The organism is Rickettsiales bacterium, assembly GCA_029252805.1.
Taxonomy (GTDB): domain Bacteria; phylum Pseudomonadota; class Alphaproteobacteria; order Rickettsiales; family JALZUV01; genus JALZUV01.
In genome coordinates, this window is the sequence record JAQXAR010000047.1 from 1 (window position 1) to 49,398 (window position 49,398).

At 47.5% G+C, this 49,398-nt stretch carries 46 protein-coding genes, 2 tRNA genes and 1 pseudogene; 18 read left to right on the top strand and 31 right to left on the bottom strand.

The annotated features are described in order from the left end of the window. Positions 1–302: 302 nt before the first annotated feature. From P8P30_09230 to P8P30_09245, 4 genes are all read right to left on the bottom strand, one after another. Positions 303–512, bottom strand: a complete 210-nt coding sequence (locus tag P8P30_09230) for a hypothetical protein (protein MDG1287727.1) — start codon at positions 510–512, stop codon at positions 303–305. Positions 513–567: 55 nt separating this feature from the next. Continuing rightward, positions 568–768, bottom strand: a complete 201-nt coding sequence (locus P8P30_09235) for an excisionase family DNA-binding protein (protein ID MDG1287728.1) — start codon at positions 766–768, stop codon at positions 568–570. 109 nt (positions 769–877) lie between these two features. After that, on the bottom strand, positions 878–1,396 hold the full coding sequence (locus P8P30_09240; GenBank protein MDG1287729.1) for a hypothetical protein: 519 nt from the start codon (positions 1,394–1,396) through the stop codon (positions 878–880). Positions 1,397–1,506: 110 nt separating this feature from the next. Next, a tRNA-Glu gene (locus P8P30_09245) sits at positions 1,507–1,581 on the bottom strand. 113 nt (positions 1,582–1,694) lie between these two features. Here P8P30_09245 and P8P30_09250 point away from each other — a divergent pair. Both P8P30_09250 and P8P30_09255 read left to right on the top strand, forming a co-directional pair. Continuing rightward, positions 1,695–2,747, top strand: coding sequence for a Ppx/GppA phosphatase family protein (locus tag P8P30_09250; GenBank protein MDG1287730.1), 1,053 nt, complete (start codon positions 1,695–1,697; stop codon positions 2,745–2,747). Next, a complete protein-coding gene (locus P8P30_09255; protein MDG1287731.1) occupies positions 2,744–3,439 on the top strand; it encodes an RlmE family RNA methyltransferase in 696 nt (231 codons plus the stop codon). The genes P8P30_09250 and P8P30_09255 overlap by 4 nt, the downstream gene beginning before the upstream one ends. Here P8P30_09255 and P8P30_09260 read toward each other — a convergent pair. From P8P30_09260 to pstC, 9 genes are all read right to left on the bottom strand, one after another. Then, a complete protein-coding gene (locus P8P30_09260; protein MDG1287732.1) occupies positions 3,436–3,702 on the bottom strand; it encodes a hypothetical protein in 267 nt (88 codons plus the stop codon). The genes P8P30_09255 and P8P30_09260 overlap by 4 nt on opposite strands. Then, a complete protein-coding gene (gene murJ / locus P8P30_09265) occupies positions 3,683–5,215 on the bottom strand; it encodes a murein biosynthesis integral membrane protein MurJ (GenBank protein ID MDG1287733.1) in 1,533 nt (510 codons plus the stop codon). The genes P8P30_09260 and murJ overlap by 20 nt, the downstream gene beginning before the upstream one ends. Positions 5,216–5,217: 2 nt before the next feature. Next, the gene (locus P8P30_09270; protein MDG1287734.1) at positions 5,218–5,754 is read right to left on the bottom strand and encodes a gamma carbonic anhydrase family protein; all 537 of its coding nucleotides are present in this window, start codon (positions 5,752–5,754) and stop codon (positions 5,218–5,220) included. A 9-nt stretch (positions 5,755–5,763) separates the two neighbouring features. Continuing rightward, positions 5,764–6,795 (bottom strand): N-acetyl-gamma-glutamyl-phosphate reductase, encoded by a 1,032-nt coding sequence (argC, locus tag P8P30_09275; GenBank protein ID MDG1287735.1) that lies wholly within the window; start codon positions 6,793–6,795, stop codon positions 5,764–5,766. A 123-nt stretch (positions 6,796–6,918) separates the two neighbouring features. After that, positions 6,919–7,353 (bottom strand): 30S ribosomal protein S9, encoded by a 435-nt coding sequence (gene rpsI, locus P8P30_09280; GenBank protein ID MDG1287736.1) that lies wholly within the window; start codon positions 7,351–7,353, stop codon positions 6,919–6,921. Between the two features lie 9 nt (positions 7,354–7,362). Beyond that, entirely contained in the window at positions 7,363–7,818 is a 456-nt protein-coding gene (gene rplM / locus P8P30_09285) for a 50S ribosomal protein L13 (protein MDG1287737.1), read from the bottom strand. A gap of 73 nt (positions 7,819–7,891) precedes the next feature. After that, positions 7,892–8,662, bottom strand: coding sequence for a phosphate ABC transporter ATP-binding protein PstB (gene pstB / locus P8P30_09290; GenBank protein ID MDG1287738.1), 771 nt, complete (start codon positions 8,660–8,662; stop codon positions 7,892–7,894). A gap of 102 nt (positions 8,663–8,764) precedes the next feature. Further along, positions 8,765–10,033 (bottom strand): phosphate ABC transporter permease PstA, encoded by a 1,269-nt coding sequence (gene pstA / locus P8P30_09295; protein MDG1287739.1) that lies wholly within the window; start codon positions 10,031–10,033, stop codon positions 8,765–8,767. Next, entirely contained in the window at positions 10,026–10,988 is a 963-nt protein-coding gene (pstC, locus tag P8P30_09300) for a phosphate ABC transporter permease subunit PstC (GenBank protein MDG1287740.1), read from the bottom strand. The genes pstA and pstC overlap by 8 nt, the downstream gene beginning before the upstream one ends. Positions 10,989–11,025: 37 nt before the next feature. On the opposite strand from pstC, the gene lepA reads away from it, so the two are divergent. The 5 genes from lepA to P8P30_09325 all read left to right on the top strand — a co-directional run bounded on the left by lepA (position 11,026) and on the right by P8P30_09325 (position 15,537). Next, positions 11,026–12,825 carry a translation elongation factor 4 gene (gene lepA / locus P8P30_09305; GenBank protein ID MDG1287741.1) on the top strand — a complete coding sequence of 600 codons (1,800 nt, stop codon included), beginning with the start codon at positions 11,026–11,028 and terminating at the stop codon, positions 12,823–12,825. Continuing rightward, positions 12,825–13,166, top strand: a complete 342-nt coding sequence (locus tag P8P30_09310; protein ID MDG1287742.1) for a hypothetical protein — start codon at positions 12,825–12,827, stop codon at positions 13,164–13,166. Before lepA ends, P8P30_09310 begins: the two co-directional genes overlap by 1 nt. 67 nt (positions 13,167–13,233) lie before the next feature. Then, positions 13,234–14,244 (top strand): transporter, encoded by a 1,011-nt coding sequence (locus P8P30_09315; protein MDG1287743.1) that lies wholly within the window; start codon positions 13,234–13,236, stop codon positions 14,242–14,244. 13 nt (positions 14,245–14,257) lie between these two features. Continuing rightward, a complete protein-coding gene (locus tag P8P30_09320) occupies positions 14,258–15,031 on the top strand; it encodes a TIGR02186 family protein (GenBank protein MDG1287744.1) in 774 nt (257 codons plus the stop codon). Positions 15,032–15,042: 11 nt separating this feature from the next. Further along, positions 15,043–15,537 (top strand): universal stress protein, encoded by a 495-nt coding sequence (locus P8P30_09325; GenBank protein MDG1287745.1) that lies wholly within the window; start codon positions 15,043–15,045, stop codon positions 15,535–15,537. Here the strand turns inward: P8P30_09325 and P8P30_09330 are convergent. Genes P8P30_09330 through P8P30_09355 form a run of 6 tightly spaced genes read right to left on the bottom strand, consistent with a single transcriptional unit; the run spans position 15,526 to position 21,554 of the window. After that, positions 15,526–16,173 (bottom strand): RDD family protein, encoded by a 648-nt coding sequence (locus P8P30_09330; GenBank protein ID MDG1287746.1) that lies wholly within the window; start codon positions 16,171–16,173, stop codon positions 15,526–15,528. The two genes, P8P30_09325 and P8P30_09330, sit on opposite strands and share 12 nt — an antisense overlap. Beyond that, entirely contained in the window at positions 16,170–16,814 is a 645-nt protein-coding gene (gene bioD, locus P8P30_09335) for a dethiobiotin synthase (GenBank protein ID MDG1287747.1), read from the bottom strand. The genes P8P30_09330 and bioD overlap by 4 nt, the downstream gene beginning before the upstream one ends. A gap of 3 nt (positions 16,815–16,817) precedes the next feature. Further along, positions 16,818–17,537 (bottom strand): methyltransferase domain-containing protein, encoded by a 720-nt coding sequence (locus P8P30_09340; GenBank protein ID MDG1287748.1) that lies wholly within the window; start codon positions 17,535–17,537, stop codon positions 16,818–16,820. Continuing rightward, positions 17,534–18,649: an 8-amino-7-oxononanoate synthase gene (locus P8P30_09345; protein ID MDG1287749.1), complete on the bottom strand. Its 1,116-nt coding sequence runs from the start codon at positions 18,647–18,649 to the stop codon at positions 17,534–17,536. The genes P8P30_09340 and P8P30_09345 overlap by 4 nt, the downstream gene beginning before the upstream one ends. A gap of 9 nt (positions 18,650–18,658) precedes the next feature. Further along, the gene (locus P8P30_09350; GenBank protein MDG1287750.1) at positions 18,659–19,927 is read right to left on the bottom strand and encodes an outer membrane beta-barrel protein; all 1,269 of its coding nucleotides are present in this window, start codon (positions 19,925–19,927) and stop codon (positions 18,659–18,661) included. 10 nt (positions 19,928–19,937) lie between these two features. Further along, positions 19,938–21,554: a tetratricopeptide repeat protein gene (locus tag P8P30_09355; GenBank protein ID MDG1287751.1), complete on the bottom strand. Its 1,617-nt coding sequence runs from the start codon at positions 21,552–21,554 to the stop codon at positions 19,938–19,940. Between the two features lie 112 nt (positions 21,555–21,666). Here P8P30_09355 and P8P30_09360 point away from each other — a divergent pair, with 112 nt between their 5' ends. From P8P30_09360 to P8P30_09390, 7 genes are read left to right on the top strand one after another with little or no spacing between them, the layout of a single operon-like run. Further along, entirely contained in the window at positions 21,667–23,181 is a 1,515-nt protein-coding gene (locus tag P8P30_09360; GenBank protein ID MDG1287752.1) for a glycosyltransferase, read from the top strand. 4 nt (positions 23,182–23,185) lie between these two features. After that, entirely contained in the window at positions 23,186–24,274 is a 1,089-nt protein-coding gene (locus P8P30_09365) for an HlyD family efflux transporter periplasmic adaptor subunit (protein ID MDG1287753.1), read from the top strand. Between the two features lie 2 nt (positions 24,275–24,276). Further along, entirely contained in the window at positions 24,277–27,810 is a 3,534-nt protein-coding gene (locus P8P30_09370; GenBank protein ID MDG1287754.1) for a NosD domain-containing protein, read from the top strand. Next, positions 27,797–28,903 carry an alginate lyase family protein gene (locus tag P8P30_09375; GenBank protein MDG1287755.1) on the top strand — a complete coding sequence of 369 codons (1,107 nt, stop codon included), beginning with the start codon at positions 27,797–27,799 and terminating at the stop codon, positions 28,901–28,903. Before P8P30_09370 ends, P8P30_09375 begins: the two co-directional genes overlap by 14 nt. A gap of 53 nt (positions 28,904–28,956) precedes the next feature. Continuing rightward, the gene (locus P8P30_09380; protein MDG1287756.1) at positions 28,957–30,024 is read left to right on the top strand and encodes a hypothetical protein; all 1,068 of its coding nucleotides are present in this window, start codon (positions 28,957–28,959) and stop codon (positions 30,022–30,024) included. A gap of 6 nt (positions 30,025–30,030) precedes the next feature. Then, positions 30,031–31,101: a hypothetical protein gene (locus tag P8P30_09385; protein MDG1287757.1), complete on the top strand. Its 1,071-nt coding sequence runs from the start codon at positions 30,031–30,033 to the stop codon at positions 31,099–31,101. Further along, entirely contained in the window at positions 31,101–32,540 is a 1,440-nt protein-coding gene (locus P8P30_09390) for an MBOAT family protein (GenBank protein MDG1287758.1), read from the top strand. Before P8P30_09385 ends, P8P30_09390 begins: the two co-directional genes overlap by 1 nt. A 19-nt stretch (positions 32,541–32,559) precedes the next feature. Here the strand turns inward: P8P30_09390 and P8P30_09395 are convergent, their stop codons facing one another. The 4 genes from P8P30_09395 to P8P30_09410 are packed head-to-tail and all read right to left on the bottom strand — an operon-like array spanning position 32,560 to position 38,562. Further along, the gene (locus P8P30_09395; protein ID MDG1287759.1) at positions 32,560–35,055 is read right to left on the bottom strand and encodes a tetratricopeptide repeat protein; all 2,496 of its coding nucleotides are present in this window, start codon (positions 35,053–35,055) and stop codon (positions 32,560–32,562) included. 4 nt (positions 35,056–35,059) lie between these two features. Next, positions 35,060–35,692: an alginate O-acetyltransferase AlgF gene (locus P8P30_09400; GenBank protein ID MDG1287760.1), complete on the bottom strand. Its 633-nt coding sequence runs from the start codon at positions 35,690–35,692 to the stop codon at positions 35,060–35,062. Between the two features lie 11 nt (positions 35,693–35,703). Then, on the bottom strand, positions 35,704–37,095 hold the full coding sequence (locus tag P8P30_09405) for a hypothetical protein (GenBank protein ID MDG1287761.1): 1,392 nt from the start codon (positions 37,093–37,095) through the stop codon (positions 35,704–35,706). Between the two features lie 12 nt (positions 37,096–37,107). Next, entirely contained in the window at positions 37,108–38,562 is a 1,455-nt protein-coding gene (locus tag P8P30_09410; protein MDG1287762.1) for a mannose-1-phosphate guanylyltransferase/mannose-6-phosphate isomerase, read from the bottom strand. Positions 38,563–38,716: 154 nt separating this feature from the next. On the opposite strand from P8P30_09410, the gene P8P30_09415 reads away from it, so the two are divergent. Then, on the top strand, positions 38,717–40,108 hold the full coding sequence (locus tag P8P30_09415) for a phosphomannomutase/phosphoglucomutase (GenBank protein ID MDG1287763.1): 1,392 nt from the start codon (positions 38,717–38,719) through the stop codon (positions 40,106–40,108). Here the strand turns inward: P8P30_09415 and P8P30_09420 are convergent, their stop codons facing one another. Beyond that, positions 40,109–40,591: a GNAT family N-acetyltransferase gene (locus P8P30_09420; GenBank protein MDG1287764.1), complete on the bottom strand. Its 483-nt coding sequence runs from the start codon at positions 40,589–40,591 to the stop codon at positions 40,109–40,111. 78 nt (positions 40,592–40,669) lie between these two features. On the opposite strand from P8P30_09420, the gene P8P30_09425 reads away from it, so the two are divergent. Continuing rightward, a tRNA-Ala gene (locus P8P30_09425) sits at positions 40,670–40,745 on the top strand. 172 nt (positions 40,746–40,917) lie between these two features. Here P8P30_09425 and P8P30_09430 read toward each other — a convergent pair. The 5 genes from P8P30_09430 to P8P30_09450 form a co-directional block, all read right to left on the bottom strand. Then, entirely contained in the window at positions 40,918–41,061 is a 144-nt protein-coding gene (locus tag P8P30_09430; protein ID MDG1287765.1) for a hypothetical protein, read from the bottom strand. Positions 41,062–41,138: 77 nt separating this feature from the next. Further along, positions 41,139–41,906, bottom strand: a complete 768-nt coding sequence (locus tag P8P30_09435) for a hypothetical protein (protein MDG1287766.1) — start codon at positions 41,904–41,906, stop codon at positions 41,139–41,141. After that, the gene (locus tag P8P30_09440; GenBank protein MDG1287767.1) at positions 41,899–42,327 is read right to left on the bottom strand and encodes a DUF5681 domain-containing protein; all 429 of its coding nucleotides are present in this window, start codon (positions 42,325–42,327) and stop codon (positions 41,899–41,901) included. The genes P8P30_09435 and P8P30_09440 overlap by 8 nt, the downstream gene beginning before the upstream one ends. Continuing rightward, positions 42,320–43,372 (bottom strand): site-specific DNA-methyltransferase, encoded by a 1,053-nt coding sequence (locus tag P8P30_09445; protein MDG1287768.1) that lies wholly within the window; start codon positions 43,370–43,372, stop codon positions 42,320–42,322. Before P8P30_09445 ends, P8P30_09440 begins: the two co-directional genes overlap by 8 nt. A gap of 413 nt (positions 43,373–43,785) precedes the next feature. Next, the gene (locus P8P30_09450) at positions 43,786–44,721 is read right to left on the bottom strand and encodes a zinc ribbon domain-containing protein (GenBank protein MDG1287769.1); all 936 of its coding nucleotides are present in this window, start codon (positions 44,719–44,721) and stop codon (positions 43,786–43,788) included. A 405-nt stretch (positions 44,722–45,126) separates the two neighbouring features. Between P8P30_09450 and P8P30_09455 the strand changes: the two genes are divergently transcribed. Beyond that, on the top strand, positions 45,127–46,677 hold the full coding sequence (locus P8P30_09455) for a SulP family inorganic anion transporter (protein ID MDG1287770.1): 1,551 nt from the start codon (positions 45,127–45,129) through the stop codon (positions 46,675–46,677). 98 nt (positions 46,678–46,775) lie between these two features. Here P8P30_09455 and rpoZ read toward each other — a convergent pair whose 3' ends face one another. Continuing rightward, positions 46,776–47,180, bottom strand: coding sequence for a DNA-directed RNA polymerase subunit omega (gene rpoZ, locus P8P30_09460; GenBank protein ID MDG1287771.1), 405 nt, complete (start codon positions 47,178–47,180; stop codon positions 46,776–46,778). A 97-nt stretch (positions 47,181–47,277) separates the two neighbouring features. Here rpoZ and lipA point away from each other — a divergent pair. Next, positions 47,278–48,177: pseudogene (lipA, locus tag P8P30_09465) on the top strand (lipoyl synthase). A 631-nt stretch (positions 48,178–48,808) separates the two neighbouring features. Here the strand turns inward: lipA and P8P30_09470 are convergent. Continuing rightward, complete coding sequence (locus P8P30_09470; protein MDG1287772.1) at positions 48,809–49,252, bottom strand: hypothetical protein; 444 nt, start codon at positions 49,250–49,252, stop codon at positions 48,809–48,811. Positions 49,253–49,398: the final 146 nt, after the last annotated feature.

A 49,398-nucleotide genomic window follows, 5' to 3' on the forward strand; every position in this document is an offset into this window, starting at 1 on the left:
TCAAGCCATTCGTTAGCTTCAAATGCCCCGACGATTACGCCTTGCTTAACGCCGAGCACATACTCGACACTTCGCACCTTTTTAATGTCCACCTTCCATGCGTAGCGCGTGGCCGCATAGCGCTATCTGCAAATTCACGAGTCGTCCACTGTCTATCTTTAGGGATTTTTCCATCTAGGCGAATCAGATCTTTTTTACTTTCAAGGTATTGTTTAATATATTTGTTTTTCATAAGTTATCCTATAGCAATGGGAGCGACAACCATTGATTGTCGTTCTCATTCTTCTTTAATAATTTTGAGTTTAATCTAGTGGGTAGAGTGCAATTTCAGAGTTATCTGGCTTGCAACTGCTATATTCACGATCATTGTGCGCAGCTCCCATCAAGGTAACGAGACGGGAGGTGTTAATGTGATTATAGAAATGCAAGCAGCTAGTACATAATGGAACATCGAATATACTAGCCTGAATTACCGCAATACCTTCACCCAGTATTTCTGGTATCTCTGCCATATACTCTGCTTTACTTTTTCTATCGAAAAGTTCGCATATTTCGCATGTATAATTATTACTCATGCTGCCCTCCCACTGTTGGAAGTGCTTCAATCCATTGTTCGACGGATGCGAGGGGGACAAGCGTTTTACTTCCGAAGCGTTTAGTAGCAATATTGCCCTTCTTCACTTCTTCATAAAACGATGTTCGCCCGATGCCCATTCTCTCAAGAGCCTCACTGACAGGGAGTAGTCTACCTTCTTTTTCATTCATCATTATCTCCTAAATTAATTAATACATGTACACATGCGGTACAGATTTAGGAGTATCGAAAAAGGTATATGATGAGGGCCAATTGGCCTAATCTAAGACCAATTGGTCTTATTTATGTGTTGCTGTTCTCTTTAATCAACTCGGCTCCATCTCTGATTATATTAAGCAATGTACCTTTATTTACTGGAGCCCCACATTTCTCCAATACACTTAAGATCCTTTGCGTAGCTTCATTTCTCTCGGCTTTAGGGTCAAATTTATAAACTTGTTGTGCAATTCCGGATATTATTTTTGCGCAGCTATTAAGGTTCTGTAATTTTGAGCCAACCTTTTCTCTATGTAACTCATCTTGATGAAGGATGATATTATAGCGTAACTCCGCCATAGTGCTAATAACTTGCTCTGTTAGCGGCTTTTCGCCTTCTAATACACCTACTTCAATTTTAGGCGGTCTAGGGGAGCTTTTATTTACCAATTCTTCCATAATGAGCATTACCTGTGTCTTAACTGCCTGAATGGCTTCACTATAAGACCGAATACCAAGACTTTTCCAGATTTCTTTTTTACCATTAGGTGTCTGTAAATATTTAGGAACAGGAACACGGCAATAATAAATACCGTTACGGTTCATCAAATGTGTTTGGGTGGGCATGATTGTAGCAGTCTTTCGTAGCAATGACCGCAATGCCTTTTAGATGCCTGATAGACATTCTTTTAAAATCAATACTTTGTGCAAAAACTTGGTGATCCCTACGGGATTCGAACCCGTATTGCCGCCGTGAAAGGGCGGTGTCCTAACCGTTAGACGAAGGGACCACTGCTTTGAAAGCTGAGCCGTTACACCATTATTCGCGCGCCCTGTCAAGCATCAGATTCATGAAAATGCATGAAGGGTTTCAGTCATGCGCAAAACCTGCTATAAACGCCGCATGCCACAGACAAAACATCACTCTCCTGCTTATGCTGCGCTTGATTTAGGCACTAATAATTGCCGCTTACTTATCGCATCACAACGTCAGAGCACAACGAATGAGTTCGCACTTAATGTGCTCGACAGTTATTCGCGCATCGTGCGCCTTGGCGAGGGTGTCAGCGAGACAGGACGCTTCTCTGAAGAGGCAATGGATCGTACGATCGAAGCCCTGCGCCAATGCAAGAAAAAACTTGACAAACAAACGATTGCATCCGGACGCTTCATCGCTACAGAAGCATGTCGCCAAGCCGCAAACACTCCACAATTCCTCATGCGCGTGCAAAAAGAAACCGGCCTAGAGATCGAAGTTATCTCCGCCGCAGAAGAAGCAAACCTTGCTTTTCGCGGCTGCGTATCGCTCGTAAAACCGGAGCCCCAACGCGCACTAATGCTAGATATTGGCGGCGGTAGCACCGAATTCATGTGGGTTGAAGTTGACGGCAAAAATGCCGCACCTTCTACCCTACCCGTCGTGTCACATAAGGTACTTGATTGGTTCTCTATGCCTCAAGGGGTGATGAATTTGTCTGAAAAATTCGGTGGTGCGCAGTTCGCCGAAGTTTATTTCGAAGAAATGGTCGATTATTTGGAACAACAACTCCTCAAATTCCGTCGCTGCGAAGAAATTACCGAGGCCGTGAGCCGAAATGAAGTACAGCTATTCTCCACTTCAGGAACCGTCACCACGCTTGCAGCGATTTTTCTTGGGCTACCACGCTATGAACGCTCTAAAATTGACGGCATTACCATTGAAACCGCACAGTTACGTGATGCCATTGCATCCATTCTGGACATGAGAGCCTCTGAACGCTTCCACCATCCCTGCATCGGCTCTGATCGCTCGGATTACATTATCTCGGGCTGTGCTATCTTTGAGGCACTCTGTCGCTTATGTCCCGTTAAACATATCACCATTGCCGATCGTGGCGTGCGTGAGGGAATCATCTTCTCGCTCGTAGCAGAAGAGCAAGGAGAGAACCGACTGTCTTCTAACGGTACATCATCATGAGTGTTACAGGAAAATCTGGCGGCGGCGGCGGGCGAAAAAACCCACGCCTTCACCAAAAAGTAAAAACTGCACGCGGGCGTAAGAATGGCTCCACCAAGTGGCTACAACGTCAATTAAACGACCCTTATGTGCAAAAAGCACGAGCTCTGGGCTATCGCTCACGCGCCGCATTCAAAATATCAGAGCTGGATGATAAGTTTAAATTCTTCAAACCAAACTTATCCGTGGTTGATTTGGGAGCCGCTCCAGGGGGCTGGACGCAAGTTGCCGTTGAACGCTGCAAAGGCAATAGTACGGTTGTGGCGATTGATCTCCTGCAAATAGATGAGATTGCCGGATCGACCCTCCTAGAGATGGACTTTATGGCAGATGACGCACCCGAAAAGCTATGCTCATATTTACCCGAAGGCAAAGCTGACCTCGTCATCTCTGATATGGCACCTAATACAAGTGGCACGCCTTCACTCGATCATTTACGCATTATGGGCTTAGTCGAAGCAGCTGCGGAGTTCGCATGCGAGATTTTAAAGCCCGGCGGTGGATTCGTTTGCAAAGTATGGCAAGGTGGCGCAGAACGCGAAACACTCAAAGCCCTACAGAAGCGTTTTATTAAAGTACGTCACGCGAAACCTGCGGCAAGCCGTAAAGGCTCTGCGGAGACGTTCTTGGTCGCAAGCGGTTTTAAGGGCTAATTCTTCCGACGCGAGGCAAACTCTATCATCGTGCGCCATACATGACCGACATGCTGTTCCGGCTTCATACGGCCAGTCGTCATGTTTTCAGCCGCAAACTCGCACATGTCTTCAGAGGCTTCACGCGGCACAATCACCAAGCCTTCTCGCTTAAGCATATTTATGACAGCACCCGCTTGCTTACCATAATCCTCAAAAAAATAGGATTTATCGGCTTTCTTGATCGTCTTAGCGACCATCTTTTTAATTTTTACGGCGTCCATAGTTTGGAAAATAGCGGCTTCGATAAAGCAGTGCAAGTGCAAGCACGGCATAAACCACTAATCCACCAATAACGAGAGTGGAAAGGCTGATAACCTTTGACCAAAAAGTCGCAAAATCAAGCTGCGGCATAAGCCAGTAAAGCGCGACTCCCATCACTCCGGCAGCTACCAGCATTTTAAAGACTGCCCATAACAAAGATGCATCCGGCACAAAATGCTTGCGCTTCAAAAGCACGAAACCCATCAAACCGGCATTCAGCCACGCCGAAAGCGTCGTCGCCATCGCTAAGCCCACATGCTCATAATATTGCATCAGGATGAGGTTACCGATGATATTGACCGCAACACAAAATATCGCAATTTTGACTGGTGTTTTTGTATCTTCGCGCGCAAAAAAGCCGGGGGCAAAAACCTTCACCAGAATAAAAGCAGGCAAACCTACTGCATAAGCGACCAAAGCAGGAACCACTGCCGCCGTATCCGATGCCGCAAAGGCGCCATATTCATAGATTGTACTAATGAGCGGTTGTGGGATAAGCGCTAATGCGACAGCCGCGGGTAGCGTAAAGACTAAAGCAAGCACGAGCGCGCGATTCAACTTATCGATCGCCTCCAGTGTGTCGCCCGCTTTGATGGTCTTCGTGAGCATAGGCAACAGCGCTGTGCCAACCGCCACCCCAATCACTCCAATCGGAAGCTCGTTGAGCCTATCGGCATAATAAAGCCACGAAACCGCCCCCGGAAAGAGCGACGCGAGGATAATATCAATCAGCAAATTAATTTGCGCCACCCCTGCCCCAAGCGCAACAGGCGCCGCCAATAGCAGCAACTTCTTCACTGGAGCCGTTAGTTTCGGCCATTTGATCGTCAGGTTAATGCCCTCTTTCTTGCACGCCAGCACCAGCCACACAAATTGCGCGATACCGGCCGCCATCACGCCAATCGCCAATGCATGCGCCGAGGTATGCATGTAAGGCGTCAAGAACACCATCGCAAGAATCAGGCATATATTAAGTAAGACCGGCGTCGCCGCCACAGCTGCGAACCGGTTAAAGCTATTGAGAACGCCACTCAATAAAGTGACGAGCGCAATCATCAGAATATACGGGAAACACATGCGCGCGAGTAGCACTGTGAGCAAGAACTTCTGCGGGTCATCCTGAAAGCCCGGTGCAAAAGCGAGAACCACCCATGGCATAAATATCTCTGCCAGCGCTACGACTAACAATACCATCCACGCCAAAACGGAGAACACCTGCTCGGCCACTTGCTTGGCGGCATCTTTACCCTGCTCCTCCAACGTTCCGGCGAATAGCGGAACAAAAGCTGCGTTAAACGCTCCTTCTGCAAAAAGACGGCGCAGGAAGTTCGGTATTTTGAAAGCAACGAGGAACGCATCGGCCAACACACCGGCACCGAGATAACGCGCGACCAGAATATCTCGCAAGAATCCGAATACGCGCGACAATAAGGTAAATCCACCAATGGTCGAAACTGCGCGGATCAAAGCCATGCTTAATTAAGCCCTAGCTCTTCGCGATATTCCTCACCGTGCAGTACATAGTTAGCCGATGATTGCGGGAAGAACTCAATATCTTTTTCACTTAAATCTTTGAAATATTTTGCAGGATTTCCGGCCCATAGCTGCCCCGTTGGCACTCGCTTATTGGGCGTCAGTAGCGCACCCGCAGCCAACATTGCTCCCGACTCCACCACAGATCCATCGAGTAACTTCGCTCCCATGCCGATAAAGCTATCACTCTCGACCGTGCAGGCATGCAGCAACGCTTGATGGCCAATCGTCACCCCATCACCAATACTCGTAGGGCCAACCACACGCGTCACATGAATGACTGTACCATCTTGAATATTCGTACGTTCGCCAATAGTAATGCTTTGCACATCGCCGCGCACTACGCAGCCAAACCAGATATTACTTTTCGCACCAATCATGACATCACCAATAATAACAGCACCCGGCGCGATAAAGGCAGTCGGATGGATGGTCGGCATTTTGCCCTTATAAGGCAGAATAATAGGGTCAGTATTCATACCCGTAACTTAAGGGAATAAGGCCAGATGACGCAAGCCCGTATCCTCAGGCAACCCGAACATCAGGTTCATATTGTGAATTGCCTGCCCGGATGAGCCTTTCGTGAGGTTATCAATCGCCGAAACAATGATCGCTCTACCCGTACGACGCTCACGTGAAACGCTGATGGCGCAATAATTGGAGCCGCGTACCTGCGCCGTACTCGGCAACTCGCCTTCTGGCAGAATATGCATAAAGGGTTCGTCTTTATACGTATCAACCAGATGGTGGCGCAGCTCATCGACCGTACTCGCTTGATGTAACTCCACATAAATGGTCGAAAGAATTCCACGATTCATCGGCACGAGATGCGGCGTAAAGGTAACCATGTGATTCGTGCCCAACTCCTGCTCAACCTCTGGGGTATGACGATGCGTCGCAATACCATATGCCATAAGCGAATCATTCACTTCCGTATAAAGAAAGCTCTGCGCCACCTTACGCCCTGCCCCTGTCACACCAGATTTAGCATCAATCACAATATTATCGGCAGAGATCAACTCCGACTTCACTAACGGAATTAGCGGCAATAAAGCACTCGTCGGATAGCAACCCGGGTTCGCAACAAGGCGTGCGCCTTTAACCGCCTCACGGTTCAGCTCGGTTAGGCCATAAACCGCATCCCTTTGTAGCATTGGCTGTGTATGTGGCTTTCCGTACCATTGCTCATACGTATCAATATCGCGCAAACGAAAATCAGCGGACAGATCGACCACTTTCACCGATTCCGGTAGAGCGGCAATCACCTCTTGCGTCGTACCATGCGGCAAACAGCAGAAGACTAAATCGAGAGCACTCGTATCAATCTCTGAAATCTTTTTCAGACGCGGTAAACCCAACCCTCGTAGGTGCGGATAGACCTCCGTAATTTCTTTACCGGCTTGCGTTTCACCCGAAAGCGCTTCGATCGAAACATCTGGATGCGTGTGTAGTAAGCGTAGTAGTTCTACCCCCGTATATCCACTGGCTCCAAAAATAGCGGTTTTAATTTTTTGTGTCATCGTTACTTCCTTGTCATCTTGAGCGAGCATAGCGAGTCGAAAGATCTATTCCACATGATAGATAGAAAAAGGGCGTTTGGAGAAACTCCAAACGCCCTAAATTCAATATCTTGCTTGAACTGTCTAACGTTTAGAGAACTGGAAGCTACGACGTGCTTTCGCTTTACCGTATTTCTTACGTTCTACTGCACGTGAATCACGAGTCAGGAAGCCCATTTTGCGCAATATGCCGTGGAACTCACCACTATAATTGTCTAGCGCGCGGCTAACACCGTGACGAATCGCACCGGCTTGGCCTGAAAGACCGCCACCTTTAACGGTGCAATGCACGTCAAATTTATCCATACGATCAAGCGCTTTGAAAGGCTGATTAATAATCATACGCAATACTGGACGCACAAAGTAATTCGTGATCGGCAGTTTGTTAATGACGATTTGGCCAGTGCCTTCTTTTAACCATACGCGAGCAACGGCGTCTTTACGACGGCCTGTCGCATAAGAGCGGCCCTGTGCGTCTAGTTTCTTTGCAGTGGTTTCTGTCTGTGCAGCTTCAGTCATGTTCTTACTCTAGCTATTTTTTGTGTTTTCAGATGCAAAATCGATCACTGTCGGATTTTGCGCGGTGTGTGGATGTTCAGAACCAGCGTAAACTTTCAATTTCTTGAGTTGCTGACGGGCCAATGGACCTGATGGCAGCATGTTCTTTACAGCAGCTCTAAATACGCGCTCAGGGAACTCGCCCTTAAGAACGGTTTCAGGATTCGTCGATTTAATACCACCCGGGTGACCCGTGTGACGATAATAAATCTTATCCGTCATTTTTTTACCTTTGAACTTCACTTTATCAGCATTGATGATAACGACGTTGTCGCCACAATCCATGCTAGGTGTGAAAATAGGCTTATGCTTGCCACGTAGCAAAGTGGCTACTTTAGCAGCCAAACGGCCTGTTACGAGGTCTTTTGCGTCAATAATCCACCACTCGTGGGTGATATCTTCAGGTTTTGCAGAATAGGTACTCATGTTTGTAAACTATCTTGTAGGTTCAATAAGGCCGGCAATATGGTCATCTGACTCGCACTTGTCAAGCGCAGAATCAGCCATAACGCCCAGAAATGTAATCCTTGGTCCGCTGTTCATTCGGCGCGGAGAAAATTTGGTCCGTTTCGCCTTGCTCAATAATCTTACCAAGATGGAAAAAAGCCGTCTTCTGGCTTACGCGTGCTGCTTGCTGCATCGAGTGCGTGACAATCACCATTGTATAGTGCTCTCGCAGCTCTGCCATAAGCTCTTCAATCTTCGCGGTTGCGATCGGATCAAGCGCTGAACAAGGCTCATCCATAAGGATAACATCCGGTTCTACTGCGATAGTTCGAGCGATACACAGGCGCTGCTGTTGCCCACCAGACAGGCCAGTCCCCGATTCAGACAAGCGATCCTTCACCTCATCCCATAGGCCGGCTTTAATCAGACATTTCTCAACCTGAGCATCTAACTCAGCCTTATTGGAAGTCATTCCGTGCAGGCGTGGCCCATAAGCCACATTATCATAAATAGATTTCGGGAAAGGGTTGGGTTTTTGAAAAACCATCCCCACATTCGCTCGTAAAAGCACAGGATCCTGCTCTGGCGAGTAGATTTCTTTATCATTTATTTCGATACTTCCGCTCACGCGACAAATATCAATCGAATCATTCATACGGTTAATACAACGTAAAAATGTTGATTTGCCACAACCGGAGGGACCGATAAGGGCCGTCACTTGCTTTTCCGGCATATCCAAGTCCACACCGAACAGCGCTTGTTTATCAGCGTAATGCACGCTCACATCGCGGGCTTTTACTTTTATGTTGGAGCTATTTTGCATCATCGTTCCTTACATTTTCACTATCGCGGATAAGCTGGCAAGGCGCGCTCGCCAAATTTCTGGCGCAAGCCTGCGCGGTGCTTAAGCGCGCCATCAAAAGCCTTACCATTTTGTTTCAAACCTATTTCTAACCATAATTGCGACGAAATTAAGCATTAGCAACACGGTCAGTAATACCATAATACCTGCGGAGGTTTTCTCCACAAAGCCAAGTTCTGGACTGCTCGCCCAAAGGAATACTTGCACCGGCATGGCTGAAGCAGGATCCGTAAAGCCCTCAGGCACATCGGCGATAAAGGCGACCATACCAATCATAAGAAGCGGCGCCGTCTCGCCAATCGCGCGTGCGACGCCAAGAATTGTACCGGTCATAATACCCGGCAATGAAAGCGGTAACACATGATGGGCAACCACTTGCAATTCCGTCGCACCAAGCCCACGCGCTGCATCGCGAATCGAAGGCGGCACCGCACGTAACGCGGCACGCGTGGCAATAATGATCACCGGCAGCACTAACATGGCGAGTGTTAACCCACCGACAAGAGAGGCCGAACGCGGCATACCGAACAAATTCAGATACAACCCAAGCCCAAGCAGACCGAAAACAATCGACGGTACCGCTGCGAGGTTATTGATATTTACCTCAATCAAATCGCTTATTTTGTTTTTCGGCGCAAACTCTTCTAAATACACCGCCGTCATCACCCCCATCGGGAACGCAACTGACAAACAAATCAACACCGTTAGCAATGAGCCAATAATACTGGCCGCAAAGCCCGCTTGTTCAGGTTCGCGCGAATCGCCGCTTGTTAAGAAATCGATATCAAAAGTCTTTCTGATATGACCTTGTTCTTTCCATTCCTTGAGCCACCCGAGCTGCTGCTCATTAAAACGGCCATCGGCCAGCATTTGCTCTTCGCTTAAGATGCCCTTATTCCAAATATCAACATTGGTGGCTGCGGTAATCCAACTCGTGTTTTTAATCTGACGGCGGATAGCCCCGCTAAAGAGTTTCTTCGCGAGCTTGTAATTCTGCTTCTGTTGCTTTGCTAAAACGACAGCAGGATCGACAACCTCTTCAGGTTCAATCAATGTGATCGCACTGACACCACTTGCAACGACGGGAGCGACCTCAGCCACTCCTTCATCATCCTCAATAACCAAGACACCCGGCATTGCGGTGATTGCTTGTTTCATACCCTCTGCTTTTGGCAGGTAAATTTGCGTTTCAATAAAGCCAGTATAGCCACGCATGACAATATTGCCCAACAACACAAACAGCGCTAGGCACGCGAAACCAATCGCCAACTGTCCGTAGAGCTTAAATCGCCACGCAGCACGCTGGCGTTTTTTGAAATGCGCGCTAGTCATACTTCTCCTGATATTTCTTCACCGTCACTAAGGCGACAACATTCAAAATAAGCGTTACCACAAAAAGCGTAAGCCCCAAAGCAAACGCCGCAAGTGTTTTGGCACTATCAAATTCTTGGTCACCCGTTAGCAATGCGACAATCTGCGCCGTCACTGTGGTCACGGATTCCATCGGATTAATCGTGATATTCGCCGCCAATCCTGCCGCCATCACCACAATCATCGTTTCACCAATCGCCCGCGAGACTCCTAGCAATACTGAGCCCATAATACCCGGCAATGCTGCAGGCAACACAACTTTAGCAATCGTCTCCGCCTTCGTTGCGCCTAAACCGCTCGAAGCATCACGCAGGCTTTGCGGCACAGCAGTTAAAATATCGTCCGAAAGTGATGAAATAAATGGGATAATCATTATCCCCATCACCACGCCAGCCGTTAGCGCACTTTCAGCTGAAACCGGAATATCAAGCGCCGCGCCTAAGCAACGAAAAAACGGCGAGACCATACTAATAGCGAAATAACCATAAACCACCGTCGGAATCCCTGCCAGCACCTCCAGCGCGGGCTTCACAACCTTGCGCACCGTACTATTTGCATATTCTGCGAGATAGATCGCCGCGAACAACCCCACCGGCACCGCCACTGACATCGCAATCAGCATAATAAAAATTGTACCCCAAAACAGCGGAATCGCGCCAAAATCATGTCCAGACTGCGGACTCCACTTTAAACTAAACAGAAACTCTGGCAATGGGATCAAGTTAAAGAAGCGCATCGCCTCAAACAAAACCGAAAGCACAATCGCTCCCGTAATCAAGATTGAGGCCAGCGCTGCCAGCTTAAGCAGCCACAGCACGACACTATCAATACAATGACGCATCGGATGAGACGGAGGGAACTGCAGAGCACTAATCACGGAAATCTCATACCCTTTGCAATAAGAAAATGCAAACATGATTGCTGTTTTAATCAGACATCGCTACATAAGCGCCATGACAAACATTTCGCGCATTCGCAACTTCTCCATTATTGCTCACATCGATCACGGTAAATCCACGCTTGCAGACAGGCTCATCCAGCTTTGTGGCGGCTTGGCTGACCGTGATATGCAAGAGCAAGTGCTCGATAGTATGGATATTGAACGTGAGCGCGGCATCACCATTAAAGCACAAACCGTGCGTCTCGAATATAAAGCCAAAGATGGCGAAACCTATATTCTCAACCTAATGGACACTCCCGGCCATGTCGATTTCGCTTATGAAGTGAGTCGCTCACTGGCTGCCTGTGAAGGCTCGCTCCTCGTCGTCGATGCGTCGCAAGGCGTGGAAGCACAAACGCTGGCCAATGTGTATCAGGCGATTGATAATAGCCATGAGATTGTCCCCGTACTTAATAAGGCAGACTTGCCTGCCGCAGAGCCAGATAAAGTCAAAGAACAAATTGAAGAGGTTATCGGTCTCGATGCCTCTGATGCGGTGCTTATTTCAGCCAAAACAGGAATGGGCGTACCTGACGTGCTCGAAGCCATCGTTCAGCGCTTGCCCGCGCCTAAAACACCTGAGAACGATGAATTAAAAGCCCTACTAGTCGATAGCTGGTACGATAATTACCTCGGCGTAGTCATCCTCATTCGCGTCTTTAGCGGTGAAATCAAAAAAGGCATGAAGGCGAGATTCATCGCCGCTAAAGCGGAATACCTCGTAGAGCAAGTCGGTACCTTTACGCCAAAAACAACTCCGGTCGATACGCTCAGCCCTGGTGAAATGGGTTATATCATCACCGGCATTAAACAAGTGGCTGACTGCAAAATTGGTGACACGATCACCGATAGCAAAAAGCCATGCGCGGAAGCACTTGCTGGTTTTAAACCAAATGTTCCGGTTGTTTTCTGCGGTCTCTACCCTTCCGATGCTTCGGATTATGAGCACCTAAAGGCATCTCTGGCAAAACTTGCGCTCAATGATTCCAGCTTCGAATTTGAAATCGAAAGCTCAAGCGCGCTCGGCATGGGCTTCCGTTGCGGTTTCCTCGGATTACTCCATCTGGAGATTGTGCAAGAACGCCTAGAACGCGAATTCGACCTCGATCTTATTACGACAGCGCCCAGCGTAAGCTATAAAATGAATATGATGAAAGGCCATCAAGAGGCGCTCCACAATCCCGTTGATATGCCCGATGTTACCTACATTAAAAGCATGGAAGAGCCGTGGATTAAGGCAACCATCATGGTGCCGGATGAATTCCTCGGTAATGTGCTCGCGCTCTGCACGGAAAAACGTGGCCAGCAAATAGAACTCACCTATGTCGGCACCCGCGCGATGGCAATCTATAAACTGCCCCTCAATGAAGTCGTCTTCGATTTCTATGATCGCCTTAAAAGTTGCACACGCGGCTATGCCAGCTTCGATTATGAATTCGCAAGTTACGAGGAATCAGACCTCGTGCGCGTCAACATTCTCATCAATAACGAGCCCGTCGATGCGCTATCACTCATTGTTCACCGATCTCAAGCAGACTATCGTGGCCGCGCCCTTTGCACACGCCTCAAAGACCTCATCCCACGTCAAATGTTCCGTGTTGCGGTGCAAGCTGCTATTGGCGGCAAGATTATCGCCCGCGAAACCATCAGCGCGATGCGTAAAGATGTGACGGCCAAATGTTATGGGGGTGATATTTCACGTAAGAAAAAGCTTCTCGATAAGCAGAAGAAGGGTAAAGCAAAAATGCGCTCTATCGGTAATGTCGATGTGCCTAAATCCGCCTTTATCGCCGCCCTCAAGATGGATGGCTAATGCGCAGACACACCAAAGAGTCTTTTACATTACTGGCAAGCTGGCTGATTCTCTTCCAACTATTCGCACCGCTAGCCTATGCAGGGCAAGAGCTCACGCTGATCTGTGGCGAACAAGGTGTTCAAGAAGTTAGCTTTGATGCAGACGGAAACCCCGTTGAACTACCAAGCCTCAATAAGCATTGCGAACTCTGCGTTCTATCCTTCGCGGTGCTGGCAGATGAGCTTTCCCTATCGCAAACCCATGCAGCTATTTACACTTCCGCTCCATTGGAGCAGCGCTTCTTACTATCCCCAAACCCCAAAGGATTCACTAGCCGCGCGCCTCCGACTCTTTCCTGAACCTTACCCACGTGTCATGCCGTTATTCGACGAGGTGACAAAATTCTCAATACTTATTTCAGGAACGATGATGAAAAATCTACTTTTGGCGTTTACCGCGCTTACTCTCAGTCAGCCTGCCCTTGCCGGTGAGCATGACAACCAGCACGATCACTCAACTCACCACCATGCCAGCGTAGAAGCGCCGATTGGCGTGATGGGTGCTCACCTGCATGAAACAGGTGATTGGATGTTCTCTTACCGTTATGGCCGCATGGCGATGGAGCAAAACCGCAGCGACACAAGCAATGTGACCGATGCATCCGTACTAACAGGCTTCCCAGTAGCTCCGACCGATATGGAAATGGAAATGCACATGTTTGGCGCCATGTACGGATTAAGCGATGACCTGACCTTAATGGCGATGATCCCTTACACCCTCAAAAGCATGAATCATGTGACGCGGACCGGCGGGCGCTTCAATACAGAAACCGAAGGCTTCGGCGATGCCCGCCTCGGCGCGCTTATTCCGCTTTGGGAAGGCGAAGGACAAAGCTTGCACCTAAATGCCAACGTTAGCTTACCCACTGGCTCGATTGATGAAACAGGCCGTACGCCACTCGGTGTGATCCGTTTACCTTACCCAATGCAACTAGGCTCTGGTACCTTCGATCTAACTCCCTCCCTCACCTATCTTTATGAAAGCGGCGATTGGGCTTTAGGTTCGCAACTAAACCTCACCACGCGCCTTGGTCGCAACAGCGAAGATTACAGCTTGGGCAATGAAATCGGCATCTCCACTTGGGCGGGCTACCGCTTTAACGACCTTATAAGCGCCACTATGCGCCTAGAGGGCCGTGACTGGGGCGATATTGACGGTGCCGATAGTGCTATTAATTCACGTGTTGTGCCAACGGCTCGTCCTGATTTGCGCGGCGGCACCCGTGTCGATGCCCTTATCGGCGTTGATGTGACCATTCCGAAAGCGAAAGACCAACGTTTCGCGATCGAAGTCGGCGCACCTATCTATGAAAAGCTAGATGGCCCCCAGCTTTCAAGCGATTGGCGATTAACCGCTGGCTGGCAAGGCTCTTTCTAGTTATAAAGAACCTATGATTTATTTGCGCAAGCCACATCATTTACTTACAGCCACTCTATTGATGCTGTTATCGTTGATGGTGTGGCTGCCTTCTTTAGCCCAAGCCAAGCCGCTTATTGGCGATCTTTCAGAATATCACGTAAATATCAACTCAACCTTCACAGGCAAAAATCTCATCCTCTTTGGCGCGCAGAATGACCCCGGGGATATTTTAATTGCCGTACGTGGCCCCAAGCGCAACGTGACCATCCGCCGAAAGAGAGAAACGGCCGCTGGCATATGGATAAATGACAAAGCAGTCACCTTCTTAAACGTCCCCTTCTATTACTCGCTTAATGGCAGCGGGACAGCCCCAACAGGCACTCCTTCGCCCCTCTATAAGGCCTTGGAAATCGGCCAGGAGCAGGTGACCCTCAACACCCCACGCCCCATTGAAGCCTCTGAACGCGAGGAGTTCACTCAAGCCTTTCTCAATTTACAGCAGAAAAAAGGCCTCTACCGTAACTTCACAGAGCCACTGAAATTTATGGGTGACACATTATTTAAAACTCTCATTACGTTCCCAGACACCTTGCCACGCGGCGATTATGCGCTTGATATGTATCTCGTGGAAGATGGCCGCCTTCGAGGCGTTCAAACCCTTCCTATCACGGTTGAAAAAGTAGGCTTTGACGCCTTCATTTACGATCTCGCTCACAATAACTCTATACTCTACGCCCTACTCGCCATTGGCATTGCGCTATCGGTGGGCTGGACGATTAGCCAACTCTTCTCCCGGATCATTTAAGGAATATTGAAATGACACTCGAAGCTATTAACCCCGATTCTTCCTCTCAACCTTCAACGCTGGTTTGCGTTAGCAATGCAGAAGAAAGCGCTATCGCCATCCAATTTGGCTGCTTGCGCGCAAAACGCCGAGGCCATCACTTAAAAATCCTACATGTCTTAGAGCCAACGGAATTCCAAGGGCTTTCCGCCATTACGGATGCGATCCGCGAAGAGAAAGAAGAGGATGCTGGCGCACTTCTCGCCGAAATGGAACAACTGGCTGAAGAGCATGGCATCGAAAACCCAGACTTGATGGTACTTGAAGACAGCCTCAGCAACGGCATTCTATCGGCTCTGGAAGCAAACCCCAATATTAACATGATCATTCTTGCCATTAACCCGGCTTCTCATCGCGGACCAAAGCTTATGGCCGCACTGACTGAGGAACTAGGCAACACCATTAAGGTGCCGATTATGATGCTTCCAGGGAACTTGAACAAAGAGCAAACCGAACTACTCTCCTAGTTCTTTGTCTTTAGGATCTTCGTCTTCTGCCGCATCCTCTGGTTTTTTCTTTCTAAAACGAAACTTCCGTTTCAACACGACCGTTTGCGCCGCATAATCGTGCAGCGCCATTTTGCGCTGGTTGAAGAACATAACAAAGAGCCCCAACGTTAACGGAACAATGGCAATAATACCGACAAAATAGCGAATAACATATTGAATCAGCGTCGGCTTTTCGCCGGTATTAGCATCCGCTATATACATGCGCAGCACGAACATTCCGGGCGTCGTGTCATATTTTACCCATGCAAAGATGATCAGACAGGCAGAAACAATGATTTGCACCAAATAATCACTGGCCATTTTATCGAAGAATCCGAGCTGCCCAAGCCGCTCCATAGCATCAGCCACTGATATTTTATGCAACGCAGCGGCTTCGAAAGTGGCTTGAGCCTGTGTCAGGCCACCATTGGCATAAAAATCTGGATTCAAAAATTGACTGATATATTCAAAAACGGGGGTTAAAATCAGCAATATCAGAAGCATATCCAGCACTAATGCAGTGGTTCTAGCCGAAAAGCTCGCATAAGATAAATCGCTATCATCATCCGTTTTTTTGGAGGAAGACGAAAATAAGGAAAGGTTGGGGAATCTCATTTCAATAAAGCCACGCTAGTTAAGTCAGGTTGTTTTTTCCAGTCTTGATCGAAATTTGGAAGATATTCCAGCACAAAAACAGGGAGTAGGTCTGGTAATTGTGGCGTTAAAGATGCAATCACCTGTTCTGGCCGCATATTTTCGCCTGAACTTTCTGATAACACCAGCCCCTTAACCACAACTCCCCGCTGTGCTAATACTGCCAATGCGGTTAGAATATGGCTGATGCAGCCAAGGTAAAGTGATGAAACGAGTAAAGCATCGCTCTGCGTATCCACAATCAGATCAAGATTCGTATGATTCGACGTTAAAGGCGACATCACGCCCCCTGCACCTTCAATCACCTCAACCTCATCACGTTGGCAGAAGTTCAGCAACTCATCGTAATCTATTGATTTAGCTTCGGACTTCGCCGCCAGGTCAGGAGAGACGGGCGCTTCAAAACGCCACGGCGAGCATTCTTCAATACTCATACTCGAACAAGAAGCCTTAAGAATCAATGCAGTATCCGTCATTTCTGAAGCATTATATCCACTTATGACGGGCTTGATGGCATAAACTCGCCCTAACTGCTTGCCTAGCAATCGAGTGACATAGGTTTTCCCTTGATCCGTTCCAGTTGAAGTTACAAACAAGGCCATGCTTTAAATCTTTTTTGCTTTTATTTTAATGACTTCCCACTCAATATTAATCTTATTATTTAATCTTGCGGGGTAATGATTTTCTAACACTTCCAGCCATTTCCTGCCTTTAAGACCAGCTGAATGTGTTACTTTATTTCTTGCACCTAATCCTTTAAGATTTATCAATAAAGATTGCACACTATCTTGCGATGTTGTAAGCATCTCTACTTCTTCTCGCACAATAGCCCATCCGGCTTTTTGCATTTCTTGCTGCAATTGCTCTAACGTCTGAAATGGCAGCAAAGGCGCCGTTAAACCTGCCTTCATGAAACTGTCACGCAAACTCTGCAATGTCTTTGGGCCGAGTGTGGCAATGACTAAGCCCCCCTCCTGCTGAACACAACGATGCGCCTCTCTTAGAAAGGCGGGAAGATCAGCGAGCCATTGCATCGCTAAAGCGCTGAAAATCGCTTCTACACTTGAATCTGCAAGCGGCATCATCTGCATATCAGCACAAATACTTTTCTCATTCATACGGCACATGCCCTCGGCAATATCGAGTGCTAACCATCCTTCTTGCATCGCGTAGCCGGTGCCCGCCCCGGCATCTAGCACCTTGGATAGGTTAGAAGGCACCCATGGCAATAACCCATCGACCACCAAGCGCTGAAGTTGGGCAAACTCATCATACTGCTGCGCCGCCGTCGAGAAATCACGCGCGACACGCTGAGAGTAGCTCATGCCATCACCTCTTTAACGGCCACAATCAGGTTCTGAACCTGCTCTTTAGTATGGCGCGCAGAGAAGGTGAACCTAAGCCGCGCAGTCCCCGCAGGCACCGTTGGAGGGCGAATCGCCACCACATAAAAGCCCTTATTCTCGATCGCCTCAGCCATTTTCACCGCTTTAGCATCCCCCCCCACCATCATAGGCACAATCGCTGACTCTGGAACAGGAAGCGAAAATGCATGACTAAAATCACTAGCATGCTCCAGCGCTCTTTGCGCACGATTAGGATCACTTTCAATAATTTCCAATGATTTAAGGGACAAAGCTAACACCATAGGTGGAAGAGCTGTGGTGTAAATCAAGGAACGGCATTTATTGATTAAGTAGTCCTTCAGCACCTGCGAACCACAGACATAACCTCCCAAGCCACCCACCGCTTTGGAGAGCGTTCCAAGCTGGGTCAGACGAGAATGAGCCGGCAATGACGGTAAAACACCAAAACCATGAGCATCATCCGCCACAAGCTGACAATCATATTTCTGCGCGAGTGTGAGAATCGCTTCTATCGGTGCTTTATCCCCATCCATACTAAAAATGGTTTCCGTTAGGATAAAGGAGTGGCGGTGAGCTCCTCGGTGCTGTTTTAGCAAACGCTCTAAAGATTCAAGATCATTATGCGCAAATCGGCAAAAGGCAGCTGCACTCGCCCGTGCCCCATCAATAAGCGAGGCATGACATAGCTTATCCGCAAAAATGATATCTTCTTTGTGCGCTAAAGCAGGAATGACACCGATATTCATCGCAAAACCGCTGGTAAAAACTAATGCAGCCTCTACTTGCTTCATGTGCGCTAATTTACTCTCTAATTGATCGTAGAGCGGGTGATTGCCATCGACTAAGCGGCTTGCCGCACCGCCGCCTACCCCTTGCTCACTGGCCGCTTGCGCAATACGCTTATCGCCGATCAAACCAAGATAGTCATTATCGCAAAACGAAACACAGCCTTCCGGCGCGGCGCGTAACTCACGACGTAACCCAGCCTGCTCTAACTGGGTAAGCTGAGATTCAAGATAGCGAGAGAACTCCCTCCCCTCATTCGCCTCTACGGCTGAAACTGAAGACATAAGCCTTGTTTAGTACAAGACACCCAAACGTAGCAAGAACACATTCGACGCATAATCGTTGCTCGCACGGTCAGAATCGCGATTTACATGCAAATATTCGCCGCCAACGACATAATCTTCGTGAAAATTGTAATCTGCGAAGATCCCGCCATCGTAAATATTATCGGTACGCTTTACACCGCCAGCCGCTTGATTGACTTCGAAATCATTTTGAGTGTAGCGAAGCTTACCACCAACTTTTAACGTATCAAGCAGCTGATACGTTGCTTCCGTCCCAATACGCGTTTGCAGGTAACCCGACGCTCCCGTGGTGCTGGTTTCGCGCACATCACGGGTCACATTACCGCGCACGCGCCATAAATCATCCGGGCGCCACTGTACGTTCCCCCGCAAAGCCACCCCAGTAACCTCTGGGAGTATGGCAGCATCATAATCCTGCTGCAAATAACCGACACCTAAATCAACAAACAAGGGAGAGCTGCGGCGGTTACCAAGCTTCACACCGACAAGCGCTTCGATCCCGTCCGAATCACGCGGAAAAAGCAAGGTGCTATCAACACGGCTATCATATCGGCGGTTATTATACGTCCCTTCGACATAGAGCACGCTCTCTTCTTGTAATTTATAGCCTACACGCGCTGTCACATGATTTTCATCACGGTCACGATCATCATTGATGATCTGAGTACCATCACGACGGCGCGAGTTATCATAATCAAAAAAATCGATTCCCGTATTTACATGCGCCATCCAAACGGGTTCATCCACTTTCACGCCGCCGCTAAGCTCACCGTACATGTAATCGGTTGGTTCAGCTGCCTGACTATTGGGCGTATCGGTAAAAGCACCAATCGCGACATGCTCTTTTTGATGACGACCGGCGACATAGACATTCGTCGTTGGCGTAATGTCGTACCCTACGCGAGCTTTCAGATCGGTATCAACGTAACTATTTTCACTTTCAGAGAAATACTCTCCTACTTCCACTCGGCCTTCAATATCAACTTGATAGGGCTTTAAATCCGTCTTGAGGCGAACACCTGGGCGGAAGATGCCAATAAAGTCACTCTCTTCATTGCCGTCAGAACGGTAGATATTATCATTATAAGCAACACCAGCAGTACCACCGACAGAAAGGCGCACCGCTTTATCAGATTCATAGATTGTCTCTTCCGCACGCTCTAAGAGTGGCACCAGATCTTCTTCCACATCATCTTTCGCCACAGCGAAAGCAGGAAGTAAGAGGAGTAGAGTAGCAGATAAATAAGGAAGTTTCATCAATTTAACCTTATGGGTTCGTTAAAGTATTTAATATAGCAGTCGCACGTGAGTAGCCATTTTTATTGGCCTTATTCAGCCAGTTACGGGCTTTTTCCGCATCTTTATCGACTCCAATGCCACGCGCATAACCTAAACCAAGTTGATACTGCCCTGCCGCATAACCGGCATTGGCAGACTTTTCGTACCATTCATACGCTTTGGTGAGATCCATCGGAACCCCTAAACCAGTACTATGAATTTGCGCTAGAGCGTACATAGCCTCACCATTACTGCGCGCTGCAGACTTATGCATCCATTCGATACCGGTGGCAGTATTAGCCTCCACCCCGTTACCTTGAATATACGCCTCGCCCACACGCAACATAGCCTCTGTATCGCCCGAGTCAGCCAAAGGCTTCCAGAACGTGATGCCACCTACCTTTTTACGCATTGCCAAACGATCTCTTGCAAGGCGCGCTTGCTTTTTATCTGTTCTTTTACGCTCTTGCTCTACGAGCTTCATTGCACGCTGTTCTGCCTGCATTTGCACACGTATTTCACGCTCAGCTAGCTCAGGCAGGGCTTTCTCACTCCCGAGTGACGCCGCTTGCTGATAGAGCGATCTTGCACGTACTCTATCCATCACAACACGTTCACCCGCCCAATACATCCTCGCCTGTCGGATAATCGCATCTGGATTACCTTTACTTGCAGCGACACGATACCAGTTAAATGCGACTTCATTATAAACTTCGTCCATCTTACCTTTCTCTTCATACCAACGCGCAATACGATAGGCATTCGCCGGATCTGCTTCAACAGCTTGAGAGAAATATCGACGGCTCTTTTCGCCATCTTGCTCAACATTTTGACCTAGGGCATAAGCAAAGCCTAACTCTAACGCAGCACGCGCATTCCCAAGAGCTGCCGCGCTTTCCCACAAAGAAGCCACATCGCTGCTGGGCTGATGGTTCGTTTCCATCCACATTTTAGCGAGTTCCATCATGGCCGGCGCAGAACCCGCCTGTACAGCACGACCATACCAATATTCTGCTAAAGGCTGGTTTGCCGTCACGACAATACCATCACGAAAATGACGAGCCATCCGCAAAGTCACCTCGTTAGAGGGGGTCAATTCGCTTTCAAGCTTGGTTGCAGCAGACGCCATGTAATCACGCGCCAGCTCCGGATCAACCATCAATTCGGCAAGTGACACGAGCGCTCCCGCATAACGGTCTTGCACTTGCGTGAAATAATCATAGGCTTTCGTTGCATCTGGCGGAACACCTTTACCTTCTTGATAGACCGAACCTAAAACAAGCAATGAGCGTGAATAGCCTAGCTTCTCCGCTTGTTCTAACAAAGCGATCGCTTCTTGAGCTCTCTGGGCTGCAAGTGGTTCTTGTGATAAATAAATAGACGCGATCTGTGTCATCGAGCGCCCCTTAGTCTGATAATCGATAGACCTCTCAATCGCCTTTTCAAACTCAGCAATCGCCGTGACGTGATCGGATATATCACGTGCCTGCATCCCACGGATAACATGTTCGTTACCGGGTTTATCAATAATTTCAAACGTCCATGCCCCCGTAAAAAGAGCAATAAGTGGCAGAGCGAGAAGCGGTTTTAATACTTTTTTTTGCATGCCCGCTAAATATTGCTTTTAAGACGCAAATACAAGCGAAAGATAGCCCAACTCGTTAATTAAAATTAATACTTTACTTGCGCAGTATTAAACTTTATATAGCGCACAACCTATGGATTACCTTACCGGACACATACTTTACCTCTTAGCGATGACGAGCTTCGCATTTGCGGTTCCTGAAATTTTATGGAACCCAGATACAACTCGCTTTATCTTTATTATTGGTATTCTCGCGATCTGGCGTTATGGCTGGGCACTCACCAATTGTATCCGCTTTTTTATCTACAAGCGTATCGTTTTTCCTAAATGGAGAGCACAAGCGGATGGATTAGGCGAAACTGGCCTCCCCTCGCATAACTATTTCCTCGTGACCAGCTTCCGTATTGGTTCTGAAACCACTCGCCGCGTTTATGATAGCGTGATTGCGGAAGCGATCCATTGTGGAATTCCGACAACGATTGTCGTTTCCTTAGTGGAGCGAGCGGATCAGTCCCTCGTGAAGAAACTCTTTATCGCGCACAACCCGCCAGAAAACGTCAAACTCGTTTTTGTACGTATTGCAGGCACCGGCAAACGTGACGCGCTCGCCGTTGGTTTCCGCGCCATCTCGCGCCGCTGCCCTCCTGAAGATGCTATTGTATCTGTGATTGATGGCGACAGTATGTTGCCACAGGGCCTCGTCCGTAAATGTGCACCATTCTTCAAAACCATTGAAGGCTTAGGCGCTCTAACAACCGATGAACATTGCGAAGTTGAAGGCAGCTGGATGTTTCGCGAATGGTACAGCATGCGCTTCGCGCAACGTAACATGTATATGGGCTCTCACAGCTTATCCAAGCGCGTATTGACGCTCACTGGCCGTATGTCGATGTTCCGCGCGTCTATCGTAACGGACCCAGAGTTTATCCAGCGCGTCGAAGTCGACTTTATTGACCATTGGCGCTTGGGGCGCTTTAAGTTCCTAACCGGAGATGATAAATCTTCGTGGTTCCATATCCTTTCTAAGGGCCACCCAATGATCTATGTCGCAGATGTTAATGTTGTCACGATCGAGACCCCTCCTTCTGAGCAGTTCATTGACAGCTCTATTACGCTCATGCGCCGCTGGTTTGGTAATATGCTGCGCACAAACGGACGTGCCATAAAACTTGGCATCAAACCAATGGGCTTCTTCCCATGGCTTGCGATTGTCGATCAGCGCATTTCTATGTGGACCTCACTTGTAGGCCCTGTCATCGCGATTCTTGCGTCTTTCGTTTATGATCCCTTCGCGATCATTTATTACTTCTTATGGATGATGATCACCCGCTATATCATGGTTCTGATGTTGCTAGTCTCACGCCCAGTCGTATCCCCCTTTTGGCCGTTCTTTTTGTATTACAACCAAGTGGTTGGTTCTTTTGTCAAAACAATCGTGCTGTTTAGACTCGACAAACAGCGCTGGACACGGCAAAACACGACGTTACAAAAACGGCATTCCTCTTTCACTGATCGTATGATGGGATTGAGTTCTGCCTATATGCAAGGCTTTGCATTTGCGATATTTATTGTTGGGTTAGCGACCGTAAGTGGTGTAATTAGCTTACCTGACCCTAATTTTTGGTTTCACTTGATGACGGAGTATTAAACACATGACCAACCCCGCTACCCCTACTGCGAGCAACGCCGCCCCCCAAATGGTGCATGAGGCAGAAGCTCAACGCCAACATATACGGATCAACTTGCCGGCAAGCGTCCATATTGACGGGCAAAACTATCCGCTAGCGGATTGGTCTGTCGGTGGCATTTCTGTTGTGCTTGAAGGCAATATGTCAGCTCCAGCCACAATGCGCGAAAAAGGTTCTGTCGTTGATAGCATCCTACAATTCCAGTTTGATGGCTTCGCTTTGAGCGTCCCTGTTCAACTTGAAGTCGGATTCACTAGTGATGATCGCATTGGCTGTAAGTTCGTCAATTCAGACCGTAACCAACGCTCCATTATGCAATATTTAGTCACCGCATACACTAGTGGAGAACTCGTAAATACCGGCGATCTTCTCGATGTCGTTGCTCGTAACAACATGACAAAACCTCGTAATGTTCCAGACCCTCTCGCAGGCTTAACCTCTGCAGAGATTGCCAAACACAAAATGGCAAAACTATTCAAAACTGGGACGGTTGCACTGATTTCCGCACTGCTACTCGCTTACATTTTATCAAGTGTGTATGAACGCCTTTACATTGTACAAGCCACTTCGGCGCAAGTCACGGCACAGATGCTAACCGTTGACGCTCCTGCTGGCGGCAAACTTTACTACGCTCCTATCCTACCGGACATGAAAGTAAAGAAAGGTCAGCCCCTGCTCAACGTTTCAACAACGACTGGCGCCAACTTCACGGTTGATAGCCCTTGTGACTGTATCGTGAAGAAACGTCTCTTAGCTAATAACCGTCTAGCGCGCAAAGGAGAGCCTGCACTTGAGCTCGTTCGTCCCGACACTCGCCCTTATGTAGAAGCTTACATCGCGCATAAAGAAGCAGTTAAACTTTCAATCAAACAGGAAGCACTCATGGCCCTGCCCGGCCATAACAGCTACTTGCGCGGTACGATCTCAATCATTCAGGCGGGTAAAGGCATGGGCGGAAATTCGTTAGTTCGCATCGAACCTAACCAACCGCTACCTGTTGAGTTCGTGGATGATCCTGTTGAAGTTCGTATTGATACGTTACGGATACTCTAATCATGCTTAACGTGCGCATCCCCTTATCTGGTCTTGCTTGCCTGCTGGTTTTACTAAACACACCTGCACAGGCTAGTGATGCAGGAACCTTGTGGCTAGAAGCCGAAGCCTTATCAAGTAAACCAACCCAAGCCATTGCCAAATGGACTGAGGTTTTGAAGCTTATTCCTAAGGGTAAAACCGCCGGAGAAGGCCTAACGCATGAAGCCGCTAAATTGCAGTTATTTCACTCTCTGCTAAACGCCGCAGAACAAAGCAAAGACATTAAGCTAATACAACGCGCACAAAAGCTTTCCGAAGATTTCTCACTCCATCAAAAAATATTCGCGGACACCCTAGCGGGAAAAACAACGGCAACGATTGATAAAAAGATAGCCCTAAAGACCCTCAAGGCTGCAAAAAAGAATGCTCTAACCATCAAAGATCGACGTAAAAAGAGTGAAGCTTTGCACGCTATTGCACTGGCGATGCTGACCAAAAACAAAGACAATAAATTGCTCTTTAGTTGGGATGGCGTCGAGCTTGCAGAAGATATCACCCCTTACATCACCCTTTCCAAGCACCGCGCAGAACTCATGCAGATGCTTGCACACTATCAACGTGCACCTTCTGATAGCTGGGGTAAAAAACTTCATGAGCTAACACGCATTACCGGCAAAAAAGAAACCAAACAACGCAACACACAACTCATTGCGCTGCACGCCGCGGCATTAAAGTCTGATAAATTCACCGTCGCTCTTAATGCTCTTTCTGCCATTACCGACCACAGCAAACAGCAAGAGAAGCTCTATCAGTGGTTCAAAAAAACATTCGAGCAAAAGAACCTCTCGCGCGCAGCGATGATTGCGGATCGAATCGACGATGGAAAATACGGAGCAAATAGCTGGGGCAAACTCGCCGTTCATTATTATGAAGCCGGTGAAAAAGTTCGCGCTAACGATGCGATAGAAAAAAGCTACCGAAGTGCATTATCGACTCGCCGAGATGACCGCAAAGTTCAAGCGCTTATTGAGACTGCTGATTATGCAGCCCACAGCAACAACCCTAAGCTTGCGCAAAAGGCGCTTGATGCAATTGGAGCATTTAAGAGTGACATCGCACAAAAAGGGGAAACACCTAAACTTAGCAAAGCATTTGCAGCCTTCATTAAATCACTCGCTGAGAATGGCCGCTTCGAAGAAGCACAGAATCGCCTCTCCGCCACTAAATTCTCAGACTCTGCCAATTTAACGCTCGCGGTCACAGCTGTCGCAAAAAGTCTTGCAGAAAATGGCAACGCACAAGCAGCGCTCAGCCTATTAGAGAATAAAAACTTAATGGCAGGCAACCGCCTAGATAAAGCCTATTACGCCACGGCCAAAGCTTTAACAATGAAGCAGAAATTTTTAGAGGCGCGAACGCTGGCGGGCATGATTAAAGATGCGAAGACTAAAATAAAAATTCAAGCTTACATTGATAGCAAAGCAAAAGCCGCTGCGAAGGAAAAGGAAACATCGGCGCTTCAAGCGCCTTTTTTTTCTTCGCTTAACCTAAAAATTAAAACACTCCCCGCTGCTCAACAAGAAGCCGCACGCCTTGAGCTCGCAGAGATGTTTATTGCAGAACCAGCCCTCCCTATAGCGCAGTGGGCAACGCTTATTACCTCAGCAGAAGCAAAAGACACCATGATTGCCTTGCGCTCCATTCATCTGGCCAAAGCCGGTAAGATTGAAGAGGCCTCCCGGTTAATGAAGAGCGTGAGTAATGCGATTCGTCGTGCGAAACATTACCGCCGCCTCGCAAAAGAAATTTCATTACATACCGATTTATTCGGTTTCATCGGCGATAAAGTCGATCCTATTATTGAAGAAACCAAACAGAATATTTTCAATGCAGCAGATGCCACCCAAATTGATAGCAAAGCACTTGAAGTACGTCTTGATAGCTTCCTGCAGAGCAAAAAACCTGGCTTAGAACTAGCGGCACCAACGAGTTCAAATCTCGGACTTACTATCCCTGAAATGGACTTTCCAGAGCGTCTAGAGTTTGATTATGATTATGTAAAGGCACAGCTACCTGCCCTCACTCCCTTTACGCTGGATCGCGTGTATTATGAAAATAGTTTCTTCATTAATACGAAATTTAAGATCGCCATTGCCTATTCTGACAATAACTTTGAATCGGGAAATATCAGCCCTGAAGTTCTCTATATCTCTAGCGGAACCACCAGCCTTCCCTTACTTTACGATCGTCTAAAATCCCAAGGTTTAGAGGGTTACATCACACGCAAAGGCAAGGAATACACCCTCAATAACGGGCTCCTCATTGGTCCAGATGCAACGCTTGTCATTGACGGTGAGGAAGTATCGAAACTCTACCAATCCAAGCAAGCCAGTGCCATCCTAGTCAATGCGGGCCGCTTATATATTACGGGAACAAGCGTGATTGGTTGGGATGTGAACAAAGCACAACCTGCTTTTGCGCAACATAAAGACCGTTACGATTTCCGCCCATTCATTGCGGGCTGGAGTCGTTCACACACCTATCTCGCCGGCAATGAATTTGTCGCAATTGGCTATAGCAACCACAAATCTTACGGTATCTCACTTTCTGCCGGCCCCGAAAAACTGCAACAGAGCACCATCACAGAACCGCAACGCCCTGACGGTATTATCGTCGATAATAGCTTCGAGAATGTCTATTACGGATTTTACTCTTATGAAGCAGATAATGTCTCGCTCATCGGCAATGAATATAAAGATAATATCATTTATGGCATCGATCCACATGACCGCTCACGCTGGTTAACCATCGCTTATAACACTGCCTATGGCGCCCAAAAGAAGCACGGAATTATTATCTCACGCGAAGTAAATGACTCTAGCTATATCGGCAATCTCTCGTTTGATAATAAAGGCTCCGGCTTCATGATTGATCGCTTAAGCAACGGAACCTTTGTGTACGGAAATACCGCATTCGGCAATGGGCAAGATGGCCTAACCGTCTTTGAAAGCAGCTGTAACTTCATCAGCAGTAATAGCTTCTTCAAAAACAAAAGTATGGGCCTCCGTATTCGCAACAGTCAAGATAACGGCATCTATTTCAACAATCTCGCACATAACAAACAAGGCGGCGTGAGCGGTTATATCTCAGAACTTTTAAATGATCCTGCGCATAAACGTCGTAACTTCACACTTGATCCTTATTCCGATGTTGCTGCGATGACTTTGGTCGGCAACAAGATTGAAGCCAATGGGACTGGTGTGATCGGCGAAGACTTAAGCGCGCTCTTCTTGCGTGGAAACCGTTTCATCAACCAAGCACCCAAGCAATTTAATGGCAAATGGTTTAACGATCACAGCTATTTCACCAGTCAGTATGACCTTAAAAACAAAGGTGCCTTCCTGGGAGAAAAATGCCCTAAAGGAAAATGGATTCATCATGATTGCCGCTTCCGCAAAGACGGGCTTTATCGGGGAGATGCGCAAAAGAATCTCAAAACGCGTGTGAAATCTTCAAGTTGTCAGGTACAGAGTAAACAAGATGCCCATTCTTAAACCCCTCTTATTAGTGATCGCACTATGCAGCGTTGCGGCCCCCAGCTTGGCGACGAATATCGCCTTTGATGTAAATCAACGTAAAGCCGAATTACAGACCCCGGCCTATGCAAAGGCAAAAGAATATTGCCTCGCAAAAAATGTGAAATGGGATGGAAAGATTCCCTCTCCGATCAAAGGCTTAAAGACAACAGATGGCTATGGCTCGGATAATCGCCCCGCCTCTTTTAGCTGGTATACGATGATATTAGGTGGCCGGGTACTCGCCGGCGATCAACAAGCTGCCAAGGATCTAAAATTGGGTCTCCTAAAATGGGCTAAAGCAAAAGCACTTACTCAAAGTGATACCAAACATGACACTTACTACGCGCTCAAACGCTATCTGCTACCCGTCGTCATTAGTTTGGGCATCATTGATGATCAGTTAAGCAACGATGAACGCCGCATCATTGTAAGTTGGCTTGATTCAATTATTCCGAAACTCGATAAGAAGTTTGAAGGTGATGTCGATCACAATAATCACCGCTACTTAGCCGATTCTATTCTTATGGCATGGGGTGTTTATAAAAAGGATCAACATTTGATCCAAATCGGACGCAACGGTTTCCAAAAAGCGCTACGTGAAATGCGCGCCGATGGATCACTTCCACTTGAAACCCGCCGCGGAGCTCGCGCGACTTGGTACATGCGCCACGCCCTGTCCAGCCTCATCACGGTTGCGGAAATTGATAAGTTTCTGGGTGGTTCACTTTACCAAGCACGCTCTAAAAGGAAATCAGTGGCGGCCCTTATAAACTATTTCGTCACCGCCTCCTATGCCCCTCTCATTATCCTGCCCTATGCTGCGCAAAACTACATTCCCGGCCCCGGCAAAGATTACCTTGCCCAAGATAGAGACTACATGCGCCTGCGAGGACATGATCGCCATTATATGGCCTTTGCCGAAGCGTATATTCAGCAACCTACCCTCGCAGCAAAACGACTTCATCTACTTATGAAAAATGAAACCAAATGGCGTCACCGCCCCTACATTGATGAATATGTAGGCGGCAATGCAAGTTGCTTCTATTGGCAACCCGGAGAAAACTCATAATGCGTATTACCCTTCTATTCAGCTTATTATTAACATTCTTAGCGGTAAGTTCTGTGAGTAATGCGGCCGAAATTGTCGACCCGCTTACAGCGATGATCAAGCAAGCCCGCTCAGGTGATGCGGTTGCCGCCTTCAAATATGCTGAACGTTTACAACGAGGCCTGCCGGGCGAGAAACCCAACTTTAAACTCGCCGCTCACTGGTTTAAAATTTCAGCGCAGCAAGGCAATGCCGATGCGGCTATTATTTTAGCGGACATGTATACAAACGGCGATGTCACTCCTCCGACGCCAACGGCAACAAAAGAGATGTACGCCTACGGTTACCGACTCCTCAAATCAGAAGCTGAAAAAGGCCGACCTTCTGCCGCAACCCGCTTGGGCCTCATGTTCTTCCATGGTCAAGGCGTAGAACCTGACGCCAACCTCGCCATCAAATGGCTCCAACGCGGTGTTGAGCTTGGTAGCCCTCAGGCAAAGCTCGCACTAGGTCGTCTGACGATCTGGAACTCCACTCCCGGTTACACTTCCGAACAAGCACTTGAAATGCTGCATGACGCAGCTGAAGGTGGCTTAGGTTCGGCTTGGCTTTATATCGGTTTGGCTTATTCAGGAGCATTCGGCGGACGCATTAATCACCCGCGCGCCGTCGAGGCATTCCGCATGGCACATGAATCTGGCACCAGTGCTGAAGGCACTCGCCAATATGGCATGGCTCATTTCAGCGCCTTAGGGATGGATAGAAATCCCACTCGTGGCGCGGAGCTTATACAAAAAGCAGCCAAACGAGGCAACAGCGAAGCGATGTACAATTTAGCCCTGCTTTATCGCCATGGACGCGGTGTAGCTAAGGATAAAACGCAAGAACTCAAATGGCTCCGTAAAGCCTCTGACTATAAAGTGCCCGATGCTGATTATTACCTCGCGCTGGCTCACCGCGACGGTGTTGGTGTTAGCAGAAGCAAAACCAAAGCACTGAAATACTTTAAACGCGCACAAGCGAAGAAGCACGTTCTTGCCATTCGTGACTATAACGCGCTTGCAGGAAAACCAAAATCTTCCGCCAAAGCTAAAGCAGCTAAAGAGCCCGCTCCGGTCGATGAAGAAATTCAAATGGAATAATGTTGGATGTTAAAAACTCACATTTCCGCCTTTTTCTTTTTACTCTGCTTACTCCTCTTTAGCCTTGGAGCTTTATTCTCATTACCTCCGCAAGCCGAAGGATGGAAGATAGAAACACCAAACTTTTGGGGAAGCATTCGCGGCGAAACAGCCTCTCACCTCGAAAAAGAACTCGAAGATAAGTTAGCCTATAAAGAAACGGCGACTCAACTTTGGGGAAGCATTCGCTACGACCTATTCAAGACAGGTTCTAAAGGCGTGGTGATTGGCAAGGATAACTGGCTCTTCACGAAAGAGGAATTTGAGACCACTCCCGAATTCCAAACGCATATTGAAGCAAACTATCAGCGCATTGACCAGATGATGCAAAAGTTAGACACTCATGACATTAAAGCCGTCATGGCGTGGATCCCTTCCAAAGCACGTTTCCATGCGGACCAACTTGGCGGCAAAGCACAACCCGGACAGCATCTCGCCCTCACCCCGCCACATTCCATTCCGCTCATTGACGGCTCCCACGTTTTTGCCTCTCTGAAAGATTCCGCTTTCATGCGCACCGACACACATTGGTCGCAAGAGGCCGCGCTGGCGATGGCACAAGCAGTGGCGACTTACATTCACACAGAATATCCTGCATTAGAACTAGCTTCAAAAGCTTTCACAACCACGACTAAAGAGGCCCAAGCCTATGAAGGCGATCTCACAGAATTTGCTCCAAGTTTTTCTTTCGCAGGCCCGACAAGCGACTTAAGCAGCGGCAGCGAAACCATTCAAAGCTATCAAACCCATGCAGTTTCGACAGAAACTGCGAGCCTGTTTGGCGATGAAACACTCGATGTCGTTTTGATTGGCACCTCTTACAGCGCGCAAAAAGATTGGCATTTCGAAGGTTTCTTAAAGCAAGTCCTACAGATGGATATCTTGAACTTAGCCGATGAAGGCGAAGGCCCTTTTGCGCCGATGGAGACCTTCCTCGCCCGTTTAGAAAAAGGCGAAACAACCGCAAAATTCGTCATTTGGGAATTCCCTGAACGTTACCTTCCACGCGAATATAAGAAGAAAGGCGTGAACAAGTAATGGTTTTTTCTTCTATCGTTTTCCTCACAATATTTCTACCGCTCTTCTTAGCGGTCTATTATCTCACGCCGAATCGTTGGCGTTCGCTCGTCATTTTACTAGGCAGTTATTTATTTTACGCATGGTGGCGCGTGGACTTTGTCATCCTGTTTGGCGTCGTTACCTTCTTCAATTATTGGGTCTCAAAATACATCCTTCACGCCAAGAAAAGTGATAATGCAAAGCGGGCCAAATACTGGCTGACAATTGGCGTCGTCGGCGATTTGGCCGTACTTGGCTATTTCAAATATTTCAACTTCGGTCTGGATGCGTTTAACGATCTCGTGCTCACGATGGGCGGCACCCCATGGGATGCATGGAGCGTGATTCTACCGATCGGAATTTCATTCTATATTTTCCAAGCGATCAGCTACCTGATCGACATTTATCGCGGCGACGCCGATCTCGCACCGAGCTTTTTGGACTTCGCCGCCTTTATCGCCCTCTTCCCACAACTCATTGCGGGTCCTGTTATCCGTTATAAAGACATCGCCCATCAGTTTGAGAAACGCGAACATAACCTCACCTTATTCAATGAAGGTGCTATTTACTTCATGTGCGGATTTTGCAAAAAAGTACTGATCGCCGATACACTGGCACCGCTTGCCGATATGATGTTTGCGCAAAACAACCCGAGCTTTGCCGAAGCATGGCTAGGCATTCTCGCCTATTCAGGACAGCTTTATTTTGATTTCTGTGGTTACAGTCAAATGGCTGTTGGCCTCGGCCTCATGATGGGCTTTCGGTTTATTCGCAATTTCAATCACCCTTACATTAGCCAATCCATCACCGAGTTTTGGCAGCGCTGGCACATCTCGCTTTCGACGTGGCTACGCGACTACCTCTACATTCCGTTGGGCGGAAACCGTAAAGGAAAAACCCGTACTTACATCAACCTCTCGCTGACAATGCTGCTTGGGGGTTTCTGGCACGGCGCTAACTGGACATTCATTTTATGGGGTGCATGGCACGGTGGAATTTTAGCAATTGAACGCATGCTCGGCGGCAGAAACGGCACCCCCTACCCGCGCGCGATTGCGTGGATCATCACCTTCATTTTTGTCTTGATGGGCTGGGTACTTTTCCGCGCGCCAGACGTCACAACCGCCTTCAATTTCTACAATGCTATGTTCGACCTCTCGCAAGGGTTCGCCATTACAGATGTCCTCGCATGGCAGATCACCCCGCTTATGCTGGGTACACTCGGCATTGCTTTTTCCGTTATTTTCTTAAGCCCCCGCTATTTGCAATGGCGCGGCCACACCCAAGAAACGATTTTGGAAAGCTGGGCCGCTAAAGCCTCTACGACTGAACAGATTGTCATGATCGGATTATTCGTGACGGCATTCTGCAAATTGATTGCTCAATCGCACTCACCGTTCTTATATTTCCAATTCTAGAGAAAACTCATTTGCTCGCTTAGTGGCCGGGCTTCTTAACGGGAGCATCATGGACAACACTTGCATCGACGGCGAGCATTTGCTTGGCCTTGGCACTACCTGCCTTAGCGGCACGCTCCCACCATTGGCGTGCTTTCACTTGAGAAGGCGCTATTCCAAGTCCCGTAGAAAAGGCATTTCCAATTTCCATCATCGAGACTGAATCGCCGGCTTGAGCCGCTTTCACATACCACCTAAACGCCTCTTTCGGGCTAGGTTCTACCCCCGCAGCACCATAGATAAAACGTTGAGCCATTTTCCGCATCGCCCGCACATTACCTTGTTCTGCTTGCCTCTGAATCTCAGCAGGGCTTGTCAACACATTGCCACTATTATGTGAATTGATTTTGGCCGTTAAACGTTCAATCTTTGCACGCTCTCTTGGTGAACAAGGATAGTAATCTACCACTTTTTCATACCAATAGTTTGCTTTCTTAAAGGCTTGAACATCCGTTTTGGGTTTCGTTAGGTAATAGCTGACAAGCTCCATAATCGAATCAATATTATAAAGTGCAATGGATCTTTCGAGCAGCTGTACGGCTTTCGCCTCTTTGCCCTGCTCAATGAACAGCCCTGCCAACTTACGCATTGCATTGTCATTATTCTGATTCACGGCATCATAGAAAGCTACAATCGCAGCCTCTTTATCCGCAGGAAAATCTTTACTACCTTCGCTAAGTAACTTTCCTAATTCATACCCGGCATTATCGTTTCCGAGCATCATCGCTCTTTCGAAATATTGCCTCGCTTTTAACGGCTGAGACTCAAACATCTCTCCCTCTTCAAGATAGGCCTCACCTAAAGCCACATACCCATTAGCTTCGCCTTCACCTTCACGAACCGCTTCTTGCAGCCACTTATCGGCAAGTTCTCGATCTTGCGCCGTACCAATACCATTATTATAGAAATGCGATAACATCACCATGGCTTCACGATCCGAACCACTCACACGACGCTTCAACAACATGAAGCCATCAATATTATCTTGCTTCTTTTTACTCAACATTAAGCGCTTCACTTCAGGGCGAAGGAGTTTGCCTGCACCTTCGTGAATAGCGCGATGCTTCCAAAATGTCTGATAACGCTGGCTTGGCATTCTTCCAACACCACATTCATAATTTTCCACCAGATGCACCATCGCTTCACGGCTACCCGCAGACGCCGCCTGACGATAAAAACGGTATGATTTCATAGGAGTGCGTTTCACACCAATCCCATACTTATACGCATGACCAAGCTTCACCAATGCATCGAGGGAATTCAATTTTGCGGCACGATCATAAAGCGCGAAAGCACGCTTTTCGTTCTTTGCAATCCCCTTACCCATTTCATAATCTTCAGCCAGCATGTAAGGAATTTCCGCGGCTATATCAGGAATCGTAATAGCGCGTTCCATAAGTTGAACGGCTTTTTCTGGCTGCGGTGTATCTTTGTAATCTCCGCGATAATAATGTGCGAGTTTTTTAATCGCGCCCTGATGCCCTTGTTGAGAAGCGCTCGCCAAATAAGCGGCACCTTTATGGCGATTTTCAAGCAAATCACCTTGGCTCACCAACCAATAAATTCCCAAACGATAGAGCGACTCTGCATCATTATGTTTGGCGCCTAATTCGTAATAGGCAATGCCTTTATCAATATCCTGCTTCACCTGAATTCCGTATAAATAAAGCAGCCCTAAGTAACTAATAGCAGAATAATTATTGGACGCAGCCGACGCTTCCAGCCATTTTATTCCCGCAGGGTAATCATCTGAACTCAAATTATGGCGCAAAAAAATCTTACCAAAATCATGTGCAACTTTACAATTACCTTGCGCAATTTCTTCAAGCGCGCGATTTTCAGCTAGCGTAATAAATTGATCAATCTGGGCTTGATCTATACCTGCAATCAAACCATCACGATACATATACGCCAATGTGAGATAAGCCATTGGGTTACCCGCCAATGCGGAACGTTTATAATACTCTTCAGCTTTACCATATTCACTCAATTTTTGGTGAATATGGCCCATAAAAAACGCGGCTTGGTATGGATCTCCGGGGGCAACTTCTTTCACTAAAGCACGTGCAATTTCCTGATTCTCCGGTAAAAAAATCCCTCCAATATACAAACGCGCTAATTGCATTTTTGCGCGTGCCGCATGAGGTGTTTTTGTTTCTGCAACCTCTCGCAACAAACGAATCGCCCGGACCGGATCAGGGAATACCCCCACTCCACCATTCAATAGCTTTAAGGCAACGTGTAGTCTTTTAGGGGTACTTAAGTGCGAGGTCTTTGCTCCCACAACGACATTTAACGGGGCTTGTGAAATACAGATTTTCGCATAATCTAAATTTGGAGGAGAGAAGGCTTTGATCTTTTTCGTTGGGCCAGCCTGCTGCTGAATCATCGCCGCAGCGTCACCCACATACAGTCCACCGCCCAGCAATAGCAAAGGAATGATCAATAAATATTTGAATGATTTAAAGTGACTCACTACTCTAGCGCTCCACCTCGTTTTCAAGCATCAATGCTTTATAAGCACCCGCTTTGCCAGTGACTAAAAAGCTCGTGCCAACACGGCGCTTCAATTGCACACCTTTAAATTCTTGCACCACTGCTTCACCCGCTTTCGCCTGCAATGCAAGCTTCAGCGCATTCACTTCGCGCGAGCCACCTTCATTTGCGTTCACTTTATCCAAGATAGCCGCCCCATGCTCGGCTGCAAATAAACTCCCCTGCGCCGCATCGGAGAAGTTATAAAAATAAACACGTGCTTTTGCCGGATTGCTCAGCAGCTCATCTTTAATGAGCTTAACTTCGCCTGCATCGTTCAGCGCGATGGTAAAGTAACCACCTGCATCAATCGTTAGCTCTTGTGAAACTGTACCCACCGTCGCTTTATGCTGACCACCTTTGACAATACGGTAGTTTGAAAGCGCCGGATAGCTTAACTCACCGTAAGTGATGCCACCAACCGTTGCCGAAACTTTATCCATTGCCGAAGCCGCATGAATCACACGCACAAAGGCAGAATCAGCCGGAGGCGCTGGATCGTATAATTCGTCATCATTTGCCTGCGCCATCGTAAAGGGCACAAGAGCCGCTATCATCCATGAGAAGAGAGTTTTCATTATTATCTTCCTTATCCTTTGTTGGAAATTCGACATAAGCGAACTTCTAGTTCTGATTTAATACTTGGGAGGCCAACCAATCGAACACTTTTCAAAGAAGACGTAATCTCCTCCGAAAGCTCGACAAAGAAGCGACCTGCATTCGTGAAATTCTGCCTACGGTCGAGCACAAACCACTCGCCATCGCCATCATCATATTCCATCTCCAACGTAAAGTTAGAGAGGCCTTTATTGCTCGATTTCAAGAAAAGGTAATAATCGGTGCCGCTAATTTTCTGACCCGCAGGCAAACTGAAGAGCGCTTTTGCATCGGTATTATCACCGACTAAATTCACCTTTGCCGTCTGAATCGCTTCCGCAGCGCTACACTCTCCATAAACGGCAGGAATCGCCTGACGGAACATCGTATCACCGAGGTTAAAGTCATAATGCGCAAGGTTTTCCCACACCACAAAGTCAGGATTTAAACGTTCTTCTTTGGGCAAGGCCGTATAAGAAACAAGCGCATTAAAGAGTTTGCCGGCGCTAATCGCAAAATTCGCTACTTCAAGCCCTGTATGCTCTGATAAAAACCCATCAAAGTTAAACCAAGATACGGCACTAAAGCTCGAACCTAACAAAACAATTGGCGAAGCAGAACTCACATCACCAAAGAGTGCATCCTGACCTTTACTAAGCTGCGCATTGGTTTGATAAGACGGATAAGGCTCCGCTGGCACTACTTCCGCACAAAGTGTTTCCACTTCCATGGCAATACTACCCTTCATACGCAATTCACCGGTCGCTTCTGTCGTATAAACCGTTGGCGTAATTTTCTGATAGGTAGTATCTGCTTTCAAAGCGGTGGCAATACGGCGCGCTGCGGCGCTCGCACCAAAAGGCGTCCAGTGCATATCACGCTTATAGAAAAAGTGGAGGCCCGTTTTAGGATCCACCTTATTCATCACATCGAGCAGATCAATCACCGTGGCACCCGTCGTCTTCAGCTCTTTGAGATAGTTTTCATAATAGGGCATTCCATCAGCAAGTCGGAACGAACGCTGCCCCGGTTGCCCCCGATTAAAGTAACGATAGGAAGCAAATGGACGAGGCGGCACTTGCAATAAAATCAATTTTGTCCCCTGATTCGCAAAAGCTTCCGTCAGACGCTTCAAATACCCCTTCGCATGCGGCAGAAGCGCAAAATACTCGTTAATATCACTCTGACGGAAAAACCAACCTTCATTCCCTTGCGTCAATTTTGCAAGCGTACGGCGAGTCTCATCATGTAAGTAAGGACAGTTATACTTCACCTCTTGCGCCTCAGGTTGAGCAGATTGAGCCTGTTGCGCAGCAGCGGGAGCCACCAAAAGCACTCCTGTCAGCAGCAATAGCGCTGTTATGAATAAAGATTTATCGTTCATCGGTGGCGGAGATTACACAACTTCTGTCATGCGTCCATAGGTATCTTCAAAACGAACGATATCATCTTCGCCTAAATAAGAACCTGACTGCACTTCAATCAACTCTAATGGGATAGAACCTGGGTTCACCAAACGGTGCTTAGCGCCGCAAGGAATATAAACTGATTCGTTTTCCGAAACAACTTTGCGTGTATCATCGCGCGTTACGATCGCGGTACCTTTCACCACAATCCAATGCTCGGCACGGTGATAATGCATCTGCAACGACAAGCTAGCCCCCGGCTTCACGGTAATACGCTTCACCTGATGGCGATCGCCATGGTCGATACTATCGTAGTTACCCCAAGGGCGAGCCATTTGGCGGTATTCATCCACCAGTTTAGGGTCTTCGACTTTCAGCTTATCAACCAGCTTCTTCACATCCTGTGCATTATTGCGATCAGCAACCATCACACAGTCTTTTGTCGAAATAACAATAAGGTCTTTCACACCCAGCACCGAAACCTTTACGCCGTCAGTACTATTGACGTAGCAATCTTTGCTGTCGAGGAACGTATTTTCACCTTCGGAGACATTACCGGCTTTGTCTTTATCCTTAACACGCCATAGCGCATCGAAAGAGCCAGCATCCGTCCAACCGCAATCCACCGGCACAACCGCCGCTTTCGTGGTTGGCTCCATCACCGCATAATCAATAGATTCTGCAGGAATACTTGCGAACGCTTTAGCATCAAAATGGATAAAATCTTCACCTTCGCGTATCGTATTGAACGCTTTAGCCGTCGCTTGCGCAATATCAGAACGGTGCTCCAGCATCTCTTCAAGCAAGAGAGCAACAGGGAATGCGAACATACCGCTATTCCAAGTATACTCACCCGACGCGAGGTATTTCTCAGCCGTTTTCGCGTCAGGCTTCTCAACAAAAGCACTCACTGGGTGGGTGCCTTCGGAGATTTCCTTATCGCTAAACTTAATATAACCATACCCCGTATCGGCATGAGATGGCGTAATGCCAAAGGTCGTCAAATTACCTTTCACAGCAGATTGTGCCGCTTTCATCACCGCTTCACGGAATGCCGTCACATCATCAATAATATGATCCGATGGCAAAACAAGCATCACCGCATCATCACCATGCGCTTTACGGATATAATGCGCCGCAATCGTGAGCGCTGGCGCCGTATTACGACCTTTAGGCTCTAGCAAAATTTCTGCGTCGTCAATTTCAAGTTCCTGAACGTTCTCAGCCACAAGAAAACGGTGATCTTCATTACTCACAAATACCGGAGCTTCGAAAACATCACGGTCAGCTACACGCAACATCGTTTGCTGAATCAGCGTATAATCCTCAGAAGCCAGCTTCAAAAACTGCTTCGGATAGTGGCTGCGAGACATCGGCCAAAGGCGTGTCCCCATCCCTCCAGAAAGAATTACGGGTACAATGGTTGCATTCTGCTTTGTTGGCATTAAAGTTCCTCCTATTGAACAGGCCTGAGTTTCTTACATTTTATGCGAGACTTATACAGGTTTATTCCGTTTTACGCAAGTGCCATTATTAATAATTGTTAACTTTTACAACCTATCTGTGTACCCAGACTATTACAGAAGAAAAAGAAATCTCATGCATAATTTTCATAGCTCCATCCTACGCGCTGGCGATATCCGCGGCATTTACAATGAGACTCTCTTCGACGCCGACGCCTTAGCCATCGGCAAAGCCTTTGCTACTTGCATTATTCGCGAAACAGGTAAGGCAAACCCCATCATCAATGTCGCTTATGATGGGCGCCTTAGCACCCCGGCTCTCAGTGGCGCCTTAAAAGAAGGCATCATCAGCACTGGGGCAACCGTACATGATTACGGCATCGGCCCTACCCCTCTGATGTATTTCTCTGTTTATCATAGCAATCCAGATGCGGGTATTATGGTCACCGGTTCGCATAACCCTGGCAACCATAACGGCTTTAAAATGATGATAGGCAAAGACTCCTTCTTTGGCGAACATATCGAAACCCTCGGCAAATACGCGAATACAGCCGATTACGAAATCGGACAAGGCGCAGTCATCAACAAAGACTGCAAAGACGAATATCTCGAAACCCTCGCCGCGGCCTTTAAACCTAAAGGTGCACGAAACATTAAAGTCGTCGTTGACCCTGGCAACGGCGCAGCAGGTGAAATTTCAGAACGCCTCGCGGCAATGCTCTCAGCAGATATCACCGTGATTAACGCAGAGATTGACGGCAACTTCCCCAACCATCACCCGGACCCAACCATCCCTGCCCTGATGCAGCAACTCATCGAAACCGTGCAAGCCCAAGATGCCGATGTCGGTATCGCTTATGATGGCGATGGCGACCGCATTGGTGCCGTCGATAAAACGGGGCGCATCCTTTATGGCGATCAACTGATGGTTCTTTTTGGCCGCGACGTTCTTTTAAAACATCCCGGCGCGACCATCATTGCTGATGTTAAAGCCAGCCAAACCCTCTTCGACGATATCGCGCAACATGGCGGACAGCCCCTTATGTGGAAAACCGGACATAGCTTCGTCAAAGCGAAAATGAAAGAAACCAAAGCCCATCTCGCCGGTGAAATGAGCGGACACATCTTCTTTGCCGATGAGTATTTCGGCTATGATGATGGTATCTATTCTGGTGTACGCCTTATCAACCTACTCGCTCATTCCGATAAGCCACTCGAACAGCTGATGGACGAAATGCCTGAAGTTTATAACACGCCAGAAATTCGGATCGAGACCACTGAAACTCTCAAATTCAGCGCCGTCGCCGAAATTAAAGAACGCTTGGCAGCCGCCGGCGCCGATGTCGATGATGTCGATGGCGTACGTGTCAAGAACGCCGATGGCTGGTGGCTCGCTCGCGCCTCAAACACCCAAGCAGCCATCATCGCCCGCGCCGAAGGCAACAGCCCCGAAGCGCTAGAACGATTAAAAACCCTACTCGCCTCCCAACTAAGCGAGAGCGGCATTATGGATTTTGATTTAGGTTAATCAAGCAGACAATGCTTCGAAAGGTAGTTCCCAGCGCCGATCACAGCGTTCATAAACGTCATTATCATCTGAATGTAGCGGCACATTAACAAAACCAGATTTCTCGTAAAGCGAGTTTGCCGGCCCTAGCGTTGAGCTTGTTAGCAAGAATATCTTCGCAGGGTTCATCTCTCTGGCGCGCTTGAGTGCTGCTTGCATCAGTAATTTTCCAATACCCTGCCCTTGGTAATTTTCATCCACCGCCATTTTAGTCAGTTCCAAATCATCGCCATGATACATCAATGCGACCACGCCAACGATAACACCACTCAGTTCAGCCAAAAGTATCTCACCTTTTGCCGCGATAATGTACTCATCCGCATTCGCCAATACCTTGGCATCATAAGCCTCCACATAGAAATACTTCTCAAGCCACGCAATATTGAGGCGTTCAAAATCTTGCGCGTAACGGGATTCATAGGGAATAATTTTTACATTCGTCATAAGAGTATATATGTACATTAACGCTTGCAGTTTCAAGAGGCACTGTTAGTTTCCGACTCCCCTTTTGAAAAAAAGACTGGGGCCTTAGCTCAGCTGGTAGAGCGCCTCGCTGGCAGCGAGGAGGTCAGGAGTTCGACTCTCCTAGGCTCCACCATGATTTTATTATTATATTACAGTTGCTTACATGCATACGCGTCATCCGCGCTGTGTGCGGGGCTTGCGAGGGTTCCGTTATCTGTATGCAGCATCCAGAGCCGATCTTACGCATAAATGCTGCCTGTAATCAGCAAGTACATCAATTGAAATTTTGAGATGAGCCGATTAGGCTAGTTTAGCAAGGCTTGCTCTTGCTTCGCCCAGCACCAGTGAGATAGGTTAGATAGGCTTTCGACACCAATGGCTTTATTGGAAAGATTGCTTTCTGACGATGTGATCTTTTCGATAATTTTTGGCGACAGAAATCTTTGCACAATGGCGCGCTTTACATATTTGATATTGTGATTCTCACATTTTGATATTTCGGTTGGGGCTTTGTAAACACCGCTCTTTATCTGTTTGTTCCAATAAAATGACTTCGCGATAAAGGTGTATGCCGTGTTCCAAATAGATCGCTGTAACTAAGTTCTTCAGGGGTTTCGCAGATGGCTGGCAAACTCACCACCTCCCAGCCTTCCTGCTCCAGCACATGGCCCACCAAATCATCTTCATGAAGGCGCTGCATGATAATGATGATGCAACCATTCACCTTATCATTAAGGCGAGAATAAAGTGTGCCATCATACCATTCATTGACATGCTTACGCTGTGCCTCTGAAACTGCTTCGGTGGGTTTAAGCGGATCGTCGATAATAAGAAAATCACCGCCACGGCCAGTAAGTGCGCCGCCAACAGAAGTTGCCATTCGAACTCCGCCCTTGGTAGTCATAAAATCTTCAATCGCCGTTTTGCGTTTATCGAGCCGAGTAGCGAAGAGTTGATGATACCAATGTGATTGCATCACATTACGCGTATCCATTGCATGCTTTTGTGATAACTCCTGGCCATAGCTTGCGCAGATGATTTCCGTACGCGGATTATGCCCTAGCAGCCACGCCGGAAATGCCACCGATGCACAGATAGATTTTAAATTACGCGGCGGAATATTGATAATAAGCCGTTTAATCTCACCCTTGCGGCATTGCTCTAATTTACTGGAAATCAGATCAATATGCCAATTATGCTGATATTGTTTAGCATTGGATACCGTCGCAAAGCTTTGCTGAATAAAACTGCTAAAATCAGACTGCAAAAGGACGAGCATTTCTTGTTCAGTCATTTGCATCGCTTGGCTCCTTCTTATTATCGTTGGCACGTTCGATAATATTCGCCAGAATCTGAGCTTGCTGTTCCTTGGGAATAATGCCGCGTTTTGACGTACCTTGCTCCATATCTTTGGCTTCCATATCCATCACTAACAGCAATAAGCGCTGTATCGCGCGCAAGTCGCCTTTGGCAGCCATATTGACCAGCTGCTTAAAAGTTGCTTCAAGCTTACTGATAGTGCGCTTGGTTCCATTCTCATTGATGGTCACGGTTTCCGCCAGCGCCTCTTTTAAGAATGTCGAGGCGTTCTTCTTACCTTTCGGCCGCCCCTGATAATTGCCCGATTGGCCCGGTTTAAATTGCGAGTGCTTGGGTGGCTTTTGATAGCCAACATCGTAATCGCCACCATTATTATCGTCATTAGAATTACTCATTTTTGCCTCCCGAAATTACTTGAAGTTGATCGAAGTTTTTGCCCGATTCGCTATGGATGGCCGCATCGCCAGTCCATTGCTGCCATCGACGAATGGCAGTATCGACATAGAGAGGATCAAGCTCAATGCCGTAACATCGCCTGCCGACTTTCTCAGCAGCAATGAGGGTGCTGCCACTGCCTAAGAATGCATCCAACACGATATCACCGCGCTGGGTGCAATCGAGAATCGCATCCGCTACCAGTGGCACCGGTTTGACCGTGGGGTGCAAGGCGAGTAAATCGCCTTCTTCATTATTTTTACGCGCAAAACTATTCGCCCCGGCATATTCCCATACATTGGTGCGGTAGCGACCATGTCGACCCAGTTCGACATTATTGCGATGTGGTGCTTTGCCATGCTTAAAAACCGCGACAAATTCATGGCGGCTGCGATATAAACTGCCCATACCGCCATTATCTTTGACCCAAATGCAGAGGTTTTTGAGTTCAGAGTAGATGGTGTCTCCTGCCGCTAATAATTCCTGCAAATGACGCCAATCCATGCAGATATAGTGTAGTGAGCCATCGGCACTGGCCTCTGCCTTTTGCGCGCAGACATCTTGTAGGAATTGAGTAAATTGTGCCGAGGACATTTCACCCGTCGCCATGGCGAACTCGCGATGCTGATGTTTACCTAAGCCGCTAATATGGCCTTTGACTGGAACATTGTACGGCGGATCGGTAAAGACCATATTTGCCTTTGCGCCATCCATGAGCGCGCTACAACTATCCGCCTGCAAACTATCGCCGCAAATAATACGATGTGTGCCGAGTTGCCAGATATCGCCTAATTCGGAAACAGCATGGCCTGCTTCAACTGGTTCCTCCACATGCTCTTCTTCAATTACGCCATTGCCCTCAATCAGCACATCAATCTCACCCATCTCAAAACCGGTAATCTCTAAATCAAAGTCTAGATCAAGTTCTGATAACTCAACGAAGTGTTCAGCGAGTAAGACATCATCCCACTGTGCGTTTTCGGTGAGTTTGTTATCGGCAATCATATAGGCGCGTGCTTGTTCATCGCTGAGATGTTCCGCGCAGATGGGAGATCATCATCTTGACCTTCCAAAATACCTTTAAAGCCTTCGATTGTACGCTCACAATTTTGAATTGCAAAAGGCAAACGTAAACAAGAAGATTATGGAGATCACAGTAAGCTTCTTCAGAGAGTGATAGCGCCTATAGCAAACTTGACGCCGCAAAAGATCACTTCGAAACTGTCGCCAAGGCGATTCAATAGCGGCAAAAGTATTTCCCTGTTATTATCTTTAGGGAAATTTTCTCTTAACCCTTGAAGACTCTGGGTCTTAGGGTGTTAAAATAGATAAAAGTTGTGATTTACCCTGTAATTTTATGAAATTACCCTGCAGATGTGGGGGTAACAGGGAAACTGATGGCTAGTAGATCATTTGTATTAATCCACCACCAAAGACCGATTTTCACCACTCATTTGCTCTGTAAGCCTGAATAGAAGAGCCTTTTGGGGTTTTCGAAAATTTTTATCTTTTTTTACGAATATGTTCTTTGGGAAGACTAAGCGTTGAATAGTACGTTTGCGTTTGAGCCCTCCATCTTCCCATGCAAGCTGAGGATTAGCCAATACATCGAATACATTGCCTAATACTCTATCAAAATCACTTTCTTCCAGCGGTTTTTGATCGAGCAGTGCCTTTACCTTCTCTCTATTCTCCTCCATTTCACTAATACGGCGTTTTAGAGCATTCTTAGTTTGCCTATTTTCACCTATCATCTCATCAATAAAACCATCAATCTCTGTTTCTAATGTTTGATGCTCTTTAGCCCATTCTTTTCGTTGAACCTCTAGCCTCTCTATTTGCTCTTTCCACACACCACGCATAACAACCTCTGCCATTTCCAGTATCAAAGAATCGGGCTGCATAGGCTGCAATAATTCAGAGAAGTTTTGATGCGCGGTATTAACATAAATACCTTTGTGCCGACGAGAACATCCTGACTGCTTACAAACATAGTACATGTAGTGTTTTTTGTTTTCACCAGCGGAACCTTTACCTGAACTCGTCAACGCCTTCCCACATTCACCACACAAAATGGAGCCCTTTAGCGGATATTGTTCTTCATTCTGCTTGTAATGGGTACGAATCCCACGTCCCGCTTTGCGTTCCTTGATACGCATTGCAGTTTGCATATCGATCAAAGGTTGGTGCTTACCATCAATATTCTTAATATCCTTTTGTGGATAATTGATTTTACCTGCATAGAAACTGGCTCGATCAATCAGCTTTCTGGCTACATCGTGACTACATTGAAATGCCTTTCCACGATTGCGGCCTTCAACTCTTACAGGCCTTCTCTCGTTGATATAGTGCATTACATCAACGATATTTCTTAGTGTACCATTTGCGTAGGTTCAAGATCCATATAAATAACAAGCAGTTCACCTCCAGTTTTACTAACCTTAAGGCGGATGGCTTAACATTGGAACAAACATAGACTTAGATGCAAATTTCTCCGCCAAAAATCTTTAAGGGGATGCTAGAGAGCCTCACTCCTTATTAAGAAGACCTGCACTCTTATTCGATGCAACTTACCCTATTCACGAACATATCCCCAATTTAAGAAAGCCTCAATTCTGCTGCGCAACCTTTTCACAGTTTTAGTTTTGGCCGTCCATACTCGAGGCAGCTGTATTTGTCTTCTGCTGCTGAAAACTTGCAAACTACTGGCACTGCGTTAGGTTGCGCACAAATTCATCTCATTCTTAGGAAAATCATCTGTGCTTAGCTCTTTATTTAAAAATTCGAAAATCGAAATTCTATCGGGCTTAACCGTGGCCTTGGCTTTGGTGCCTGAGGCCGTGGCCTTTGCATTTATTGCCGGAGTTGAACCGCTTGTCGGGCTTTACGCCGCGTTCCTCGTTGGCCTCATCACCTCTGTTTTCGGCGGTCGTCCGGGTATGATTTCTGGCGCTACTGGCGCACTTGCCGTCGTCATGGTCAGCCTAGTTGCACAGCATGGCGTCGAATACCTCTTCGCCACCGTTGTGCTGATGGGTATATTACAGTTCCTCGCCGGGATATTTAAATTAGGTAAATTCATTCGCATGGTACCCCACCCCGTTATGTTGGGCTTTGTAAATGGCTTGGCTATCGTGATTTTCCTCGCGCAGTTAGGGCAGTTTAAAATAGCAGATGAAACCGGAAATCTTGTGTGGCTAGACGACTTCTCCCTCACCATGATGCTCGGCGTGATCGCCATTACGATGTTGGTCATTTACTTGCTTCCGAAGCTTACGAATAAATTCCCCGCGCCTCTAGCCGGAATTGGTGTCGCGACCGCCGTCGTTATCTTCTTTAACATCGATACTCGCACCGTTGGCGATCTTGCTAACATCGCGGGAACCTTCCCTGCCTTCGCCATTCCTAGTGTACCTTTCTCGCTAGAAACGCTGTATATTATCTTTCCTTATGCGATGATCCTCGCCGCGATTGGACTCATCGAATCCCTTTTAACCCTCACCCTCATTGATGAAATGACCGAGACTCGTGGCCGCAATAGCCGTGAGTGCATGGCGCAAGGCGCATCCAACATCGTCACCGGCTTTTTCGGTGGCATGGGCGGTTGCGCAATGATTGGGCAGAGCATGATCAACATTAACTCCGGTGCACGCGGACGCCTCTCTGGTATCGCAGCGGCGCTATTCTTACTCTCCTTCATCCTCTTCGCCTCTTCATGGATTGAAATGATCCCGGTTGCGGCACTGATCGGCGTCATGTTCGTAGTAGTCATTGCGACCTTCGAGTGGTCCTCTTTGCGTATCATGCATAAGATTCCTAAATCCGATGCCTTCGTCTTAATCCTCGTCTCTGCCGTCACGGTCTTTACGGATTTGGCGATTGCCGTTGTTGTGGGTGTCATTGTCTCAGCCCTCGTATTCGCATGGGAATCGGCGAGCTCTATCTATGTGGATGTGCAATCAGAAACGAAAAAGAAGAAAGTCTACGTCCTGCACGGACAGCTCTTCTTCGCTTCGGTCAGCAAGTTCCGCCGCTTATTCCGCCCGCACAAAGACCCGGCGGATGTCGTGATTGATTTCAAACACTCCCGCGTATGGGATCACTCCGCGCTAGAGGTGATTGACTCACTCGCAGAGAGCTACATGAAGCATGGCACGCAACTACACCTCAAACACCTAAGTCCTGATTGCCGCACGCTCTTACGCAAAGCCGGCCACTTCATTGAAGAAGATGATGCTGGTGATCCCCATTACCGTATCGTCGTTGATTACGCTGAGCGCGCCAAGAAGGTGAAGGAAGCCAAAGCTTAGACTCTTAGAGTCTTGAACTTAAAGGCAACAGCTCTCCACAAATAAAAAAGGCGCAGTCATTATGACCGCGCCTTTTTTATTATCTTGTCTGAAACGACTTAGTCGTCAGTTTCAACTTCATCATCCGCGAAAGACATGCCTTCAGGCTCTTCGCCGATCATCGCAGCTTCTTTGAACTCTTCTTCCATATCAGCGGAAACTTCAAGCTCTTCCATTGGAGCAGCAGGTGCTTCAATTTCTTCCTTCGGAGGCTCAACGCCTTCAATCACGTCAGGACGTTGGAAGCGGCTATAGCTCTCAATAATTTCTTCTTTCAACGGGGCGAAATCGATCGTTTTATCCGCGATCTCACGCAAAGATACAACGGCATCTTTATCGTTGTCACGATCAATCGTAATCGGGTTACCCGATGAGATTTGCTTCGCACGACGGGCTGCAATGGCCAGTAGTTCAAAACGGTTAGGGATGTTTTCAATACAATCTTCTACGGTAACGCGTGCCATAATATATACGATTCCTCTTTATCTTAGGGGTGGAAAGGCGCTATATATACCGCCCACACAACTAAATACAAGCACAAAACCTATGTCAGAAGTCGTCAACTTGCAGGAAAAAAACGATAAAAAGCTACGCAAACCCGATTGGATTCGCGTAAAGGCTCCCGTTTCGAAGGGCTATAAAGAGACACGCGACCTCATGCGACGCCAAAGCTTGCATACCGTATGCGAAGAAGCGGCATGCCCCAATATCGGCGAATGCTGGGAAAAGAAGCACGCCACCATCATGATTATGGGCGATACCTGCACCCGCGCCTGCGCCTTCTGCAACGTCAAAACCGGCCGCCCCAACATGCTCGACCCGATGGAGCCAGACAATACCGCCATCGCCGTAAAAGAGATGGGCCTACACCATGTCGTCATCACCTCCGTTGACCGTGACGATCTACCTGATGGAGGCGCCGAACATTTCGCCCGCACCATTGAGCGCACCCGCGAAGTCGCAACTAAAACCACAATCGAAGTCCTGACGCCAGATTTCTTCCGCAGCGCCGATGGTTCACTAGAACGTGTACTTGCCGCCAAGCCGGACGTCTTTAACCATAATATCGAAACCGTGCCGCGCCTATATAAGCGCATCCGCCCTTCCGCCCGTTACTTCCACTCGCTTTACGTTCTCAAGCGTTCAAAAGAAATTGATCCCTTGATGTTCACCAAATCCGGCCTGATGGTAGGCCTCGGTGAAGGCAAAGACGAAGTGCTGCAAGTGATGGATGATTTACGCGCTGCCGAGGTGGACTTTATCACCATTGGCCAATATCTGCAGCCTACCCCGCGCCATGCGCCGGTTGAACGTTTCGTCACGCCTGATGAGTTCAAAATGTATGAACGTATGGCCCGCGCCAAAGGCTTCCTGATGGTGTCCAGCACCCCCCTCACCCGCTCCAGCTACCATGCAGGTGATGATTTCAAAAAGCTCCAAGCCGCACGACAAGCAAAGTAACACGCCCGCGCCCAATAGCGCTTGACTTGCTCGCCTAGATTGTGTTTATTCACCTTAGAGTATCTGACTCAGATACTTCGGGGCTTTCAAAACCTCTTGTAGACTAGTGGCGGACTTAACCACTATAAATCGTCCATCTCGATTCCTAGGGTCGGGGTGGCAACGTTATAGAATAGGCTTCGGCCAAAAGCGTTGCAGCTATGTCTACATAGTTTTGAACACCCCGGCCACCAGTGGGAATCTCCCCGCTGGCGGTCACTCGCTTGAGTCGGGAGGATCGGGAAATAGAATACCATTCGTGGGAATACTCGGTTGAACGTTACAAATAAGGCTTAACCTCCCGGCACCTGCGGAGCGCCCAATTGTCATGCTGAAAGAGCAGCAACCTAAGGTCCTTCGCTGCTACTCAAGCTGACAAGTTAGATAATTCTAAATTTTTCCACTTCCGGCTTCGCCAAAAGGGCATTATTCTTTAAATATAGGCTCAAGAAATTGTGAGTACAGCAACAAGGAGTACAAAAACCCACAAAAAAAAGGGGCCCCAAACACAGGAAACCACCTGAGATTTATTTAGCTCGTATAAATACAAACTAAATCTTCTCAAGTGGTTTACTTAAACGAAACAAAAAAACTACTGACCAGGACGGCTTTTACCGCACTTTTTCTGCATTCTTTTCGTTTCTTTTTTCTTTTTCTTTTTAGCACTACGTGCCTTTTTTCGTTTCTTTTTCTTTGATATCTTTTTACCTTTGGATTTAACCTTAGGCTTATTTTTTTTCAAAGACGAAATCTTTTCAGAAAGAATTCTTCTTACTTCAAGATTAGCTTTCCATCCCATAAGATCTAAAGCCTGCTTAGGACATTGCGTGAGCAATGAGTCCTTTGCTGCTCGCAAATACCTCATCGACTCTCCCCAATCCATTTTTTGGATAGAGATTTGAGTAATGATGTCATTTGCAATTACTTGAGGTGTTTGAACCTCAGAAAAAGTGTATTTTACTGGCGCATTATTTTGAGCGCTTAAAAAATTAAACACAGAAAAAGAAAAAATCAGAATTAAAATTAGATTTTTCATGTAATTGGGTTTTATAAAATTTAAAAAAATGGGGCTGACACCTAACATTTAAATTGTTAGGAGTTATTGATGTATATAAAGCATTGTAAGTTATCGAGAAATAAGCAGTTAGAGTTGATAAAATATTTCATTGCGGGTTCTACGGC

Coding starts and splice junctions, on each gene's coding strand:
- P8P30_09230 (MDG1287727.1), bottom strand. CDS start 512: ATGGCAGAGATACCAGAAATACTGGGTGAAGGTATTGCGGTAATTCAG.
- P8P30_09235 (MDG1287728.1), bottom strand. CDS start 768: ATGATGAATGAAAAAGAAGGTAGACTACTCCCTGTCAGTGAGGCTCTT.
- P8P30_09240 (MDG1287729.1), bottom strand. CDS start 1,396: ATGAACCGTAACGGTATTTATTATTGCCGTGTTCCTGTTCCTAAATAT.
- P8P30_09250 (MDG1287730.1), top strand. CDS start 1,695: ATGCCACAGACAAAACATCACTCTCCTGCTTATGCTGCGCTTGATTTA.
- P8P30_09255 (MDG1287731.1), top strand. CDS start 2,744: ATGAGTGTTACAGGAAAATCTGGCGGCGGCGGCGGGCGAAAAAACCCA.
- P8P30_09260 (MDG1287732.1), bottom strand. CDS start 3,702: ATGGACGCCGTAAAAATTAAAAAGATGGTCGCTAAGACGATCAAGAAA.
- murJ (MDG1287733.1), bottom strand. CDS start 5,215: ATGGCTTTGATCCGCGCAGTTTCGACCATTGGTGGATTTACCTTATTG.
- P8P30_09270 (MDG1287734.1), bottom strand. CDS start 5,754: ATGAATACTGACCCTATTATTCTGCCTTATAAGGGCAAAATGCCGACC.
- argC (MDG1287735.1), bottom strand. CDS start 6,795: ATGACACAAAAAATTAAAACCGCTATTTTTGGAGCCAGTGGATATACG.
- rpsI (MDG1287736.1), bottom strand. CDS start 7,353: ATGACTGAAGCTGCACAGACAGAAACCACTGCAAAGAAACTAGACGCA.
- rplM (MDG1287737.1), bottom strand. CDS start 7,818: ATGAGTACCTATTCTGCAAAACCTGAAGATATCACCCACGAGTGGTGG.
- pstB (MDG1287738.1), bottom strand. CDS start 8,662: ATGCAAAATAGCTCCAACATAAAAGTAAAAGCCCGCGATGTGAGCGTG.
- pstA (MDG1287739.1), bottom strand. CDS start 10,033: ATGACTAGCGCGCATTTCAAAAAACGCCAGCGTGCTGCGTGGCGATTT.
- pstC (MDG1287740.1), bottom strand. CDS start 10,988: ATGTTTGCATTTTCTTATTGCAAAGGGTATGAGATTTCCGTGATTAGT.
- lepA (MDG1287741.1), top strand. CDS start 11,026: ATGACAAACATTTCGCGCATTCGCAACTTCTCCATTATTGCTCACATC.
- P8P30_09310 (MDG1287742.1), top strand. CDS start 12,825: ATGCGCAGACACACCAAAGAGTCTTTTACATTACTGGCAAGCTGGCTG.
- P8P30_09315 (MDG1287743.1), top strand. CDS start 13,234: ATGATGAAAAATCTACTTTTGGCGTTTACCGCGCTTACTCTCAGTCAG.
- P8P30_09320 (MDG1287744.1), top strand. CDS start 14,258: ATGATTTATTTGCGCAAGCCACATCATTTACTTACAGCCACTCTATTG.
- P8P30_09325 (MDG1287745.1), top strand. CDS start 15,043: ATGACACTCGAAGCTATTAACCCCGATTCTTCCTCTCAACCTTCAACG.
- P8P30_09330 (MDG1287746.1), bottom strand. CDS start 16,173: ATGAGATTCCCCAACCTTTCCTTATTTTCGTCTTCCTCCAAAAAAACG.
- bioD (MDG1287747.1), bottom strand. CDS start 16,814: ATGGCCTTGTTTGTAACTTCAACTGGAACGGATCAAGGGAAAACCTAT.
- P8P30_09340 (MDG1287748.1), bottom strand. CDS start 17,537: ATGAGCTACTCTCAGCGTGTCGCGCGTGATTTCTCGACGGCGGCGCAG.
- P8P30_09345 (MDG1287749.1), bottom strand. CDS start 18,649: ATGTCTTCAGTTTCAGCCGTAGAGGCGAATGAGGGGAGGGAGTTCTCT.
- P8P30_09350 (MDG1287750.1), bottom strand. CDS start 19,927: ATGAAACTTCCTTATTTATCTGCTACTCTACTCCTCTTACTTCCTGCT.
- P8P30_09355 (MDG1287751.1), bottom strand. CDS start 21,554: ATGCAAAAAAAAGTATTAAAACCGCTTCTCGCTCTGCCACTTATTGCT.
- P8P30_09360 (MDG1287752.1), top strand. CDS start 21,667: ATGGATTACCTTACCGGACACATACTTTACCTCTTAGCGATGACGAGC.
- P8P30_09365 (MDG1287753.1), top strand. CDS start 23,186: ATGACCAACCCCGCTACCCCTACTGCGAGCAACGCCGCCCCCCAAATG.
- P8P30_09370 (MDG1287754.1), top strand. CDS start 24,277: ATGCTTAACGTGCGCATCCCCTTATCTGGTCTTGCTTGCCTGCTGGTT.
- P8P30_09375 (MDG1287755.1), top strand. CDS start 27,797: ATGCCCATTCTTAAACCCCTCTTATTAGTGATCGCACTATGCAGCGTT.
- P8P30_09385 (MDG1287757.1), top strand. CDS start 30,031: ATGTTAAAAACTCACATTTCCGCCTTTTTCTTTTTACTCTGCTTACTC.
- P8P30_09390 (MDG1287758.1), top strand. CDS start 31,101: ATGGTTTTTTCTTCTATCGTTTTCCTCACAATATTTCTACCGCTCTTC.
- P8P30_09400 (MDG1287760.1), bottom strand. CDS start 35,692: ATGAAAACTCTCTTCTCATGGATGATAGCGGCTCTTGTGCCCTTTACG.
- P8P30_09405 (MDG1287761.1), bottom strand. CDS start 37,095: ATGAACGATAAATCTTTATTCATAACAGCGCTATTGCTGCTGACAGGA.
- P8P30_09410 (MDG1287762.1), bottom strand. CDS start 38,562: ATGCCAACAAAGCAGAATGCAACCATTGTACCCGTAATTCTTTCTGGA.
- P8P30_09415 (MDG1287763.1), top strand. CDS start 38,717: ATGCATAATTTTCATAGCTCCATCCTACGCGCTGGCGATATCCGCGGC.
- P8P30_09420 (MDG1287764.1), bottom strand. CDS start 40,591: ATGACGAATGTAAAAATTATTCCCTATGAATCCCGTTACGCGCAAGAT.
- P8P30_09435 (MDG1287766.1), bottom strand. CDS start 41,906: ATGACTGAACAAGAAATGCTCGTCCTTTTGCAGTCTGATTTTAGCAGT.
- P8P30_09440 (MDG1287767.1), bottom strand. CDS start 42,327: ATGAGTAATTCTAATGACGATAATAATGGTGGCGATTACGATGTTGGC.
- P8P30_09445 (MDG1287768.1), bottom strand. CDS start 43,372: ATGATTGCCGATAACAAACTCACCGAAAACGCACAGTGGGATGATGTC.
- P8P30_09450 (MDG1287769.1), bottom strand. CDS start 44,721: ATGCACTATATCAACGAGAGAAGGCCTGTAAGAGTTGAAGGCCGCAAT.
- rpoZ (MDG1287771.1), bottom strand. CDS start 47,180: ATGGCACGCGTTACCGTAGAAGATTGTATTGAAAACATCCCTAACCGT.
- P8P30_09470 (MDG1287772.1), bottom strand. CDS start 49,252: ATGAAAAATCTAATTTTAATTCTGATTTTTTCTTTTTCTGTGTTTAAT.